The organism is Streptosporangium sp. G12 (genome assembly GCF_052983175.1).
On the sequence record NZ_JBRIQO010000020.1, the window covers coordinates 170682 to 211789 of the forward strand.

A 41108-nucleotide genomic window follows, 5' to 3' on the forward strand; every position below is an offset into this window, starting at 1 on the left:
CCTGCTGGCGGCGACGGCGCTCGGCGAGCTCCCCCGAGGCCTCCAGGGCGTCGCGGTGCCGGACGACCTCCCCCCAGAGCTCGTCCAGCCCGTTGCCGGTCAGCCCGCTGCAGGTGAGCACCGGGGGCGTCCGCTCCGCGCCCAGCAGGCGGAGCGCTCCGGCGAGCTCTCTCGCGGCCTTGCGCGCGTCCAGCTCGTGGGGGCTGCCCTCGGACCCGTCGGCCTTGTTGATCGCGATCACGTCGGCCAGCTCCAGCACGCCCTTCTTGATGCCCTGGAGCTGGTCGCCCGTCCTGGCCAGGGTGAGCAGCAGGAAGGTGTCGACCATGTCGGCCACCGCGGTCTCGGACTGGCCGACCCCGACGGTCTCCACCAGGACGACGTCGTACCCGGCCGCCTCCACCACGACCATCGCCTCGCGGGTCGCCCTGGTGACCCCGCCCAGGGTGCCCGAGGTGGGCGAGGGGCGGATGAAGGCGTCCGGATCGACCGCCAGGCGGGCCATCCTGGTCTTGTCGCCCAGGATGCTCCCGCCCGTACGCGTCGAGGACGGGTCGACGGCCAGCACCGCCACCCGGTGGCCCTGCCCGGTCAGCCGGGTGCCGAGGGCGTCGATGAACGTGGACTTCCCGACGCCGGGCACGCCGGTGATACCGACCCTGCGCGCCGCGCCGCCGAGCGGGGTCAGCTCGGCCAGCAGCCGCTGGGCCAGGTCCCTGTGGTCGGCTCGGGAGGACTCCACCAGCGTGATCGCCCGCGCGATCCACGCCACGGACCCCTCCTTCACCCCCTGGACGTAGTCGTCAAGAGTGCGCGTCATGGCCCAGCCGGGTGAGCAGGTCCGCCAGCAGCCCCCGGGCGGCGTCGGCGATCACGGTGCCGGGCGGGAAGATCGCGCTCGCGCCCGCCGCGCGCAGCGCGTCGAAGTCGCCCGGCGGGATGACCCCTCCGACCACGATCATGATGTCGTCGGCACCCAGCGCGGCCAGCGCCTCGCGGAGCGCGGGCACGAGCGTGAGGTGCCCGGCGGCCAGCGAGTTCACGCCGACCACGTGCACGTCGGCCTCGACCGCCTGCCGGGCGACCTCGTCGGGCGTCTGGAACAGCGGGCCGACGTCCACGTCGAAGCCGAGGTCGGCGAAGGCCGTGGCGATCACCTTCTGGCCCCGGTCATGGCCGTCCTGGCCCATCTTCGCCACCAGGATGCGGGGGCGGCGGCCCTCCAGGCGCTCGAACTCGGCGCAGGCCGCGCGGACTCCGTCCACGCCCGATCCCACCTCCTCGCGATAGACACCGGTGATCGTACGGATCTGCGCCGCGTGCCGCCCGAACACCCGCTCCAGCGCGTCGGAGATCTCCCCGACCGTGGCCATCGCGCGGGCCGCCTCGATCGACAGCGCGAGGAGGTTCCCGTCGCCCGCGGCGCCCTTTGTCAACGCTGTGAGCGCTTCCTCCACCCGGTCGGGGTCGCGCTCCTCGCGCAGGCGGCGCAGCTTCTCCAGCTGCTGGGCGCGTACCGAGGTGTTGTCGACCTTCAGCACGTCGATGGGCTCGTCGATGTCCAGCCGGTACTTGTTGATCCCGATGACCGGCTGGCGCCCGGAGTCGATGCGCGCCTGCGTGCGGGCGGCGGCCTCCTCGATGCGCAGCTTCGGCAGTCCCTGGTCGATCGCCCTGGCCATGCCCCCGGCGGCCTCGACCTCCTCGATGTGGCCCCAGGCCCTGGTCGCCAGCTCGTGGGTGAGCCGCTCGACGTAGTAGGAGCCGCCCCAGGGGTCGATCACCCGGCAGGTGCCCGACTCCTGCTGGAGCAGCAGCTGGGTGTTGCGGGCGATCCGCGCGGAGAAGTCGGTGGGCAGGGCGAGGGCCTCGTCGAGGGCGTTGGTGTGCAGCGACTGGGTGTGGCCCTGGGTGGCGGCCATCGCCTCGACGCAGGTGCGGACGACGTTGTTGTAGACGTCCTGGGCGGTGAGCGACCAGCCGGAGGTCTGCGAGTGGGTCCGCAACGAGAGCGACTTGGGGTTCTTCGCCCCGAACCCGGACACCAGCCGCGCCCAGAGCAGTCGCGCCGCCCGCAGCTTGGCGACCTCCATGAAGAAGTTCATGCCGATGCACCAGAAGAACGACAGGCGTGGCGCGAAGGCGTCGATGTCCAGGCCCGTCTCGACACCCGCCCGCAGGTACTCCACCCCGTCGGCGAGGGTGTAGGCGAGCTCCAGGTCGCAGGTGGCCCCGGCCTCCTGGATGTGGTACCCGGAGATCGAGATCGAGTTGAACTTCGGCATCCTCTCGCTGGTGTACGCGAAGATGTCGGAGATGATCCGCATCGAGGGGCCCGGCGGGTAGATGTAGGTGTTGCGGACCATGAACTCCTTGAGGATGTCGTTCTGGATGGTCCCGGCGAGCTGCTCGGGGGCCACCCCCTGCTCCTCCGCGGCCACGACGTAGAGCGCGAGCACCGGGAGCACCGCGCCGTTCATGGTCATCGACACGCTCATCCTGTCGAGGGGGATCCCGTCGAACAGCTGCCGCATGTCGTAGATGGAGTCGATGGCCACGCCCGCCATGCCGACGTCCCCGGCCACCCTCGGGTGGTCGGAGTCGTAGCCCCGGTGGGTGGCCAGGTCGAAGGCGACCGACAGGCCCTTCTGCCCGGCGGCCAGGTTGCGCCGGTAGAAGGCGTTGGACTCGGCCGCGGTGGAGAATCCGGCGTACTGGCGGATGGTCCACGGCTGGTTGACGTACATGGTCGGGTACGGGCCGCGCAGGAACGGGGCCGCGCCGGGGTAGGTGTCCGGGAAGTCGAGCCCGGCCAGGTCGGCGGCGGTGTAGAGCGGCTTGACGCCGATCCCCTCCGGCGTCTCCCACACCAGCTCCCCGGGATCGCTCCCGGTGGCCTCCCGCACCGATCGCGCCCAGGCCTCCAGGCCGGGATCCGGGGCCGCCGGCCGGGTGCCGAGCTCGATGCCGGAGAAGTCGGGAATCATCGGGCCACCCCCAGGTCCTCGAAAGTCGTCCTGAGCACGCCGAGCGCGTCACACCCCGCGTAGAGGTTGGCGTCCACGCCCTCGAACTCTCCCTTCCCCGCCAGCCAGACCTTTACCGCCCCCGCGCCCCTCAGCGCGGCGGCCACCGCCTCGGCGTGCCCGGCGTACAGCCGGTCGCTGGAGCACAGGCACGCGACCTTCGCGCCGCCGGCGGCGAACGCGGCGGCGATCTCGCCGGGATCCGTGACGGCGCCGCCGGTCACGGTGGCGATGCCGCCGGCCTGGAACAGGTTGGCCGCGAACGACGCCCTCGCGGTGTGCGCGGCCACCGGCCCGATGGTCGCCAGGAAGACCTTCGGGCGGGTCTTCTGGGCGTCGGCCAGGTCGCGCAGCGCCTCGAACTCCTGCGCGTAGTGCACCCCGGCGCTCCCGGCGGCCGCCTCTGCGGGCCTGGGCCGCCTGCTCAGGGGTTTCTCGGCCAGATCGGGGAACTCGCTGACGCCGGTGATCGGGTCGCGGCGCCTGGCGATGCCTGCCGCGCGCCGCTCCCAGGTGGCGGCGAGCCGTCCCGCGACGAACCCGGAGGCGAGGGCGTCGGCCATGCCCCCGCCGCCCCCGGCGCGCTCGATCTCCTGGAACCACGTCCAGGCCCGGCCCGCGAGGTCCTCGGTGAGCCGCTCCACGTAGAAGGAGCCCCCGGCCGGGTCGATCACCCGGGCGACCCCGGCCTCCTCCACGAGCAGCGACTGGGTGTTGCGCGCGATGCGGCGGGCGAAGGCGTCCGGCAGGCCGAGCCGGGCGTCGAAGGGCTGCACGGTCACCGCGTCGGCCCCGCCGGTCCCGGCCGCGAAGCAGGCGAGCGTGGTGCGGAGCATGTTCACCCACGGGTCGCGGGCGGTCATCATGGCCGAGCTGGTCACCGCGTGCTGCCGCTGCGCCGCGCCGGGGGCCCCGGAGACACCGCACACCTCGGCGACGCGGGCCCAGAGCCTGCGGGCGGCCCGGAGCTTGGCGATGGTGAGGAACTGGTCGGCGGTGGCGGCGTACCGGAACTCCAGCTGCCCGAACGCCTGCTCCATCGTCAGGCCGGCGCCGACCAGGGTCCGCAGCGCGGCGACCCCGGCGGCGACGGAGCAGCCGAGTTCCTCCGCGTCGCCGCCCCCCGACTCGTGGTACGGGGTGGCGTCCACGACGACCGCCCTGAGCCCCGGGTGGTCCCTGACGCAGCGGCGGGCCAGCTCGATCGCGGTCCGAGCGTCGGCGAGGGCGTCGGCGCCCAGGTTCCCGGTGAGCGTCACCGATCCGCCGCCGGGCGCGCGGCCGGCGGCGCCGGAGGCCGTCCCCGGCTCACCGCCGGACACCGTCCCCGCCCCGCCTGACGCGCCGGCCGCGCCGGCCGCGTCACCAGGGGGCGCTTGGACCCCCCGCTCACCGGCCAGCGCGAAGAGCACCTCGGCCGCCTCGCGGGTGCGCTTGCCCGCGTCGAGCGTGACCGAGATCAGATCCAGGTAGACCCGCTCCAGGGCGCGGGGCAGGTCCTCGGGGGCGAGGGTGAGCCACAGCGAGGTGACGCCGTTCTCCAGATCCGCCAGGATCGCCTCCGGATCGGGCACCTCGTGGCGCTGCCGCACCTCCCAGCCCCCCTCGGGGCGGGAACCGCGGACGTAGGGGGCGGCTCCGGGAAGGCCCGGGTCGCCGGGCAGGTCGGACGCGTCGTAGATCGGTGCGATCGTCACACCGTCATGGGTGGTGGAGGCCAGCTCCTCCTCAGGGGAGCCGGTCTCGACACCGGACTTACGCAACACCCCGAGCGCCAGCTCCCGCCACCGGTCACGGGTGACCGGTGGGAACTCGGCGGCCGATCGAGGTTCCTCAGGCGGCACCGTCATGCACCGGATACTAGGCGCCGTCCCGCCGGGCGCCTCCCCCGGGTTCGTGACGGATACCGATTGTGGGGTCGATAGGGGGAGTTCGTGGATCGTTCCGAACGGGGCCACGCGGGAGGGAGGGGCCGGCGGGCGACGCCGGGGAGTCCTTGCCGAGCAGCCTGAGGTATCCGTACGAGAAGGCGACGAGCACGTCGACCACCTCCTCCAGGTCGGGGTAGCGCCCGTCGATGTGGCCGATCGCCATCGCGTCGCTCAGCGCGCCGATCCCGTCGGCGACCATCTCCAGGCGGCGCCGGTCGCTCTCGCGGCCGGCCGGGAAGCCGAACGAGGCCAGGTCCGCGACCAGGTGCGCCCGGTAGGCGGCCGCGCTCTCGACGGCGAACTCGTGGAACGGCGACGAGGGGTCGTGCCGGGCGCGCAGGCCCAGGCGGAACAGCGCGGGGTGCCGGCAGATGGCCTCCAGCGGTATCCGGAAGGTCTCGCGGTGGCGCTCCCTGTCGCTGGGGGCCTCGCGCGCCCGGCGCCGCGCCTCGCGCATCGCCCCCCGCAGACGCTCCCCCACCCGGTCGCCGAGCGCCCGCAGCAGCTCCTGCCTGTCCTTGAAGTGCACGTAGAAACTGGACTGGGCGATCCCCGCCGCCCGGGCGACCTTGACCGTGGTCAGGCCCGCCTCCCCCTCCTCGTCGAGGATGGCGAACGCGGCGCGCATGAGGCGGCGCCTGGTCAGGTCCTTGGCCTCGCTCCTGGTCAGGGGTGTGCTCGTCACTGCCAGCCTCGCTTCCCGTTCACCGATAAGCCTACCGGCGAGCTTCCACGGACATCCGGCGCGAACAATCGCCTCCAAGGCCTTGTGCGATTTTTCACCGATAGTACTATCGGTGAAATTGCTCTCGGGGGGCTCTACCGGGAGGAGACGTACGTGAAGCGTCTGACGGTTTCCACGGCGTTGCTCGCCTCGCTGGCGCTGGGGCCGGCCCTGGCGCTGGCCGGGTGCAGCGGCGAGCGGCCCGTCGCGCCCTCCGACGGTGCAGCCGGTGCAGCCGGAGCCGCCGGGACCTCTGGCGGGGCGGGCGGGGCGACCGGGGCCTCGCCGGTGCGCGGCGGGCGTCTGGTCTACGGTCTCGGCGCCGACGCGGCGGGCTTCAACCCCGTGACCGACCAGTTCGCGGCCGTGAGCTACAGCATGGCCGGGACGATCATCGAGACCCTGGTGGGGGTGACCGCCACCGGCGAGTGGAGACCCGTGCTGGCCGAGTCGCTCACCCCCAGCAGGAACGCCGACGAGTGGACGATCAAGGTGCGCCCGGGGATCACCTTCTCCACCGGCGAACCTCTGGACGGCAAGACGGTCAAGGCCAATCTGGAGGCGCAGAAGGCGTCCCCGCTGACCAGCGCGGCGTTCACGCCCGTCGGCTCCTTCGAGCTGGTCGACCCCATGACGGTGAAGGTGAAGCTGACGGGCCCCTGGGTGGCCTTCCCCTACCACCTCGCCGCGCAGATCGGGATGGTGGTCCCCGCGTCCTCCCTGGCCGACCCCGAGGCGGCCAGCCGCAGGCCGGTGGGGACCGGGCCGTTCGTGTTCAAGGAGTACACGCCGGGCAGCCGCATGGTCGTCACCAGGAATCCCACCTACTGGCGCAAGGGGCTGCCCTACCTCGACGAGATCGAGTTCCGCGTCCTGCCCGACACCCAGACTCGGGCGCAGACCCTGGAGGCGGGCGGGATCGACGCGATGGGCACCACCCGCGACGACGACATCCTCAAGTTCGGCGCCCTCAAGGACGCGTACACGGTCAGGCGGGCCTCGGGCATGTCGGTGCCCGAGTACATGTTCATGCTGAACACCGCCGCGCCGCCCTTCGACGACCTGCGCCTGCGCCGGGCGCTGGCCCACGCCACCGACCGGGCGGCGGTCATCTCCACGCTGCGCGGCGGGCTGACCAAGGAGGCCGACGGCCCCTGGTCGAAGGACTCCGGGTGGTACGCCCCCGGGGGCGACTACCCCGCCTACGACCTGGACAGGGCGAAGGCGCTGATCGGCGAGGTCGAGGCGGAGAAGGGACAGATCTCCTTCGAGGTGATCACACCGCCCGACCCCAACACCATGCAGGGCATAGAGCTGGCCCAGGACATGTGGCGCAAGGCCGGGGTGGAGGTGCGGATCAGGCAGGTCGACCAGGCGGACCTGGTGAACCGGGCCGTGACCGGCGACTTCCAGGCCACCGTGTGGACGCAGTTCTCCGCCTCCGACCCCGACGGCGAGTACGTCTGGATGCACCAGAACCACGCCGGGCCCGTCGGGAGCATCTCCCTGAACTTCAGCCGCCTCAAGGACCTCCGGCTCAGCCAGGCCCTCGACACCGGCAGGAGCAACCCCCAGGACGACGTCCGCAAGCAGGCCTACGCCACGGTCCAGCAGCGATTGCGCGAGCTCGTCCCCTACGTCTTCGTCGACCACCTCGACACCGGGGCGGTGATCGCGAAGACCAAGGTCGGCGGCATCGGTGAGCACCTCCTGCCCGACGGCGACAAGGGCGTGCCGCTGACCGGCGCCCCCATCCCCTACCACCCGTTCTCGCAGGTCTGGGTCGGCCACCCGTGATCTGGGCCCGGCCGGCCCGGCTGGTGCTGGTACTGCTCGTCGTCACCTTCCTGTCGTACGCGCTGCTCGACCTGCTGCCGGGCGACCCGACCACGCAGATCCTGGGCCTGTCGGCGAGCGAGGAGGCGCGGGAGCGGCTCCGGGCGGAGCTGAGCCTCGACGAGCCGCTGATGGTCCGCTACCTGGACTGGCTCGGCGGCCTGGTCACCGGCGACATGGGGACCTCCGCCATCACGAGCGTCCCGGTCGCCGAGGCCCTCGCCGAGCGGCTGCCCGTCACCCTGGAGCTGCTGGTGGCCGCGCAGCTGATCGCGCTCGGGCTCGCCGTGCCCGTCGGGGTCGCGGCGGCCCGCCGGGCGGGCCGGACGCTCGACCAGGCGCTCACCGCGCTGAGCTTCGGCCTGCTGTCGACCCCGGTGTTCGTCCTGGGCGTGGTGCTGATCCTGGTGTTCGCCGTCGAACTCCGGGTGCTTCCCGCGACCGGCTGGACCCCGATCTCGCTCGACCTGGGCTGGAACCTCACCTCGGTGCTGCTGCCCGCCGTCACCCTGGGCTGCGGGCAGATGGCCGTCTACGCGCGGCTGCTGCGGACCGACCTCATCGCCACCCTCCAGGAGGACTACATCACCCTGGCCCGCGCGCGGGGCCTGTCGCCCCGGCGCATCCTGTGGCGGCACGCGCTGCGGCCGTCCGCGATCTCCCTGGTCACCGCCGTCGGGCTCAACCTCGGCGCGCTCATCGGCGGAACGGTGATCATCGAGACGCTCTTCGGGCTGCCCGGCGTCGGGCGGCTCATCGTCGAGTCCATCTTCTCCCGCGACTACCTGACAGTGCAGGGGGGCGTCGTGCTGATCTCCATCGGCTACGTGCTGGTCAACGTCGCGGTCGACCTGGTCTACGTGGCCGTCGACCCCAGGATCCGGCGTGCCTAGGCGGCTGGGCCGGGGATTCTGGATCTCGGCGGCCTGGATCGCCCTGGTGCTCGCCGCGGCCCTCGCCGCCGACGTGCTGCCGCTGCCGCGCTACGACGCGACCCTGGCCGGGCCGCCCCAGGCGGGGCCGAGTCCCGCGCACCCGTTCGGCACCGACGGCCTGGGCCGCGACGTGCTCAGCAGGGTCGTGTACGGCGCGCGGGTCTCGCTCGGCGTCGGCGTCGGCGCGGTGCTGCTCGGCCTGCTGGTCGGCGCGCCGCTCGGCATCGTCGCCGGATACCGGGGGCGGGCGACGGACGCCGTGATCATGGCGGTCAACGACATCGCGCTCGCCTTCCCCGCGCTGGTGTTCGCGCTGGCCGTGGTCGCCTTCGCCGGGGCGAGCCTGACCAACGTGCTGATCGTGCTGGGCGTGCTGGGGGTGCCCGCCTGGACCAGGCTGATCCGCGGCGCCACCCTGTCGTTCTCCGGGCGGGAGTTCGTGCTCGCGGCCCGCGCCCTGGGCGCGCGGGACCGGCGGATCCTGCTGCGGGAGATCACCCCCAACGTGGCCGTGCCGGCCGCCTCCTACGCCTTCATCGGCATGGCGATCGCCGTGGTGGCCGAGGGCAGCCTCGCCTTCCTCGGGCTGTCGGTCCAGGCGCCCACCCCGACCTGGGGAGGGCTGATCAACGAGGGCCGCGCGGTGATGGACGGCGCCCCGCACGTCGTGCTCGCCCCCTCGCTCGTCATGTTCCTGACCGTGCTGTCGTTCAACGTCGTCGGCGACCGGCTCAGGGCGCTGACCGACGTACGGCAGAGCGGCCTGGAGCCCGCGCGCCGCGGCGGCGCGATCGCGGAGGGCCCGCCCGCCACCGAGAACGCCGCGGACACCGCCGGAGGAGAGGGGGCGCTGCTGCGGGTCCGCGACCTGCGCACGCACTTCGTGACCGGGCGGGGCGTCGTGCGGGCGGTCGACGGCGTCTCCTTCACCCTGGAGCGCGGCCGCACGCTCGCCGTGGTGGGCGAGTCGGGCTCCGGCAAGACCATGCTGATCCGCTCGGTGCTGGGCCTGCTGCCCGGCGCGGGCGTGCTGCGCGGCGGGCAGGTGCGCCTGGAGGGCCGCGACCTCACCGCCCTGTCCCCGAAGGAGCTGCGCGGGGTGCTCGGCACCCGGCTGGCGGCCGTCTTCCAGGATCCGATGACGGCGCTGAACCCGGTCAGGACCGTGGGCACCCAGGTGACGGAGCCGCTCAGGGTGCACCTGGGCCTGAACCGGAGGCGGGCGCGGGCGGCGGCCGTCGAGTTGCTCGCCTCGGTCGGCATCCCCGAGCCCGCGCGGGCGCTGCGCCGCTACCCGCACCAGCTCTCCGGCGGCATGCGGCAGCGGGTGACGATCGCGATGGCGCTGTCCTGCGGCCCCGACGTGTTGTTCGCCGACGAGCCGACCACCGCGCTCGACGTCACCGTCCAGGACCAGGTGCTGCGGCTCGTTCACCGGCAGCGCGAGGAACGCGACATGGCCATGGTGCTGGTCAGCCACGACCTGGCCGTGGTGGCGCGGTGGGCGGACGAGGTCGTCGTCATGTACGCGGGCAGGGTGGTCGAGCGCGGGCCCGCCGAGGCGCTGTTCGAGCGCACCCGCATGCCGTACACCGAGGCCCTGCTGCGGGCGGTGCCCCGGCTCACCGACCCCGCCCACCACCCGCTCCACCTCATCCCCGGCCGTCCGCCCGACCTGGCGGCCCTGCCTTCGGGGTGCGCGTTCCACCCCCGGTGCCCGTACGCGCGGGAGCGGTGCGCGGCCGAGGCGCCCCCGCTGGCCGAGGCGGAGACCCCGGGCCACATGTACGCCTGCTGGTATCCGGAGCGGGTGGGCCGGCAGGACACCGACGGGATCGAAAGGGTGGACACCCGTGGCAGGTAGCGGAAGCGCCCATCTCCGTCCCCCCGAGCAGGTGCTGCTCCGCGTCGAGGACCTCGTCGTGGAGTTCCCCGCGGGGCGCGGGCGGCGCGTGCACGCGGTCTCCGGGGTGAGTTTCGACGTGGCCAGGGGAGAGACGCTCGGCATCGTGGGCGAGTCCGGCTGCGGGAAGTCCACCGCCGCGCGGGCGCTGATGCAGCTGCCCGCGCCCCTCGGCGGATCGGTCCGGCTGGACGGCGTGGAGCTCACCGGCCTGCGGGGCGAGACGCTGCGCAGGACCCGCAGGCGACTTCAAATGATCTTCCAGGATCCGATCTCGTCGCTCAACCCCCGGCGGCGGGTCCGCGACATCGTCGCGGAGGGGCCGCGCGTCTGGGGGACGGGGCGGGACAGGATCGACGAGATGCTGGAGGCGGTGGGGCTCGACCCGGCCACCGCCGCGACCCGGCGCCCGCACGAGTTCTCCGGCGGGCAGTGCCAGCGGATCTCCATCGCGCGGGCGCTGGTGCTCGACCCCGAGGTGGTGATCTGCGACGAGCCGGTCTCCGCGCTCGACGTGTCGGTGCAGGCCCAGATCCTGAGCCTGCTGGAGGACCTCAAGAGGCGCTACCGGCTGACGCTGGTGTTCATCGCCCACGACCTGGCCGTGGTCAAGAACGTCAGCGACCGCGTCCTGGTGATGTACCTCGGCAAGACCTGCGAGCTGGCCTCGGGCGACACCCTGGTCGGGCGACCCGCCCACCCCTACACGCGGGCGCTGCTCGCCTCCGTCCCGCGCGGCGGCCTGGATCTCCCCCCTGCCGACCGGCTCATCAGCGGGGAGCCCCCGTCCCCGGTCACACCGCCCAGCGGGTGCCGCTTCAGGACCCGCTGCCCGGCGGCGACGCCGAGGTGCGCCGCCGAGGAGCCGGTCATGCGGCGGATCGGCCCCGACCAGTGGGTGGCCTGCCACCACCCGCAGGGGGTGGCGGCCGGCTAGAGGCGTCCCCGGTGGCGGGCCGGTCACCGCCCGCGAGGGCCACGGTCGGCTGACGGGCCTGCCGGAAGGCGTCCGGGGCGGAGGTCGGCTGACGGGCCTGCCGGAAGGCGTCCCGGACGGAGGTCGGCTGACGGGCCTGCCGGAAGGCGTCCCGGACGGAGGTCGGCTGACGGGCCTGCCGGAAGGCGTCCCGGACGGAGGTCGGCTGACGGGCCTGCCGGAAGGCGTCCCGGACGGAGGTCAGCTGACGGGCTCCTGCCAGGCGGCGTCCCAGGTGGCGCGGTCGACGGCGCCGGTGACGGGCAGGTCCTTCTCCTTCTGGAACCTCCTGCAGACCTCGCTGGAACCGGGGCCGTACAGGCCGTCGACGTCGATCGCCCAGCCCCGGTCGCGCATCTGCCGCTGCCAGGTGCGGACGTCCTCTCCCTTCATGACCGGCGGCTGCTTCAGGACGCGGCCGGGGAAGGAGGGGTGCGGCTCCGGCGGGTCGGGAGCCCCGCCGGGACGGGGGGCGCCGCGCTTGACCCAGGCGTACAGGGGCTCGCCGGGGCAGCTGGTCGAGTAGCCGTCGCGGTGCCCCTTGATCTCCTTGCCCGCCCCGCCCTTGTCCCTGAGGTATTCGATGGCGTCCAGGATGCCGTGCAGGACGTTGTCGGTCGGTTTGGTGAAACCGGAGGAGCCGACCAGGCCGAGCACCGCGTAGTGGTCGCTGTTGAGCCCGGCGCCGTTGGCGGCCGGAACGTGGTGCGCGCCGCGCCCCTCGAAGACCTTGCGGTGCGGGCAGACCAGCATCGAGTAGCCCACGTCTATCCAGCCGTTGCCGTCCATGTGGTGGTTCTGGATGGACTTCACCAGCGCGACGCACTTGGCGTGGTCGTTCACGATGTCCGGGCTGACCTGGCCACCCGTGTAATGGACCTTCACTCCCCTGGTGGAGGTGAGCCTGCTGTAGGAACCACGCGGCTGGCGGGCGCCCCACTCACGGCGAGTAACGAGATCGATGGCCACGAAACGTCTCCACTGTCTGAGTGATATTGCCCTACCGGAGCGTAATGGTTGACACGACACCATATGAGGTCGTTAAACCAACTGAGTCCCTTGGCACGGTATGGCGGGGAAGCGCTCCTGATGATCGTCGGGCAGCGGAACAGCCGTCCCCCTAACCCCTGCCGGACGCCCTAAACCGTTCGTCCATGACACCTCTCATCACAGACAAGACGGATAGCCTTGCCTCCATGGTCGCGACCCCCCTCATCCCTGGCGATCCGGACCGGCTCGGCGCGTTCCGGCTGGCCGGCAGGCTCGGTGAGGGCGGCCAGGGCGTCGTCTACCTCGCGCACGCGCCCAGCGGCGAGCGGGTGGCGGTGAAGGTGCTGTTCCGCGGCGACACCGCGTCGCGGGCACGGCTCGCCCGCGAGCTGTCCGCCCTGGAGAGCGTCGCGCCCTTCTGCACGGCGCGCGTGCTGACCGCCTCCGTGGACGGTCCCCTCCCGTACGTGGTCAGCGAGTTCGTCGACGGCCCCTCGCTGGAGGAGAGGATCCGCGAGCGGGGCCCGCTGCGGGGCGGCGAGCTGGAGCGCCTGGTGGTCGGTACGGCGACCGCGCTGGCGGCCATCCACGCCGCCGGGGTGGTGCACCGCGATTTCAAGCCCGCCAACGTGCTGCTCGGCCCCGACGGCCCCCGGGTCGTCGACTTCGGCATCGCCAGGGCGGAGAGCGCGGCCACGACCGCCTCCGGCCTCATCGGCACCCCGGCCTACCTGTCCCCCGAGCAGATCAACGGGGCTCCCGCCTCGCCGGCCTCCGACGTGTTCGGCTGGGCGGCCACCATGCTCTGCGCGGCGAGCGGCAGGTCCCCCTTCGGGGCCGACACCGTGCCGGCCGTGCTGAACCGGATCGTCAACCACCACCCGGACCTGTCGGCCCTGCCCCCCGCGTTCGCGGGGCTGATCGCCTCCTGCCTGGACAAGGATCCCGCGCGCCGCCCGACGGCCCGCGCGCTGATGGTCGGCCTCGTCGACCCGGGCGCGGCCGGCCCCGCCGCCGGGTCCATCGAGAATCTGGCCAGGATCGGCAGCCGGATCGCCGCCCCCCCGGGACGGTCGGCGCTCACCACCCAGGAATCCCGTCGCGGCTCCCGGGGGATCGTCGTCGGCGCGGTCCTCGTCACGGTGTCCCTGCTGGTCGCCGCGGGCATCGCCGCCTGGTTCGTTCTGAACGCCCCGGAGACCGTCGCCGGGGACACCGACCGGGCGAGGCCGTCCCCCTCGGCACCCTCGTCCTCCTCGTCCCCGTCCGGGAGCGACGTACCGTCCACTCCGAAACCCTCCGGCACGAAGGGGTCGGCCTCGCCGGGGAGCGGCAGGAAGGTCCCCGCCTCCTTCGCCGGAACGTGGGCCGGCGACGGCGTCACCTCCACCAACCCGTTCTCCCCGGAGAAGAAACGGATCGAGGTCACGCTCAGGGAGGGCGACGACGGGGCCGAGTGGGCGGAGCCGGTCAACGGCTGCGAGGGACGGATCGCCCTGACCAAGGTCACCGCCGACGAGCTGACCTTCACCCTCGGCTCCGGCACCGGATGCGTCCCCGGCACCGTCTGGCTCAAGCGCAGGGGCGACGCCCTGACCTACACCTGGAAGGACGTCCCCGGCCCCGGACTGGTCACGGAGACCGGCGACCTGACCAGGAACCGATGACGCCCTGGCCGGTCATGATGCCGAGGACGACGATCACCGCCCCCGCGGGCTGGTTCCACGTCAGCGTCTCGCCCAGGACGACCACCCCGAGGACGACGCCCACCAGCGGGGTCAGGTAGGTCACCGTCGAGGCGGTCGCCGCCCCCCATCGGGCGATGACCGAGGTGTTCCACACGTAGGCGAGACCCGTGCCGAAGACGCCCAGGGCGGCCATGCTCGCCACGACGGGGAGGTCCAGGCGTACCGGACCGGTGGCCAGCAGCGGGCTCAGCGCGAGCATGACCAGGGCGGCCACACTGACCTGGGCGGCGGCGATGGTGGGCGCGTCGTGGCCGTACGCCAGGACGAAGCGCCGCGTGTAGGCGAAGGAGAGCCCGTAGCAGAACGTCGCCCCCAGGCAGGCGGCCTGCGCCCACCAGGGACCGGTCTCCACGCCCAGGTTCCACGGGGCCAGCACGACGACGACCCCGGCGGCGCCGAGCAGCAGGCCGAGCACCCCTGCCGCGCCGAGGCGCTCCTGCCGGAGCGCGGCCAGGGTCACGAGCATCGTCATCAGGGGCGTCGTCGCGTTGTAGATGCTGGAGAGTCCCGAGGGGATGTACTGCCCGGCCCAGGCGAACAGCAGGAACGGCACCACGCACAGCATCAGGGCGATCACTCCCATGTGCGCCCAGAACACCGGCCGTCTCGGCCATCTCCTGCGGGTGACCAGCATGATCACGTTGAGGGCGAGCGCCCCCAGCGCGAGGCGTCCCAGCACCGTCTGGGCGGGCGAGAGACCGGTGAGGGCCACCTTGATGAACAGGAAGCTGGCCCCCCACGTCAGGGCCAGGGCGAGATACGCGGCGAGGACGGACCGGCCCGCGGAGGACGGCGCGGCGCCGGTCATCGGCGGGAACGGGGGTGTGGAGACGCTTCCTTCACGGGTCACGGAAGCAGTCTCGCCACCGCCCGGACCATGCGTCCAATGAGTTGCCCGCCGGATGTGATGAGATGTCCTCATGGGTGCGACGGTCGCGCAACTCCGGGTCTTCACCGCCGTGATCGCGAACGGCGGCTTCGGCGTGGCCGCCGAGGAGCTGGGCATGTCCCAGTCGGCGGTCTCCCACGCGCTCGCCGCCCTGGAGCGCGCCCTCGGCGCCCCGCTGGTGCTGCGGCACGGGAGCGTGCGCCCCACCGCGCTGGGCGCGGCGATCCTGCCGCACGCCCAGGCCGCGCTCGCCTCGGTCACCGCCATCGACGAGGTCGTCTCCTCGCACCTGGGACAGCACGCGGGGACCGTCCGGGTCGCCGCTCCGCCCACGGTCTGCTGCGGACTGCTGCCCCAGCTCATGCGGACGTGGCGGGCGGAGCTTCCCGGCGTCGAGGTGCAGGTCTTCGAGGGCGACGACGACGAGCTGTCCCCCTGGCTGGAGACCGGGGTCGTCGACGCCGCGATCCTCGTCGACCCGGCGCCCCCGCCGCCGGCGCACGTGGTGGTGGGCCGCGACTCCTTCCACGCGGTGGTCCGCGCCGACCATCCGCTCGCCGGTCAGGAACACATCACGATGGCCGAGCTGGTGGAGGATCCGCTGCTGGTCTCCAAGGGGGGCTGCGAGCCCCAGACCCGCGCCCTGTGCTCCATGGCGGGCGTCCCCTACATGCCCGCCCAGCACGTGCGCGAGCTCGGCACGCTCATCGGCATGATCGCCGCGGGCATCGGCGTCTCGACGGTTCCCGACCTCGGCCGCGGCCTGCTGCCTCCCGGGCTCGTCATGGTCCCGCTGAAGCCGTCCCTGGAACGCGCTCTCGTCCTCACCGGCCCGCTGACCCGGCCGCCGAGCCCGCTGGTCGACGCCCTCCTCCGCGCCGCCCCCGAGGTCCCCGCGCCGGCCCCGCTTCCCCGACCCCGGTTCGCGCTGGAGCCGGTTGACGCCTGACCGCGGGCGGTCCCGCCGCGCTCGCCGTCGCGGCGGGACTCCTGCCCGCCTCGACCGGAAGATCGGCGGGCAGGCCGGCCTGGCCTACCCGTCGAGGGCCTCGGTGTAGCGGCGGGCGAGGGTACGGATGTGGGCGACCAGTTCGGGCGGGCCGTCGACGCGGAAGTCCATCATCAGCATGCTGAGGTAGATGGCGATGGTCTCCAGGGCGTCGGCGCCGGTGACGAGGACGCTGGTGTGGGAGTCGACGGCCTCGACGACGCCGACGGCGGGGTTGATGCGGGCGATCACGGTCTCGGCGGGGGCGAGGACGGTGACGCGAGCCTGCACCTTCCAGCCGGTCTGCGCGACTTCGCGCAGGACGAAGGCGACCAGGTCGTCGTCGGGCAGGGAACGGGGCGCGAAGCGGCGGGACGCGGACCGGACGCCGGTCAGGCCGGCGACGGGCAGCGCCCGCCAGGCGTGCGCGCCGAGGTCGTAGGCGACCAGGAACCAGCGGCGGCGCCAGCTGATCAGGCGGTAGGGCTCCACCTCGGTCTCGGTGCCGGCGCGGGTCGCCAGCAGGGTCGCGCCGTCGCGGATCGCGCCCGCGACGACGGTGAGGGTCTCGGCGGGCACCGGGGCGTCCGGCTCGCGGGAGCCGACCGTGGCGGGCCCGACCGCGGTGGCCGACCGCAGGGCGGTCACCTTGCGCTGCAGGCGTTTCGGGAGGATCTGCTGGAGCTTGGCGAGCGCCCGGGTGAGGCTGGCGTCGATGTCGGTGATCCCGGTGGAGCCGTCCTCGGCCAGGCCGACGGCCAGCGCCACGGCCACCGCCTCGTCGTCGTCGAGCAGCAGCGGGGGCATCTCCGCGCCCTGTCCGAGCCGGTATCCGCCCACCGCGCCGCGCGCGGCGTGCACCGGATAGCCGAGTTCGCGCAGGCGCCGGATGTCCTGCCGCAGGGTGCGGTCGGTGACGCCGAGGCGCTCGGCGAGCTCGCGGCCGGTGTGGGACCGGTCCTGCAGCAGGGACAGCAGGCGCAGCACTCGAGTCGTCGTCGGAGCCATCGATTTCTTCTCACCCAGAATGATTATTAGGAACGAAATTAGCCTAATAGACCCATAGATTGGTGTCACAGGCAAGGAAGAGATCGAAGGGCGAAATCATGAACACCATCACCACCGACACCGTCACCTCCCTGCGGCCGGTCTGGCGTGAGGTGCTGGCCGTCTCTTACCTGGCGCTGGAGAACAGCGTCGCGGGTGTGCGGGACGACCAGTGGGACAACGCCACCCCGTGCTCGGAGTGGACGGTCACCCAGGTGATCCAGCACGCCGCAGGCGACCAGCTCGCCTACGCGAAGATGCTCGGCATCGGAAACGGCCCGGCCTACGACCCCTTCTCGCCTTCCGGTGCCGTCGACGGCACCGCGGCGGAGCTGGTGAAGGACGCCGTCGAGCAGACCGCCGCGGCGTGGGCGACGGTCGCCGATGACACCGAGACCGTTCCGACGCCGCTGCCGCACGGTGACCTGCCCACTCCGGTCGCCGCGGTGATGTGCGCGCTCGACGCCGCCGTGCACGCATGGGACGTCGCGATCGCCACGGGCCGGCCGTCCCCGCTCGACGACGAGCTCGCCGGCCACCTTCTCTCCGCGGCGCGGGGAATCGTCGAGCCGTTGCGTCAGTGGGGCGCCTACGCGCCGGTGGTCGAGGCCGCCGGCGGTCCGTCCTCCACCCCGGTCGTCGACGACCTGCTCCGCTACCTCGGCCGCACCCCGCGTTGACGATCGACGTCCACGAGGTCCCACCGAACGTGTCCACGAGCGATCCCCCGATGAGTCACGGTCTAAAACCCTTCGACCGGCGGGCGCCTCGCGAGGATCATTGGCGCCATGTCCGTACTCAAGGAGGTCGACTTCCAGCCGGAGCCGCGCCCGGTGGAGCTGCCGATGAAGATCTGGCTCGACGACGGCGACGCGGCGGTGGACGTGATCGACGCCCTCGCGCTGTCGCCGTTCGCCACCGGGGCCCAGCCCTGGTCGCGCACCGCGAGCCTGGAGCGGGTCCGTCCCGACGCCTCCCTCGCCCCCGCCTCCGGGACGCTCGTCCGGGCGGCCTCGGAGAAGGACGGCCGCGACTCGCGGCTGCTGTGCGGGGAGGGCTGGACGCTGCGCGTGGTCCGCTACCGCAACCGCGCCGCCACGGTCAGCGTGACCGCGGTCGACGAGGGGCTGGCCCGCTCGGTGATCGAGGAGGTCACCAGGGACGCCGAGGAGCCCGTCCCCGAGAGCGACCACGTGGAGATGGGCTTCTGGTGGCAGAGCCCCCGGGGCAGCCGCCGCTCGAAGAAGCCGATCACCGCCTCCCCCTGGGCGGAGATCTCCGGCAACTACGCCAGGTCGGTCAGCGAGCCGCTGTCGCGACTGATGTCCGTCACCCCCTCCGAGGCGCACGGCCGGCTGATCCTGCTGCACGGCCCGCCGGGCACCGGCAAGACGACGCTGCTGCGCACGCTCGCCCACGAGTGGCGGTCGTGGTGCCAGGTCGACTGCGTGCTGGATCCGGAGCTGCTGTTCCAGTCCCCCGGCTACCTCATGGAGGTCGCGGTCGGCTCCGACGAGCATGACCACGATCACGACGGCGACGGAGGCGGTGACCGGTGGCGGCTCCTGGTGCTGGAGGACTGTGACGAGCTGATCAGGGCCGGTGCCAAGGAGGCCACCGGGCAGGGCCTGTCGCGGCTGCTCAACCTGACCGACGGGCTCCTCGGCCAGGGCCGTGACGTCCTGGTCGCCATCACCACCAACGAGGACCTGGCCCACCTCCACCCCGCCGTCACCCGCCCCGGCCGCTGCCTCGCCCAGATCGAGGTCGGCGCCTTCCCCTACGACGAGGCCGCCCGCTGGCTCGGCACCGCCGAGGGGCTCTCCCCCTCCGGCGCGACCCTCGCCGAGCTCTTCGCCCGCCGCGAAGGCGTCCTCGACCGCACCACGGCCGCCCCGGAGAACACCGGTCTCTACCTCTGACCCCCGCCGCCGGGCGACCCCCGAGCGGCCCGTGGGGAGCTCCGACCGCCGCGGACGGGGCGGCGACCGCGGCCGCATGGTCGGGGAGCCACCGGGTAACAGCAGCGCATGCTCGATCTCCTACCGGAGGAGACCCTCCGGCAGCTCGTCAACCTGCTGGTCCGCCTCGTCGAGGCGGCCGGGGCGGCCGTCATCTTCGTCGGTGCCGCGATCGCGTTCGTGCGGTTCGTGCTGGTGGCCGTACGGCGGCACGACGACGGGTTCATCACCGTGCGGCTGTTCCTGGGACGCTTCCTCGCCCTCGGCCTGGAGTTCCAGCTGGCCAGCGACGTGCTGCGTACGGCCATCGCGCCGAGTTTCACGCAGATCGGGCAGCTCGCGGCGATCGCGGCCATCCGCACCGCGCTGAACTTCTTCCTGAACAGGGAGATCGAGCGGGAGGGGCGCACGGTGAACGACGCGCGCGGGCGCGGCTCGCTGGACGCCCCGGGCGGGCACGGCTCGCCGGACGACTCCGGCGGGCGCGTCCCGCCCGGTGCCGGGAATGGCTGACCTCGTCCGGATGCTCGTCCCCCTGATCGTCGTCATGGGGCTGGCCGCCGCGCTCGCCGTGCTGCTCTCCGGCGGCGGTCCCGGCGGCGCGCTCGCGGTGCTGCTCGACTTCCTCCTCGCGGCCGGGCTCCTGCGCCTCTCCCAGGCCCAGACCTGGGCGGCGATCATCACGGCGGCGCTCACGGCGCTGGTCCGCAAGCTCGCCGTCGCCGGGTTCTCCGCGCACCCGGCGGGACGGCGTCCGCCCGGACGCCGTCCCGCCGCCCCCGGCCCGAACGGGCGGGATCAGGGCCGTACGAGATAGTCGTGCAGGCGGCGGCACTGGCGGCCGAAGTCCGACGAGCGGCGCGACGGCGGGACGAGCCCGGCGATCTCCCCGCGCGCGCCGGCCCACCGGGCCACCTCGGCGCCCAGGGCGACGAGATCGATCGCGCCCGAGCGCGGCCGTTTCCCCGGCCCCGGCAGAACGTGCGGCAGCGCCGCCCGGATCACCTCCCAGACCTCCCGGTGGGCGCCCTGCGCGGCCGCCTGTCCGAGTCCGGCCACCGCGTGCGGCAGCTTCACCCAGGTCTGTCCCGTGAGCAGGGCGAGTTGCCTGCCGAGCGCGTCCGCCGGCAGGTCTCCCCGCGCCGCCATCCGCAGCACCAGCCGCACACCGTGGACCGGGTCTGCCTGGACCAGGAAGAAGGCGAGCAGCAGCGCGGTGGGCTCGCCGACCGGCCCGTCGCAGGCGGCGAGCGCCTCGGCGTGCCCTGCGTGGACCCCGGGCCGGTCCCAGGAGTGGAGCAGGTGCGGGAGACAGCGGGCGGCGACCACGTCGCGGTGCGAGGGCAGGACGGCGGGCCACCACGTCATGTACCGGCCGTGCTCCCCCCAGCGGCGATGCCGCACCTCACCGAGCAGCTCGTCGACGAGGGGCAGGCCGGTCGGATCGGTCCGCACCCGGGGGACCGGGCTCAGGTGGGCGCCCGGCGGCGGTTCGCGCTCGTCGGTGTGGTACGAGTTCTCGTTCTCGACGAACGTCCAGCGGACGCGCGTCTCCGGCTCGACCGGCCCCTCCGCCAGCCAGCGCGCCGCCCGGCGCCCGGCCTCGGAGGTCAGCCGTCCGGCCCGGGCGACCACCTCGGGATCGGCGGTTCCCGGCAACCGCAGCAGCGCCTGCTGGAAGTCGGCGGGCAGCGGTTCGGCCCCGGCGGCCTCGACCGTCTCCAGGCGGGTGAGGAACGCGGCGGGGTCGAGGTGGCCGGTGGCACCGGTCGGGGTCGCGAGCAGGACCGGCGGCAGCGTGCCCGCCTTGAGCGCGGCGAGCACCTCCGCGCACCGCCGGAGCACGAACCGGTGCGGCGCGGAGACGTCGTGCTCGAGGGGGAGCCGGTCGGGCCTGATCTCCTCGGGAGCGCGATACCAGGCCGATCCGCCGTCCTCGTCGCCCCTAGTGAGGAGACGCATGACGTAGTAACGGGCCCCGGTGAGGAGATCGCCGAAGGACATCCCCCCGTCGTCGCCCCCCGAACCGGTCATGACGTTCCCGGAGATCCACGTCTCCCTGGCCTCCGGGACCCTGCGGGCCTCCGGTCCGGGATCGGCGCCCGGGGAGACGAGCTCCGCGGCGATCGCGGTGAACCAGTCGTGGGGCGCGTACCAGTCCTTGCACCGGTAGAGGTCGCGGATCTCGTGGGCGCTGCCGGTGAGCGCGGCGCGCAGCGCCTCGCGGTCCTCGGCCGCGAACCGGACGAAGCCCGCGAGCCACCGCTCGGCCTCCTGCCAGTCGCGGGACCGGTCCGCGCGGGCCAGCTCGGCGACCGTGTCCGGCGGGCCGGGGAAGGCCCCCGCGGGATCGGGCGGGGTGAGCGGCGGAGGGGTGAGGACCTCCGGCTCCCGCTCAGGCTCCGCCTCTCCGCCGACCGCCCCGGCCAGGAGCCGCCCCAGGTCCGGCGGGAGCGCGCCCAGTGCCGCGCGCAGCGTCTCCGCGCCGAGCGGGGTGAGGTGCGCCGCGTGCTTGACCGCGAGACGCGCGGCACGCTCCTGCACGGCGTACGCCTCGTGGCCGAACGCGGACGCGAGAGCCGCGGCCAGCTCGTCGGCCCGTTCCGGCGACCGCCGCAGGGTCTGGTCGAGCCAGGTCAGTCCGGCACGCACCAGGCCGACCTCGGCGCGAAACAGCAGGCTCTCCAGCGCCTCCGTCACGTCGGCCGGGTCGAGGCGGCCGAGGCGGCGCAGGTGCCTGAGCGCCAGTTCCGCGACCGGTCCCGGCGCGGCCGGCAGCAGGCGCAGGTAGTCGCGGGCGCGGGCCTCCACCTCCGCGGGCGCGGGTTCGAGCAGCTCGTGGAGGCGGACGAAGAACCGCAGGTCGATGGCGTCCCCTCCGCGCAGGAACCGGCTGACGCAGCCGTGCACGAGCATCTCGCGGCTCACCCTCCCCTCGCCGCTCAGCGCGGCCAGCGCGCCGAGCCAGGACCCGGCGCGCGGCGGGTCGCTCCGCTCCTCGCGCAGGGCGCGGCCCACGCCCTGCGCCTCGAAGATCCTCGGCAGCAGGACGTCGAGGAGCGGGTCCTGGCGGAGCCCGCCCGCGCTGGGCGGCGTGGCGAGCCAGCCCAGCACGAGCGGGTCGTGCTCGGGCGAGGTCACGCCGGTACCGCGGAGCAGGGCCAGCACCAGCGGCAGTCCCGGCGAGGTCGCGGTGCGGATCCGCAGGACGAGCCGGGAGATCAGATCGGCCCGCCACCCGGGTTCCCGCGCGGAGATCACCTTGATGAGGGCGTCGGTGTCGCCCGGCCTCTCCCACTCGAAGATCGTGAACTCACGCCGGTTCAGCCAGGTGGCCACGGCCGCGGCGCCGCCGAGCGAGCCCGCCCCCGCCACCCGCAGGTGCTCTCCCCGTCCGCCCCGTCTCCTCCACGGCTCGAAGACCCTCGCCTCGCGACGCTCCGGCCTGAGATACCCGGGCAGTTCCCTGGCGACCTCCCTGCGCTCCGCGTCGTCGAGCTCCACCATCCGGGCCGCGAGCTCGTCGAGGCCGGCGTTCTCGATGAGCTCGCGGACCTCGTCCCAGACCGTCATCGGGCGTCCTCCCGGGTGAGGGGGGCCGGTGCCGCCGGGGAGGTGTCCCGGGTGCCGGCGGCCATCCGGGCGGCGAGCACGTGCTTGCAGGGACCGCGCGAGCCCCGGTGGTCGTACCACCACGGGCAGGTGCACGACCCCTCCGCCGTCCGCACCAGGCGGACGCCGCCGTCGGTGGTCACCTCGGCCGAATCGGGGCCGGTCAGCCGGACGGCGCCGGAGGCGACCAGGGCGCGGGCGGAGCCGAGCCTGGGGTTCAGCGCCGCGACGTGGTCGCGGTCGTAGGGCAGCTCGCGGTGGAAGTGCGCGGCCTCGAAGAGGTCGTAGCCGACCCGGCCCGCCGTGCCGAGCTGGGTGAGCGAGGCCCGGACCCGCTCCGGCGCGAGCCCGGAGCGCTCGGCGAGCAGGCCGAGCTCCAGGGTGGGCTCGAAGTCGAGCAGGATGCCGACCAGGTCGGCGTCGCCGGCCACCACGTCCGAGGAGAGGTCGTCCAGGACGGCCCCCTCCCCGGAGAAACCGCGCCAGGCCTGCGGGGACAGGACCAGCGTGTAGCGCATGCCCGGCAGTTCCAGCTCCCAGGCGCTGGACCCCGAGCCGTCCGCCGGTCCGTACACGCGCAGCGCCTTGGCGAAGCGCAGCGACGGCATCATCGTCGCCAGCCTGCCGACCCCGGCCAGATGGACCCCGCCCGGTACGGCCCGCTCCGAGAGCCGCAGCTCCCTGCCCGCGGGGACCGCCCACACCTCGGCCGCCGCCCGCTTCGGCAGGCCGCGCAGGAACCTGACGGCCTGCGGCCCGGCGAGCTCGGCGCGCAGGTCGAACCCGGAGGCGATCACCTGGACCTCCGCGAAACCGCGCAGCCACCGGTCGGGCAGCGGCACCTTCTTCTCCACGACCGCGCCGTCCAGGGTGGTCACGGTGAGCTCGTCGGGACCGACCCCGACGTGCAGCGGGTCACGGCCGCCGACCCTGGCCAGCGCCTCGCGCAGCGGGTTGTTGACGTCCACGTTGGTGGTGCCCCGGTCGAAGACCTCACCGTCGAGGGCGGGGCCCAGCACGTCCAGCCGGGCGTAGACGCCGCCGCAGGCGGAGAACGACTCGAACCTGAGGCGGTCGCCGCCGCAGGTCACGACCGGATCGCGGGTGAATCCGGGCTGCGGCCGGTGGTAGCGGGCCAGCGCCACGTCGGCGACCGCGAGCAGGCCGGTCGCGGCGGGCGCGGCCTGGGTGAGCAACCCGCTGAAGAACCGGGGATGGTCGAGGAAGCCCGTCGTGGTCCGGCCTCCGGACGTCGACAGTCCCAGATGTCCGTCGGAGAGCGTGGAGGGGCCGGCGTAGGAGTAGGCCTGCACTGCACTTGTCATGGGCCGGACGGTAGAGATCACGACCGACAAATCCGGCCACGACCGCAAGGCCGGCGTACGAACCACCGGTTTCGAAGGCTTCGAAGGCTTCGAGGGCCGGGGAGCGGAGGCGCGGGGGCGCGGGGGCGCCGGATCCGGTCAATGCCCCTATCCGATCCCCCGCCGGCTCGCGAACAATTCGGGGAACGCCGGTTGATTGATCCGGACGGACGATGGAACGGGCCAATGACCGCCAAGGACCAAACGACGCCCGCCGTCCCCCTCCCCCACAATGCGAGACGTCCGGAATCATACGGTCCGCAAGGCGAGTCTTGCCTTACCTCAGAGTGTCTGGACCGCACCTCAATGTGATCGGTCGCGTGCCGCCGGGCGCCTTCGAAGACACCCGGCGCCGGACGCCGGCAAACCCGTGGACCGGCGGCACGCATTCCGGACGCGGAGAAGTCATTTGTCCTCCAGAATCCCGGAACGCGTTCGGTTACGGACATCCGGCGTGCGTGAATTGTCCGCGGAGCGCCCGGGACGGCGTGCGCGGAGCTTCTCCTCCCCGCCTCCCCGCACCCGGCCCGTCCCCCCTTCCCCTCCTGCTACCTCGACCTCGACAGGTGTCGTGAGCAGCGAAAACGGAACGGAGGACACGCCCGGCGGCCGAGAGGGGCAAGGGCGGGAGGTCGCCGCGCCGCCCGCGACGGCGTCCGGGAAACGAACGGCAGTGGAACGACGGACCGGAGTCGCCCCAAGTGGCGGAAGTCGATTTTTTTCCGGGCGGCGAGGCCGGAAACCACCCGGAGGTCATGAAACTCCAAAGCGCCCAGATGCCCCCTTCCGGAAAACCCGCCGAGGGTATCCGACAGATCTCGGCATACAAGGCGCCTAGGAGCCCCGGCGCCGCCGTCGTTTTTAATCCCCCGCGAGCGGGAAGCATTTCCCAATGACGTGGAGACGTCGGAGTTCGGCCTTGAGTAATTAACCTGAAGGGTGGATCTCCGGTGGCAGGGGTTTCCTGAGCGCAGCGGTGAAAGGAGGGACTAGAGTTTTGAGCACGGGGAAGAGACGCGGGAACCATCGTCGGTCGGGTTCACGACCGCACGCTCCGGCGCCAAGATTAAGGAGTCGCACAATGGCACGTCAGCAAGTCGTCACGTTCACCGACGACATCACCGGCAAGAAGGCGGACGAGACCGTCTCGTTCGGCTTGGACGGCACCGCCTACGAGATCGATCTGAGCTCGAAGAACGCCACGAAACTTCGTGAGGCCCTCAAGCCGTTCCAGTCCGCCGCCCGCAAGGCGAACACCTCTCTGAGCCGCAAGGGCAGGGCGAAGGGCTCCGGCGGCAACCGCGAGCGGAGCGCCGAGATCCGGGCGTGGGCGAAGTCCCACGGGATCGAGGTGAGTGAGCGCGGGCGCATCGGGGGGAAGGTCGCCGAGGCGTTCGCCGCCGGCGACCCCAGCGTGGCCAAGGGATCGACCAAGAAGACTCCGCAGACCGCGCTCAGCGAGTGAGGCAAGCTCCCGGACCCTGGAGGGGTAGCGGCGTCGCAGCCGGCCGGGAGTGCTCGACACGACGACCCGAGGTGCTATTTCCAACCCGGAGGGGTATGCACCTTTGATCCAGATTGTGGGTTCTTGTCTCCGGGGGCGTTTCGTCGATGAGCAGCGAGGTCGCGCAGATCTGCTCGGACCTGATCAGGTTCGACACCACCAACCCCGGCCCCGGCGAGCGTCCGGCGGCCGAGCACGTCGCCACCCTGCTGTCCGACGCCGGGATCGAGCCGGTGGTGTTCGAGTCGGCCAGCCGCAGGACCAGCGTGGTCGCCAGGATCCCCGGCGACTCACCCGAGGCCCTGCTGATCCACGGCCACCTCGACGTGGTCCCCGCCCGGCCCTCCGACTGGCGGATCCACCCGTTCTCCGGCGAGGTCTCCGGCGGATGCGTCTGGGGCCGGGGCGCGGTCGACATGAAGGGCACCCTCGCCATGACGCTCGCCCTGGTCCGCGACTGGGCCCGGCGCGGGGTGCGGCCGGACCGTGACGTCGTGCTGGCCTTCCTCGCCGACGAGGAGGCCACCGGCGAGTACGGCGCGCGCCACGCGGTGCGCCACCATCGCGAGCTGTTCGACGGCTGCACCGACGCGATCAGCGAGTCCGGGGGCTACAGCGTCGAGGCTCCGGGCGCGCGGATCTACCCGGTCGCGGTGGGCGAGCGCGGCACCGCCTGGATGCGGCTCACCGCGACCGGCGTCGCGGGCCACGGCTCCCGCCCGCCGGTGGACAACGCGGTGGCCGAGCTCTGCCACGCCATGTCCAGGATCGCCTCCCACCCCTGGCCGGTGCGGCTGACACCCGGGGTGGCGGCACTGATCGAGGAGCTGTCGGACATCCTCGGCGAGCGCGTCGACCTCGACCGGCTGGAGGAGGAGGCGAGACGGCTCGGCCGGATCGGCGACCTGTTCGGCGCGCAGATCCGCAACTCGGCGAACCCGACGATGCTCCAGGCGGGCTACAAGGTCAACGTGGTCCCCGGCACCGCCGAGGGCCACGTGGACGGGCGGTTCCTGCCGGGATACCGGGAGGAGTTCCTGGAGACGATCGACCGCCTGCTCGGCCCCCGGGTGACCCGGGAGTTCGTCAACATCGAGGACGCCCCCTCGGCCCCGATGGACTCGCCGTTCTTCGACCGGCTCGGCGCCGCCCTGGTGGCCGAGGATCCGGCGGCGCGGCCGGTGCCGTACGTGATGTCGGGCGGCACGGACGCCAAGTCCTTCGCGGGGCTCGGCATCAGGGGCTACGGCTTCGCCCCGCTGATGCTCACCCCCGACCTCGACTACTTCGGCATGTTCCACGGCGTGGACGAGCGCGTCCCCGTCGAGGGCCTGGAGTTCGGCGTCCGCGTCCTGAACCGTCTCCTCACCTCCCGAGGTTCCCGAGACTCCGCGGCGCCGGCGCCGGTACCGGTCCCCTGAGGACCTGAGAAGCCCTGGGGTTCCCGGCCCTGAGGCCCTGGGAGGCCCTGGGCGGCGCGCGGGCCGTCCCCTCACCCCGGACCGTCCGGCTCCCGCGAACCCGCTCCGCACACCACGGGTCGCTCGCGGTGACCTCGGTGACCTCGGCCACTCTCCCCCCACCCTCACAACCCCGCGAAAGCAGGGCAGTCCCCATCACGATCAGGCCGTGCCGGGGACTTCCGGATACATGCCGGACACGGCTCGCTTGAAACTGGGGCATCATGACTCACGTGCCGATTCTCATGTACCCCTCGGTGACCGGCAGGTCTCGTGACGAGACGCGTACGCCGACGACGTGCCCTCCGGGGCCCGCCGGCGAGGCCACCGATCCACCCCGCCCGAGCGACCCGCGGCGCTCCCGCACCGCCTCCGGGAACGGCGCGGACCGGGAGTACCGGGGTGAGTGAGCACGGCACCGGACGAGGCCGGCACGCCAGGCCCAGGGGCGGCGTTCCCGCGCCGGGCACCCGGCCGGAGGGTTCCGACCCCCCGGGGAACGCGGTCACCGGCCTCCGTACAGCCGGCGGCAAGACCGGTGCAAGCGGCCCGGCCGATGATGGCCGCGTGACGCGCGACGGGAGCGACCAGGCGGCCGGCCGGACGGCGACCGAGGAGCGCGGGGCCGGCCTGATGGACCGCCTGCGCAAGGACCTGAGGAACCCCCTGTTCCTGCAGGGCTACGCGCTGATGATCAATACGGGGATCACCGCCGTGCTGGGCCTCGGCTACTGGTTCCTCGCGACGCACCTGTACACCGCCGCCGCCTTCGGCGAGGGTCAGGCCCAGATCAGCGCGATGCGGCTGTTCTCCTCCCTGACCGGGCTCGCCTTCGCGGGCGCCCTGGCCAGGTTCATCCCGGTGGCCGGGCGCCGTACCGCCGAGTTCGTCCTGCGCGGCTACGCGGTCGCCGGGGCCGCCGGCCTGGTGGCGGCGCTGGGGTTCCTGCTGACGTTGCCGATCTGGGGCTCGGTCTACGCCGACCTCGGCGGGCTCGGCCCGGGACTGTTCTTCCTCGCCTCGGTGCTCGTGTGGACCGTCTTCACCCTCCAGGACGTGACGCTGGCGGGGCTGCGCAACGCCGTCTGGGTGCCGGTCAACAGCCTGGCGTTCGGCCTGGTCAAGATGGGCCTGCTCGTCGCGCTGGCGTACGCGCTGCCGCAGGGCGGCGTCTTCGGCGGGATCTTCGTCTCGTGGATCGTGCCGACGGCCATCGCGCTGATCCCGATCAGCTGGCTCATCTTCGGCGTGATCATCCCCAAGCACGTCAAGAACACCGAGGTGAGCGCCGCGAATCCGCCGCGCCTGCGCGAGGTGGGCCGCTTCCTCGCCGGAGACTTCCCCGGCGCGTTCTCCATCCTGCTGATCCTCTATCTCGTCCCGGTCATCGTCGCGGGCTGGCTCGACGACGCGCCGACGTTCGGCTACTTCTCGATAGCCCACACGCTGGGCTCCATGGTCGGGCTGCTCGCGGCCAACATGGCGGTCTCGCTGACCGTCGAGGGGTCCTTCAACGCCGCCCAGCTGGCGCAGAGCGTGCGCAACGCGCTGCGGCGCACCTTCCTGATCGTCGGCCCGGTCGTCGCGGTGGTCGTGATCGGCGCGCCGCTGATCCTGAGCGTGTTCGGCCCGGGTTTCGCCGAGGCCGGCTCGCCGCTGCTGCGCCTGATGGCGATCGCCGTGCTCCCCCAGACGGTGATCGAGATCTGCCTCAGCATGCTGCGCGCCCAGAGCGAGGCGCGCAAGCTCGCCCTCGTCCAGATCGGGATGGCCGTCCTGGTCCTCACCTCGATAGCGGTGCTCTTCCCCCACTTCGGGATCGCCGCGGTGGGCTACGCCATGCTCGGCAGCCAGCTCCTGGTGGCGCTGCTGGTCTTCCCGAACATGCGCAGGGTGATGAACCATGGCAAGACCTCCCAGGTGAGCACCGGTTAGGACGACACGCGGCCGCCGGTTTGCGGTCCCGATGCCGTACGTGATAGACGGTCTCCAGTGACTCCTGAGCACATTGTGGCGAAGCGGACACATCGCCTCTGCCTCCCGCTGCCTTCCAACCGCCTGGGCCTGTATCTGGCCCTGCGGCACTGGTGTCGTCCCGGCCAGCGGCTGCTGATGTCACCGCTGTCGGCGGACGAGATCCTCTTCCTCGTGCTCGCGGCCGGGCTGCGCCCGGTCATCGCCCCGCTCTCCCTCGACGACGGCAACATCGACGTCGACGCCGTCGACCTCGACGCGGTCGACGCGGTGCTCACCACCAACCTGTACGGCCTGCCGGACCGGGTGGCCGCGTTCGGCGGCAAGATCCTGATCGAGGACGTCGCGCACGCGATCGAGACGAGCGTGAACGGCAGGCCGATCGGCACCTTCGGGGTGGCCGGCGTGTTCAGCCTGTCCAAACACGCGGGGGCGGGCTCCGGCGGGGTGATCGCGGTCGAGCACCTCTCGGACCTGCGCGCCCTGGAGCGCGAGCGCGACCGGCTGCTGCAGCCGGGCGTCTTCAGGAAGGAGATCCACAGCGTGCTGACCTCCGCGGGCCGGCACGCCGCGCTGCGCCTGAACATGGTCCGCCCTGCGCTGAGGGCCATGCGCGCGCTCGGCATGGAGGAGGAGCGCGAGGGATACCGCATCGCCCCGCGTCCGGCGGAGCTGCTCAGGGCGCTGGAGTACGCACCGCAGCAGCTGCCGGCGTTCGACTCCTGGGTCCAGGCCGACCTGCACGACTACCGGGCCAGGCGGGGCCACCTTTCGCGCTGGTACCAGTCGCGGCGCCTGCACGCGCTGCCCCGGCAACGGTCACGGCGGATCGCCGGCGTCTCGGTGCTGGCCGCGCAGCCCACCGTGGCGCCGGCCGTCCGCCGCCACCTGGACCAGCCGCTGTTCCGGGTCCCGCTGCTGGTCTACGGCCGCGACGGGGCCATCGCCGAACTGGAGCGGCACGGGGTCGCCACCGGCTACCTCTACGACCCGCCGTACGACGGCTACCTGCCGGAGTTCACCGACCCCTCTCCCGAGCCCGAGGTGGCGCGCTGGTGGGCCCGGCACGTGCTGCCGATCGACCCGCTGTACGCCCACCGCGCCCTGCCGGTCATCGAGCGGCTCATCCCCGCGGTCCCCCCGATGCCGCCCAGGGTGCCCCCGGGACGGGCCTCCTTCGACGTCGCTTAGCGAATCTGGCGGGCGACTAAGCGAATAGGGCGATATCCCCGATAGATTTGGCTCATTGATTACCGGCTGGCGGTTCGGGGGGTCGCTTCCTGGTTCCTGGATGGTTTCCGCGTGCCGTGACGCACACCCTTCGTGCCCGCGCCGACTGGATCTCGTCCTTCGCCCCGACGACGTCCAGTGCCTGGGACCAGGCTTCGAGAAAGGACCACCGCCTCGTGAACGGTAGGTTTGCGCGCACCGCTGGTCGTCCTCGCCCGGCGGGAGCCGGCGCATGAGAATCAGCGTCATCCGGCCCGCGGAGCTGGGCCCGGCCGAGATCGCGGCATGGCGGGGAATGCAACGTTCCAGCCCGCATCTCGACAACCCCTTCCTCAGCCCGGACTTCACGGTCGCGATGGGCGAGGTCAGCGCGGCGGCGCGGGTGGCGGTGATCACCGAGTCGGACGGGCCCGTGGGGTTCTTCCCCTTCGAGCGGCACGGCGGCGGGGTGGGCGCCGCGCTGGGCGGGTGGGTCTCGCTCTCCCAGGGGGTCGTCCACCGGCCAGGGGCCGAGCTCGACTCCGGCGCCCTGCTCAAGGCGTGCGGGCTGAGCGTGTGGGAGTTCGGCTGCATGGTCGAGCGCCAGCCGTGGTTCCAGCCGTTCGAGACGCTCCGGCAGGAGGCCGTGGTCCTCGACCTCGGCGGCGGCTATTCGGCCTTCCTCGACGAGCTGCGCGAGCGCTCCCCGAAGTTCCTCAAGACCACCCTGTACAAGGAGCGCAAGCTGGGCCGCGACGCGGGCGAGGTCACCTCCGAGTTCGCGGTGCGCGACCCGGAGCAGTTCCGGCTGCTGCGCGAGTGGAAGTCAGCCCAGTACCAGCGGATGGGCCGCCCCGACCGCTTCGGCAAGGCGTGGGTCGTGGAGCTGGCCGAGCGCCTGCACGCCGTCGACACCGACGACTTCGCCGGGCCGCTGTCGATGCTGTACGCCGGCGGCAGGCCCGTCGCGGGCCACTTCGGGCTGCGCACCGGCACGACGATGATCGGATGGTTTCCCGCCTACGACCCCGAGTACGCCAAATACTCCCCCGGCCTGATCCAGCACCTGCACATGGTCGAGGCCGCCGCGAAACTGGGGATCACCTCGCTCGACCTGGGCATCAGCAACGGCTCGGAGTACAAGGACGCGCTGTGCAGCCGGACCGTCCCCGTCACCGAGGGCATCGTGCGCCGCCGGTCGGCGGGCGCGGCGGCGCACTGGCTGCGCACCGAGCCGGTCCGCCGGGTGCGGCGGTTCATCCTCGACAGCCCGGTCCTGTACGGCGCCGCCGACAGGGCCATGAAGCGGTACGGTCGGCTGCGCACCCGCGGGAAGACCACGTGAGCCGACCGAAGGAGGGCCCGATGAGCGGTCACCCCGCCACGTCCGGCCGCGGGAACGGAAGCGGGAGCGGGCGCGCGGACGGCCGCCGCGCGCTCGAGGCGGCCATGCGCGACCGGATCGGCCAGGAGTGCCTGCACGTGCCGTCCGCCAGGTTCGGCCTGCTGCTGGCGCTGCGCCACTGGTTCGAGCGCGGCGACAGGGTGCTGATCTCGCCGACGAACTGCGAGACGGTGCTGTTCGTCGTGCTGGCCGCCGGGCTGGAGCCGGTGATGGCGCCGGTCTCCTGGCGCGACGGCAACATCGACGTCCCAGCCGTCGACTGGACCGGTCTCGCCGGTGTCGTCACCACGCACCTGTACGGCCAGCCCGACCGGGTGGCCGAGCTGCGGGCCGAGTGCGACCGGCGCGGCGTGCTCCTTCTCGACGACGCGGCGCACGCCATGCAGACGGTCGTGGACGGCCGCCCGGCGGGCACCTTCGGCACCGCCGGGGTGTTCAGCCTCGCCAAGCACGGGCGGGCGATGTCCGGCGGGTTCCTCACCGCGGAGGACCCGGCCGCGCTGCCCGAGCTGGCGCGGGCCAGGGACGAGCTGCTGCTCCCCGGAGGGGCGCGTGCCCAGCTGCTCGGCACGCTGCGGCCCGTGCTGCGCGAGACGATCTACCGCACCGGGCTGGTCAGGCCGATGTGGCACGCCCTCAAGGCGCTCGGGCTCGTGCGGTGGACCGGCCACCGCTGCCCGCCCCGCGAGGACGAGCTGCGCGCGGTCGTCGCCGCCGATCCGGTCGACCCGCGCGCCATGGACCACTGGCTGCGGATCGACCTCGACGACTGGCGGATGCGTCAGGGGCCGCTGCTGCGCGGCTACCACCGATCCCGGTTCCGGGTGATCGACCGCGAGCGGGAGCGCCGGGTGGCCGGGGTCGAGCTGCTGCGCACCCTGCCCTGGGCGGCCGAGGGCGTCCGCGAGGCGGTGCCGCAGCCACTGCTGCGGGTGCCCCTGCTGGTCGAGGACCGCGACGAGGTCGTCGCCCGGCTGGAGAGCCGGGGCGTGGTACCCGGTTTCATCTACGATCCGCCGCTGGACGACTACCTGGACCTGGTTCCCGCGGGGCCGACCCCGGAGATCGCCCGCTGGTGGACCGGCCACGTCCTGCCCGTCGACCCGCTCCGCGCCGCCCGCATGGCCGGCCTGCTGGCCGAGCTGGACGTCCGCCCGGCCGCGCGGCCCTTCACGGCGTCGCGGCGACCCGGCTGAGCGGAGCGGCGGGCGCGGCGGAACTGTCGGTCGTGTCCTCTACCTTTCGAGCAACGACGAGGAGGTTCCAGTGTTCCGTCAAGGAGACATCCTGATCATGCCGGTCACCGGCGAGTCCGTGCCCGCGCACCTGGTGGCCGCGCCCCGTGACAAGCATGGCCGGCTGGTGCTGGCGCTCGGCGAGGCGACGGGGCACGCGCATGCCGTACCGGGGGCGGGCACCCTGCTCGTGGGGCGTGACTCCGGTGCGCCCGAGTTCCTTCACCTGCCCCAGGGCGGCCGGCTGGTGCACGAGGAGCACGCCACCATCTCCCTGCCCAAGGGATGGTTCCGGATCGTACGGCAGCGCGAGTACGTGCCCGGCTCCTACGCCCGGTACGTCGCCGACTGATCGACCGGTTTCGCCCCCCAGCCCTCCCCCGGACAGTCAAGGAAGCCCATGCGCCCCCCTGCCCTCTCGCCCGAGCTGGCCGCGTCCCTCGCCGACGCCGTGACCAGGTGGGACCCCGTCGCCCATGCCACCGGTCCGGCGGATCGGCCCGCCGCCGAAGAAGGGGTCCGTGCCGCCTACCGCGGCGCCGGGCTCCCGGAGCCCGAGCGGATCGTCTGGTTCGCCTCGCCGGCCCGGGCCGCGGCGGCCGCCGTCGTCCTCACCGGCTCCGCGGAGGACCGCGACGCCGTCGGAGGGACCGAGGTTCTCCCGCCGGCGCTCCTCGGGCTCGATCCCGGGTCGCCCGTCCGCGATCTCGTCAGGACCAGGCCGTGGGAGCACGTCCGCGCCCAGGCCCTCTCCATCCTCCCGCCCGCCGGGTGGGCGGCGGCCTGGGAGTTCGTCGGTGCCGACCTGTGGCCGAAGGTCAACCGGCTGACGCGCGAGATCCGCCGCGGCATCGGCCGATCGGCGGCCGCGCCCGAGGTGACCGGCCCGCCCTCCGGCCATGCCGGCGAGAGTGACGGGGCCGGCGAGAATGACGGGGTCGAAGCGTTGCTGCGCCGCGCGACCCTTGACGCGGTCCTCGGCCAGCACGACGCTCCCTGGCTCGCGTTCTTCGACGCCCTCGGGGAGAGCACCGAGGTCGATCTCACCCCGCTCGGCGGCGTGATGCGCGTGTCGAGGGAAGCCGGCTGGTGGTGGCCGTTCGAACACGTCGTCCTGATCTGCGAACGCCCGGCCGAGCTGCACCGCGACGACCTGGGCCGCCTGCATCGCGCGGCGGGGCCGGCGCTGGCCTTCCCCGACGGTTTCGCCCTGCACGCCTGGCACGGCATGCCCGTCCCCGCGGAGTTCGGGGCCGTGATGGCCGACCTGTCGGCGCCGCGCATCAGGCAGGAGCCCAACGCCGAGCTGCGCAGGGTGATGCTCGAACACTACGGGTTCGACCGTTACGTGAAGGAGTCCGGCGCCGAGGTCGTCCAGCGGGACGAGACCGGAGTGCTCTGGCGGGCCGCGTTCCCCGACGACGAGTCCCTCGTCATGGTCGAGGTGGTCAACTCGACGCCGGAGCCCGACGGCACCAGCCGTACCTACTTCCTCCGGGTGCCGCCCTACGTCACCACCGCCCGTGAGGGGGTCGCGTGGACCTTCGGCCTGTCCGCCGATCAGTACGAACCGCAGAAACAGACCTGATCAACGCGGCCAGCCCGCGGGGATGCGTTCGAGCAGGCCGCCCGCGAAGACGCGGTGGAGATCGAGCGGTTCGAGATGCACGTATCCGATGTGGCAGTCGCACACGGGAAGCGGGCACGGGCGTGGGGCGAGCGCGCGCAGAGCCGATCCGTCGTAGAGGTTGCCGATCGGCTGCGCGACGAAGTGGCACCGCCGCACCGTGCCCTCGCCGTCGACCGACACCACGCTCCGGCCGGTGCGACAGGGCAGTCCGAGGCTGGGGTGCGGCCTCCTGCTGTAGTCGAACAACGGGTCGATCCCGGTCCAGACGGCCGCCTCCCGCTCGGTGTAGACATGTCCCTCGGCGGCGTTGATCCACAGATACACGTCGTCGGGGAGCTCCGCCCGCAGCCGCCTGGCCGGCTCGGCGTGGTCGGGGACGCCGACCACGCCGACGCTGAAGCGCACCCCGTGGGCGAGCAGCTCCCGGCATCGGGCCAGGAACCGGTCGTGCGTCACCTGGCCCGGGTGGTAGGTGACCCAGAGGGCGAGCGTGTCCAGGTCGGCTTCGGCGAGCCACCTCAGCCGGGTGCTCAGGTTGGTCTGGATGGCCACCCTGCGTACGTGGGCCAGGTGGCTCAGCTCCACCATCGCGGCGCGATACCACGATCTGACGAGCCCCTCGCCCCACGGCGTGAACAGCACCGAGATGGGAAAGTCGCGCGCCGCGACCCAGGCGGTGAAGCGGGCCAGCGCCTCTCGATCGGCGCGCAACCGGTCCGGGCTGTCGCGCCGCTTCGCGAAGGGGCAGTAGGCGCAGTCGTAGTCGCAACTGGCCAGTGGGCCCCGGTAGAGGAGGGTCAGCTCCTCGGGCTTCGGGATGTCGCCCGCCGGGGACGCGTCCACGTGCCGCGGTGTGATGTCCCATATCGACAGTGGGGCCCGCCCGGGGCCGGTCATCGGTCCTCCCGGAGGATCAGCGGAGATCATAGGAGTCCATGAGGTCGCGGGCCCTGTCGGAGAACAGGGCCGGCCCGATGGCGTCGGAACGGGCCAGTCCTTCGGGCGTCAGCCGTACGCGGGTGGAGTCGTCCACCACCCAGCCGCGCTCCGCGAACGTGTCGAGGACGAAGTCGTCGAGGACGTCGCCGCCGAAACGCGTCCTGTAGGCGGCTCGGTCGAGCCCTTCGGCCTGCAGCAGGGACTGGATGAGATGGCGCCGGCGCTGTTCGAGATCATCGAGCGCGAAGCCGACGTTGGCGACGCCGAACGCGGCACGCGGCAGCCGGATGAAATCGTCGATGATCGCGCGCACGTGCCGCACGCCCACGGCGTACTCGAAGGAGTAATGCAGCCGCGACGTGTAGGAACGGGCGCCGCAGCCGAGACCGACCATGCCGTCGCTCTGGCAGTGGTACTCGCTGCCCGACTCCGTGCCGGGCAGCCGGAACATCCGCATGGACACCTGCTCGTACCCGGCGGCCAGGAGATGGTCGCGGCCCTGGCGGTAGAGGCCGAGCCGCTGGTCGTCCCAGTCGCGGCCGAGGACGCCCAGCCCGGTGAGAGGCCGGACGTACAGCGGGTAGAGATAGATCTCCTCCGGGCGCCAGGCGAGGGTGGCGTCGAGAGAACGGCGCCAGGTGTCCGGTGTCTGGCCGTCGATGCCGTAGATCAGATCGATGTTGAGCGTGCGGAACCCGGCCTCGCGGATGGCGGTCAGCGCGGTCTCGACCTCGGTGCGGCGCTGCGGTCGCAGGGCGGCTCTGGCCTCGGCGTCGATGAAACTCTGCACCCCGATCGAGATCCGGGTGGTGCCGCGTTCGGCGAGCACGGCCAGACGGTCAGGCGTGGCGGTGGCCGGAGAGGTCTCGATCCCGAGCGGGGTGGTGGAGAAGTCGGTCCCCATGGTCTGCTCGGCCAGGTCGAGCAGCCTGGCCAGCTCGGCCGCCTCCAGATAGGTGGGTGTGCCGCCGCCGATCGCCGCGGTGACGAAACGCGCGTCGTCCGGCAGTGCCTGCCGCACCGCTTCCGCCTGGCGCCGGAGCGCGTCGAGGTAGGAGGTCACCAGCTCCGCGGGGGCACCGGTCCTGGTGAACAGGTTGCAGAAGCCGCACCGCATCTCGCAGAAGGGCACGTGCAGGTAGAGGAAGAGCGCGTCGGTGCGCTCCTTTTCCCAGACCTCGCGTAGCGGGGGCCGCGGGTCGAGCGGACGGTAGGCCGTCTTGTGCGGGTAGGCGTAGACGTACCCTTCGTAGGGCCTCACGTCGTGCGTGCCGTCGGTAGCGCTCATGTCTCTCATGCCGCGCTCCGGAGCGTGAGGAGGTGGGCCACCTGCGTGGCGTGGCAGTCGAGGCCGGCGGCCCCGCTCTCGGGCAGACCGGTGAGCCCGGGCAGCAGGTCGCCGAAGGCGTTCACCTCCGCCACGGCGAAGCGACGCCAGCCGATGCCCACCATGAGGTCGACCCCGACCATGACGGAGCCGGGAAAGCAGGCCGCCGCCTGCTCGCATGTCCGCATGGCCTGCTCCCACCCGGCCGCCCCGAGCCGGGCCCGGACCTGATCGAGATCACCACGGGTGCCGCCCAGGTGCAGGTTCGTCATCGGGCCACGGCTGGCACGGACAACGGCGTGCGTGGGCCGTCCGCCGACCACGACGACGCGGAGGTCGAACACACGCCCGTCCACCGACGCCTTGGGGAACCAGCGCTCCACGTGCAGCCCGTCGGGCGCGAGCGCGTCGACGATCATGGCCACGTCGGCTTCGTCGGTGTAGGCGCGCACGCGTAGCGAGTTGTGCAGCTCTGGGCGGATCCGCCCTGCGGCCTCCGGCCGGGGGCGGACGAGCTCGACGGAACTGACCGCGTGGATCCGCGCGGCCTGGACCTGGAGCGCCACGATTCCCGAGGCCGACGAGCCGTGAGCCGGTTTGACGAACACCCGGTTCCAGCCCGATCGGGCCATGAGGTCGCGCAGGTGGGAGTAGCCGGTGATCGGCGCGGGCAGGGCGGGCGGCACCGGCACGCCGGCGCCCAGCAACCGGGCGTGCGACCGCCGCTTGTCGAACATCACCGCGATCTCGTCGACGTCACCGAGCAGCCGGGCGCCCGGTGTCCGCGCCACCGCCCGCCGTACGCGCTCGAGGCCACGCACGAACGCGGTGTGCCAGGACGCTCCGCCGCCGACCCGGGTGGGCGCGCCGGGGCCACGCAGCAATTCGTCGGCCGCGGGGTCCTCGCCGGGGGAGTCGATGCGGACGCATGCCCGCTCCGGGATACGGAACCCGGTCCCGGCGAGCACGTCACGCCAGGGGACGACGAGGGGCCCGGGCAGGCCGCGCGCGCGCAGGGCGTCCCCGAACAGGGTCACCCGCCGGTCGCCGGGCGTGCCGACGACCGCGAGGGGCGCCGCCCGCGTGCGGCGATCGGCGGACGGGGGCCTTTCCAGCGCGGTGCCGGGCGCGGTCACTCGGACACCTCGATGAAGCGCCAGTCGCCGTCGATCTCCTGCTGCTCGGACACGTCGACCTCGACCCCGCTCAGGGCGGCCACGATCTTCGCGGCCATCTCCTCGCTCATGAAGTGGTGCCGCAGGTTGAGCCGCTTGAGGTGGGTGAGCGGCTGACCGGACAGCAACGCCTCGGCGCCCTCGTCGGACAGGACGCCCATGGACAGGTCGAGCGACTCCAGCCGCGCCACGATCGGCGCGGTGGCGACGGCGGCGGCCACCTCGTCCTGCCGCTCGCTGTCCTGCAGGCCGAGATGCCTCAGCGCGGGCAGGCCGCCGCCCGCGAGGATCGCCGCCCAGTCGTCAGGGCCGGAGTCGCCCGAGTAGCTCTCCTCGCCCAGCCACATCTCCAGGTGCCGCAGCGCGGGCAACGTGGACGCGCCGACCGCCCTGACCACCCCGGCCGGCAACCCGCCCGACTCGAAACGGAGGGTCTCCAGCGCGGTGTGCACGACGGGCTGGAGTCGGAGGCCGTCGCCGCCACGCACGTCGAGTCGTCTCAACCGGGGATACGCGGTCAGGAGCGGGGTCACGTCGGACTGCCCGATCCAGGAGATCTCAGACTCCTCGCTGACGTAGTCGCCGAGGAAGATCGCCTCCAGCGCGGGAAGGCGGGGCGCGGCCTCGACGAGCAACCGGATCGGTTCGTCGGCTCGGTCGTCGTCGTGCGCCCATCCCCACGTGCCCACGACCAGCGCTCGCACGGCGGCGCAGTCGACCTTGTCGAGCAGCTCACGGACGGCGTCGTCGATGGTCTCCTCACCGTCGTAGGGATCACCGCTGACGCGCCACGCGGCCTGCGACGCGGGCGTGTCGTCGGCGCCGGGGAAGCGGACGGGAAGACCGTGGAACGCGGTGAGGTGCTGATGGATCATGGGGGGACTCCTCGGTACGGGCAGGGGGTCAAGTTCTAGCAGCCGGCGCCGACAGATGTGGACCTGGCGGCCCTGCCTCCGATGCCTCCGATGCCTCCGATGCCTCCAATGCCTCCGATCAGGTGACGCGAGCACGGCCGGGAACCCTTCATCCCGTACGGCCGTCGCGTTCTCCTCCCGTCAACTTCCCGTTGCGCCGATTCCACAACGATCAAAAGGACATTTCTCTACATATCCCACACACAAGGAGATCCATGCGTTCACGGACTCGCCTCTGCCTGGCGGCGCTGGCGCTCTGCCTGACCGGATCCGCGCTCGCGCCCGCCGCGCTGGCCGACGGGATCCCCACGGTCAAGCCCCGGGTCGAGACCCCCGCCCTGTTCGACGACGACGCCGGCGGCAACGCCAACGGCGACGATCCCGCGATCTGGGTGCATCCCACCCGCTCGGGAAGAAGCGTGGTGATGGCCACCGCCAAGGAGGGCGGCCTGTACGCCTACGACCTGGACGGCAGGCGACTCCAGCACGTACCCGCCCCCGCGGCCCCCGGCGAGGACGACGAACCCGGCCGGTTCAACAACGTCGACCTGGTGTACGGCCTGCGCCTGTCCAACGGCGTCAGGACCGATCTGGCCGTCGTCTCCGACCGGGGCCGGGACCAGATCCGCTTCTACGCCGTCGACGAGGACGGGGCGGAAGGCGGGCGGGCACCGCTCACCGACCTGACCGACCCCGCCGTGCCGTTCGTGTTCAACACCGGCCAGGAGCAGGTCAACGACGCGCGGACCGCGTACGGCCTGGCCACCTGGCAGGACGGGACCGGCACCTACGTCCTGGTCAGCCAGCGGCACAGGACGCGCGTCGCGCTGCTGAGGCTGACCGCCACCGCGCACGGGAAGGTCGGCTACCGGCTCGTCCGCACCCTGGACCTGCCCGGCTCGTTCCGGCTGCCGAACCGTACGACCTGGACACCGTGCCTGGAGCCCGGCGAGCTGCCCCAGGTCGAGGGCATGGTCGTCGACGGGGAGCGGGACGTGCTCTACGCCGCCCAGGAGGACGTGGGCATCTGGCGGATGCGGGCCGACCTCACCGGCACCCCGAAGCTGGTCGACAAGGTCCGCGAGTACGGCAGGCCGGGCGTCTACGACCCCGAGACCGAGGAGTGCGCGCCGGGCGCCGACCCCGGTTACGGCGGCAGGCACCTGTCGGCCGACGCCGAGGGGCTGACGATCTACCACGGTGACGGCGGCGACGGTTACCTGCTCGCCTCCGGCCAGGGTGACAACACCTTCACCGTCTACGACCGGAAGGGCAACGACTACGTCGGACAGTTCCGGATCGGCGCGGGCCACGGCCTGGACGGCGTCGAGCACAGCGACGGCTCGATGGTGGTCAGCGTCCCGCTGGGCCGGTTCGACAAGGGCCTGCTCGTGGCACACGACGGTGAGAACACCCCGGGGGCGGTCGACGAGGACGGCGAGGCCAGGGAGAACACGAACTTCAAGTTCGTCGGGTGGGGCGACGTCGCCGGCGCACTCGACCTCGACGTGGACACCGACGGCTGGAACCCGCGGGACTGACGGTCCTCCGTCGCGGGCCGGCGCGGCCGGTCCGCCATCGCGGGCCCCCGCGCGGCCGATCCGTCGCGGCCCGCCCGAACCCGGTGGGGTCGTCCCCGCCACGAGCCCGCACGAACCCCGATGGGGTCATCCCCCGCCACGAGCCCGGTGCTGTCATCCCCGCACCGGGCTCGCCCGCGTCACGCGCCGGCGCTGTGGGAGCGCGGCGAGCTCCCCGCCGAGCGTTTTCTTAACAAGTTCCATACATGTAGTAATCTAAAGTCCTAGGACAGTAGATAAATGGAGGAACTGGTGATCGAGTTCCATCTGGATGCGAAGTCCGGCGTCTCGCCGTACATGCAGCTGGTCCAGCAGGTACGGCACGCGCTGCGACTCGGCCTGCTGCGCGAGGGCGACCAGCTGCCGACCGTCAAGGAGGCCGTGGCGCAGCTGGCGATCAACCCCAACACCGTCCTCAAGGCCTACCGGGAACTCGAGCACGAGGGCCTGGTCGCCGCCAGGCCAGGGGTGGGGACGTTCGTGACGGCGACCCTCACCGACACCTCGCTGGCCGCGCACGGCCCGCTGCGGCTGGAGCTGCAGCGCTGGCTGGCCAAGGCCCGCCGGGCCGGCCTCGACGACGAGAGCATCGAGGCCCTCTTCATGACCACCTTTCGGACCACCGCTCAGGAGGACATAGCGTGACCGCTGTCTTAGAGGCCCAGGCACTGGGCAGGCGGTACGGCAGGCGCTGGGCGCTGCGCGAGTGCACCATCGACATCCCGGCCGGCCACGTCGTCGGGCTGGTGGGCCCCAACGGAGCCGGCAAGACCACGCTGCTGAAGCTGGCCGGCGGCCAGCTGGAGCCGACGGCAGGCCACATCAC

Annotated in this window: 34 protein-coding genes (1 of these 34 only partly in view); 21 read left to right on the forward strand and 13 right to left on the reverse strand. The window is 72.8% G+C overall.

The features are described from left to right. The 4 genes in view from meaB to ACVCAG_RS28995 are tightly spaced (at most 10 nt apart) and all read right to left on the reverse strand, a layout consistent with a single transcriptional unit that may run on beyond the window. On the reverse strand, positions 1-820 hold the 5' portion of the coding sequence (gene meaB, locus ACVCAG_RS28980) for a methylmalonyl Co-A mutase-associated GTPase MeaB (protein ID WP_440086608.1). The gene continues 167 nt to the left of window position 1, outside the view; only the first 820 of its 987 coding nucleotides appear in the window; its start codon is at positions 818-820; its stop codon lies off the left edge, out of view. Then, a complete protein-coding gene (scpA, locus tag ACVCAG_RS28985) occupies positions 804-2987 on the reverse strand; it encodes a methylmalonyl-CoA mutase (protein ID WP_447190633.1) in 2184 nt (727 codons plus the stop codon). Before scpA ends, meaB begins: the two co-directional genes overlap by 17 nt. Further along, the gene (locus ACVCAG_RS28990; RefSeq protein WP_440086610.1) at positions 2984-4876 is read right to left on the reverse strand and encodes a methylmalonyl-CoA mutase family protein; all 1893 of its coding nucleotides are present in this window, start codon (positions 4874-4876) and stop codon (positions 2984-2986) included. Before ACVCAG_RS28990 ends, scpA begins: the two co-directional genes overlap by 4 nt. Before the next feature lie 10 nt (positions 4877-4886). Next, complete coding sequence (locus ACVCAG_RS28995) at positions 4887-5642, reverse strand: TetR family transcriptional regulator (RefSeq protein ID WP_447190634.1); 756 nt, start codon at positions 5640-5642, stop codon at positions 4887-4889. A gap of 153 nt (positions 5643-5795) precedes the next feature. Here ACVCAG_RS28995 and ACVCAG_RS29000 point away from each other — a divergent pair, with 153 nt between their 5' ends. Genes ACVCAG_RS29000 through ACVCAG_RS29015 form a run of 4 tightly spaced genes read left to right on the forward strand, consistent with a single transcriptional unit; the run spans position 5796 to position 11292 of the window. Next, the gene (locus ACVCAG_RS29000) at positions 5796-7478 is read left to right on the forward strand and encodes an ABC transporter substrate-binding protein (protein ID WP_447190635.1); all 1683 of its coding nucleotides are present in this window, start codon (positions 5796-5798) and stop codon (positions 7476-7478) included. Further along, positions 7475-8410 (forward strand): ABC transporter permease subunit, encoded by a 936-nt coding sequence (locus ACVCAG_RS29005; protein WP_440086613.1) that lies wholly within the window; start codon positions 7475-7477, stop codon positions 8408-8410. Before ACVCAG_RS29000 ends, ACVCAG_RS29005 begins: the two co-directional genes overlap by 4 nt. After that, positions 8403-10316, forward strand: coding sequence for a dipeptide/oligopeptide/nickel ABC transporter permease/ATP-binding protein (locus tag ACVCAG_RS29010; RefSeq protein WP_447190636.1), 1914 nt, complete (start codon positions 8403-8405; stop codon positions 10314-10316). The genes ACVCAG_RS29005 and ACVCAG_RS29010 overlap by 8 nt, the downstream gene beginning before the upstream one ends. Next, positions 10306-11292: an oligopeptide/dipeptide ABC transporter ATP-binding protein gene (locus ACVCAG_RS29015; RefSeq protein ID WP_440086615.1), complete on the forward strand. Its 987-nt coding sequence runs from the start codon at positions 10306-10308 to the stop codon at positions 11290-11292. The genes ACVCAG_RS29010 and ACVCAG_RS29015 overlap by 11 nt, the downstream gene beginning before the upstream one ends. Positions 11293-11532: 240 nt before the next feature. On the opposite strand, the gene ACVCAG_RS29020 is transcribed toward ACVCAG_RS29015, so the two are convergent. Then, entirely contained in the window at positions 11533-12300 is a 768-nt protein-coding gene (locus tag ACVCAG_RS29020) for a peptidoglycan-binding protein (RefSeq protein ID WP_440086616.1), read from the reverse strand. A 227-nt stretch (positions 12301-12527) separates the two neighbouring features. On the opposite strand from ACVCAG_RS29020, the gene ACVCAG_RS29025 reads away from it, so the two are divergent. Continuing rightward, the gene (locus ACVCAG_RS29025; RefSeq protein WP_440086617.1) at positions 12528-13988 is read left to right on the forward strand and encodes a protein kinase domain-containing protein; all 1461 of its coding nucleotides are present in this window, start codon (positions 12528-12530) and stop codon (positions 13986-13988) included. On the opposite strand, the gene ACVCAG_RS29030 is transcribed toward ACVCAG_RS29025, so the two are convergent. Further along, on the reverse strand, positions 13954-14919 hold the full coding sequence (locus ACVCAG_RS29030) for an EamA family transporter (RefSeq protein ID WP_440086618.1): 966 nt from the start codon (positions 14917-14919) through the stop codon (positions 13954-13956). The genes ACVCAG_RS29025 and ACVCAG_RS29030 overlap by 35 nt on opposite strands. Positions 14920-14989: 70 nt before the next feature. Between ACVCAG_RS29030 and ACVCAG_RS29035 the strand changes: the two genes are divergently transcribed. Continuing rightward, the gene (locus ACVCAG_RS29035; RefSeq protein ID WP_447190637.1) at positions 14990-15907 is read left to right on the forward strand and encodes a LysR family transcriptional regulator; all 918 of its coding nucleotides are present in this window, start codon (positions 14990-14992) and stop codon (positions 15905-15907) included. A gap of 84 nt (positions 15908-15991) precedes the next feature. On the opposite strand, the gene ACVCAG_RS29040 is transcribed toward ACVCAG_RS29035, so the two are convergent. Beyond that, positions 15992-16954, reverse strand: a complete 963-nt coding sequence (locus ACVCAG_RS29040) for an HTH domain-containing protein (RefSeq protein ID WP_440086620.1) — start codon at positions 16952-16954, stop codon at positions 15992-15994. A gap of 98 nt (positions 16955-17052) precedes the next feature. On the opposite strand from ACVCAG_RS29040, the gene ACVCAG_RS29045 reads away from it, so the two are divergent. The 4 genes from ACVCAG_RS29045 to ACVCAG_RS29060 all read left to right on the forward strand — a co-directional run bounded on the left by ACVCAG_RS29045 (position 17053) and on the right by ACVCAG_RS29060 (position 19771). Beyond that, on the forward strand, positions 17053-17673 hold the full coding sequence (locus ACVCAG_RS29045; protein WP_440086621.1) for a TIGR03086 family metal-binding protein: 621 nt from the start codon (positions 17053-17055) through the stop codon (positions 17671-17673). Between the two features lie 108 nt (positions 17674-17781). Continuing rightward, complete coding sequence (locus tag ACVCAG_RS29050) at positions 17782-18915, forward strand: DUF5925 domain-containing protein (RefSeq protein WP_440086622.1); 1134 nt, start codon at positions 17782-17784, stop codon at positions 18913-18915. 108 nt (positions 18916-19023) lie between these two features. Continuing rightward, positions 19024-19467, forward strand: a complete 444-nt coding sequence (locus ACVCAG_RS29055; protein ID WP_440086623.1) for a DUF1622 domain-containing protein — start codon at positions 19024-19026, stop codon at positions 19465-19467. Then, positions 19460-19771: a hypothetical protein gene (locus tag ACVCAG_RS29060; protein ID WP_440086624.1), complete on the forward strand. Its 312-nt coding sequence runs from the start codon at positions 19460-19462 to the stop codon at positions 19769-19771. Before ACVCAG_RS29055 ends, ACVCAG_RS29060 begins: the two co-directional genes overlap by 8 nt. Here ACVCAG_RS29060 and ACVCAG_RS29065 read toward each other — a convergent pair. Next, complete coding sequence (locus tag ACVCAG_RS29065; RefSeq protein WP_447190638.1) at positions 19753-22527, reverse strand: hypothetical protein; 2775 nt, start codon at positions 22525-22527, stop codon at positions 19753-19755. The genes ACVCAG_RS29060 and ACVCAG_RS29065 overlap by 19 nt on opposite strands. Beyond that, a complete protein-coding gene (locus ACVCAG_RS29070; protein WP_440086627.1) occupies positions 22524-23891 on the reverse strand; it encodes an SWIM zinc finger family protein in 1368 nt (455 codons plus the stop codon). Before ACVCAG_RS29070 ends, ACVCAG_RS29065 begins: the two co-directional genes overlap by 4 nt. Before the next feature lie 1120 nt (positions 23892-25011). Here ACVCAG_RS29070 and ACVCAG_RS29075 point away from each other — a divergent pair. The 8 genes from ACVCAG_RS29075 (at position 25012) to ACVCAG_RS29110 (ending at position 34305) form a co-directional block, all read left to right on the forward strand. Beyond that, a complete protein-coding gene (locus ACVCAG_RS29075; RefSeq protein ID WP_440086628.1) occupies positions 25012-25395 on the forward strand; it encodes an Lsr2 dimerization domain-containing protein in 384 nt (127 codons plus the stop codon). A gap of 146 nt (positions 25396-25541) precedes the next feature. After that, on the forward strand, positions 25542-26855 hold the full coding sequence (locus ACVCAG_RS29080) for a M20/M25/M40 family metallo-hydrolase (protein ID WP_440086629.1): 1314 nt from the start codon (positions 25542-25544) through the stop codon (positions 26853-26855). A 606-nt stretch (positions 26856-27461) separates the two neighbouring features. Next, positions 27462-28829, forward strand: coding sequence for a lipopolysaccharide biosynthesis protein (locus tag ACVCAG_RS29085; protein WP_440086630.1), 1368 nt, complete (start codon positions 27462-27464; stop codon positions 28827-28829). Between the two features lie 75 nt (positions 28830-28904). Then, complete coding sequence (locus ACVCAG_RS29090; protein WP_440086631.1) at positions 28905-30059, forward strand: DegT/DnrJ/EryC1/StrS family aminotransferase; 1155 nt, start codon at positions 28905-28907, stop codon at positions 30057-30059. A 271-nt stretch (positions 30060-30330) separates the two neighbouring features. After that, positions 30331-31422: a GNAT family N-acetyltransferase gene (locus ACVCAG_RS29095; RefSeq protein ID WP_440086632.1), complete on the forward strand. Its 1092-nt coding sequence runs from the start codon at positions 30331-30333 to the stop codon at positions 31420-31422. 20 nt (positions 31423-31442) lie between these two features. Further along, entirely contained in the window at positions 31443-32678 is a 1236-nt protein-coding gene (locus tag ACVCAG_RS29100; RefSeq protein ID WP_447190639.1) for a DegT/DnrJ/EryC1/StrS family aminotransferase, read from the forward strand. 70 nt (positions 32679-32748) lie between these two features. Next, positions 32749-33069, forward strand: coding sequence for a hypothetical protein (locus ACVCAG_RS29105; protein WP_440086635.1), 321 nt, complete (start codon positions 32749-32751; stop codon positions 33067-33069). A gap of 48 nt (positions 33070-33117) precedes the next feature. After that, positions 33118-34305 (forward strand): DUF6745 domain-containing protein, encoded by a 1188-nt coding sequence (locus ACVCAG_RS29110; RefSeq protein ID WP_440086636.1) that lies wholly within the window; start codon positions 33118-33120, stop codon positions 34303-34305. On the opposite strand, the gene ACVCAG_RS29115 is transcribed toward ACVCAG_RS29110, so the two are convergent. From ACVCAG_RS29115 to ACVCAG_RS29130, 4 genes are read right to left on the reverse strand one after another with little or no spacing between them, the layout of a single operon-like run. Continuing rightward, positions 34306-35244 (reverse strand): STM4011 family radical SAM protein, encoded by a 939-nt coding sequence (locus ACVCAG_RS29115; RefSeq protein ID WP_440086637.1) that lies wholly within the window; start codon positions 35242-35244, stop codon positions 34306-34308. It abuts the gene before it with no gap. A 16-nt stretch (positions 35245-35260) separates the two neighbouring features. Then, positions 35261-36574 (reverse strand): STM4012 family radical SAM protein, encoded by a 1314-nt coding sequence (locus tag ACVCAG_RS29120; protein ID WP_447190640.1) that lies wholly within the window; start codon positions 36572-36574, stop codon positions 35261-35263. 5 nt (positions 36575-36579) lie between these two features. Further along, the gene (locus ACVCAG_RS29125; RefSeq protein ID WP_447190641.1) at positions 36580-37749 is read right to left on the reverse strand and encodes an STM4014 family protein; all 1170 of its coding nucleotides are present in this window, start codon (positions 37747-37749) and stop codon (positions 36580-36582) included. Further along, positions 37746-38663 carry an STM4015 family protein gene (locus tag ACVCAG_RS29130; protein ID WP_447190642.1) on the reverse strand — a complete coding sequence of 306 codons (918 nt, stop codon included), beginning with the start codon at positions 38661-38663 and terminating at the stop codon, positions 37746-37748. The genes ACVCAG_RS29125 and ACVCAG_RS29130 overlap by 4 nt, the downstream gene beginning before the upstream one ends. A gap of 254 nt (positions 38664-38917) precedes the next feature. Here ACVCAG_RS29130 and ACVCAG_RS29135 point away from each other — a divergent pair, with 254 nt between their 5' ends. The 3 genes from ACVCAG_RS29135 to ACVCAG_RS29145 form a co-directional block, all read left to right on the forward strand. Then, positions 38918-40243 (forward strand): phytase, encoded by a 1326-nt coding sequence (locus ACVCAG_RS29135; protein ID WP_447190643.1) that lies wholly within the window; start codon positions 38918-38920, stop codon positions 40241-40243. 279 nt (positions 40244-40522) lie between these two features. Then, positions 40523-40927 (forward strand): GntR family transcriptional regulator, encoded by a 405-nt coding sequence (locus ACVCAG_RS29140; protein ID WP_440073170.1) that lies wholly within the window; start codon positions 40523-40525, stop codon positions 40925-40927. Continuing rightward, a partial coding sequence (locus ACVCAG_RS29145; RefSeq protein WP_440086643.1) for an ATP-binding cassette domain-containing protein occupies positions 40924-41108 on the forward strand: 185 nt, incomplete at its 3' end. The genes ACVCAG_RS29140 and ACVCAG_RS29145, both read left to right, overlap by 4 nt.

Coding starts and splice junctions, on each gene's coding strand:
- ACVCAG_RS29050 (WP_440086622.1), top strand. CDS start 17,782: ATGTCCGTACTCAAGGAGGTCGACTTCCAGCCGGAGCCGCGCCCGGTG.
- ACVCAG_RS29130 (WP_447190642.1), bottom strand. CDS start 38,663: ATGATCCATCAGCACCTCACCGCGTTCCACGGTCTTCCCGTCCGCTTC.
- ACVCAG_RS29065 (WP_447190638.1), bottom strand. CDS start 22,527: ATGACGGTCTGGGACGAGGTCCGCGAGCTCATCGAGAACGCCGGCCTC.
- ACVCAG_RS29135 (WP_447190643.1), top strand. CDS start 38,918: ATGCGTTCACGGACTCGCCTCTGCCTGGCGGCGCTGGCGCTCTGCCTG.
- ACVCAG_RS29115 (WP_440086637.1), bottom strand. CDS start 35,244: ATGACCGGCCCCGGGCGGGCCCCACTGTCGATATGGGACATCACACCG.
- ACVCAG_RS28990 (WP_440086610.1), bottom strand. CDS start 4,876: ATGACGGTGCCGCCTGAGGAACCTCGATCGGCCGCCGAGTTCCCACCG.
- ACVCAG_RS29075 (WP_440086628.1), top strand. CDS start 25,012: ATGGCACGTCAGCAAGTCGTCACGTTCACCGACGACATCACCGGCAAG.
- ACVCAG_RS29080 (WP_440086629.1), top strand. CDS start 25,542: ATGAGCAGCGAGGTCGCGCAGATCTGCTCGGACCTGATCAGGTTCGAC.
- ACVCAG_RS29070 (WP_440086627.1), bottom strand. CDS start 23,891: ATGACAAGTGCAGTGCAGGCCTACTCCTACGCCGGCCCCTCCACGCTC.
- scpA (WP_447190633.1), bottom strand. CDS start 2,987: ATGATTCCCGACTTCTCCGGCATCGAGCTCGGCACCCGGCCGGCGGCC.
- ACVCAG_RS29140 (WP_440073170.1), top strand. CDS start 40,523: ATGGAGGAACTGGTGATCGAGTTCCATCTGGATGCGAAGTCCGGCGTC.
- ACVCAG_RS29095 (WP_440086632.1), top strand. CDS start 30,331: ATGAGAATCAGCGTCATCCGGCCCGCGGAGCTGGGCCCGGCCGAGATC.
- ACVCAG_RS29100 (WP_447190639.1), top strand. CDS start 31,443: ATGAGCGGTCACCCCGCCACGTCCGGCCGCGGGAACGGAAGCGGGAGC.
- ACVCAG_RS29110 (WP_440086636.1), top strand. CDS start 33,118: ATGCGCCCCCCTGCCCTCTCGCCCGAGCTGGCCGCGTCCCTCGCCGAC.
- ACVCAG_RS29055 (WP_440086623.1), top strand. CDS start 19,024: ATGCTCGATCTCCTACCGGAGGAGACCCTCCGGCAGCTCGTCAACCTG.
- ACVCAG_RS29045 (WP_440086621.1), top strand. CDS start 17,053: ATGAACACCATCACCACCGACACCGTCACCTCCCTGCGGCCGGTCTGG.
- ACVCAG_RS29035 (WP_447190637.1), top strand. CDS start 14,990: ATGGGTGCGACGGTCGCGCAACTCCGGGTCTTCACCGCCGTGATCGCG.
- ACVCAG_RS29120 (WP_447190640.1), bottom strand. CDS start 36,574: ATGAGCGCTACCGACGGCACGCACGACGTGAGGCCCTACGAAGGGTAC.
- ACVCAG_RS29060 (WP_440086624.1), top strand. CDS start 19,460: ATGGCTGACCTCGTCCGGATGCTCGTCCCCCTGATCGTCGTCATGGGG.
- ACVCAG_RS29025 (WP_440086617.1), top strand. CDS start 12,528: ATGGTCGCGACCCCCCTCATCCCTGGCGATCCGGACCGGCTCGGCGCG.
- ACVCAG_RS29040 (WP_440086620.1), bottom strand. CDS start 16,954: ATGGCTCCGACGACGACTCGAGTGCTGCGCCTGCTGTCCCTGCTGCAG.